This window comes from Psychrobacter sp. AOP3-A1-26 (assembly GCF_052378235.1).
Lineage (GTDB): Bacteria > Pseudomonadota > Gammaproteobacteria > Pseudomonadales > Moraxellaceae > Psychrobacter.
The window spans coordinates 1-52,020 of sequence record NZ_JBQSXN010000014.1 but is presented as its reverse complement, the minus strand read 5'-3'; the positions used below and the strand labels follow the sequence as shown (position 1 = coordinate 52,020).

Annotated in this window: 34 protein-coding genes and 1 pseudogene; 14 read left to right on the top strand and 21 right to left on the bottom strand. The window is 43.9% G+C overall.

Going from position 1 to position 52,020, the window contains the following annotated elements; genetic code table 11:
* The first annotated feature begins 359 nt into the window (after positions 1–359).
* On the top strand, positions 360–848 hold the full coding sequence (bfr, locus tag ACT3TU_RS04320; RefSeq protein ID WP_192524009.1) for a bacterioferritin: 489 nt from the start codon (positions 360–362) through the stop codon (positions 846–848).
* Positions 849–899: 51 nt separating this feature from the next.
* On the top strand, positions 900–1,382 hold the full coding sequence (bfr, locus tag ACT3TU_RS04315; RefSeq protein WP_192524008.1) for a bacterioferritin: 483 nt from the start codon (positions 900–902) through the stop codon (positions 1,380–1,382).
* 179 nt (positions 1,383–1,561) lie between these two features.
* On the opposite strand, the gene ACT3TU_RS04310 is transcribed toward bfr (ACT3TU_RS04315), so the two are convergent.
* Positions 1,562–2,938: a DHA2 family efflux MFS transporter permease subunit gene (locus ACT3TU_RS04310; RefSeq protein WP_192524019.1), complete on the bottom strand. Its 1,377-nt coding sequence runs from the start codon at positions 2,936–2,938 to the stop codon at positions 1,562–1,564.
* 358 nt (positions 2,939–3,296) lie between these two features.
* Here ACT3TU_RS04310 and yghU point away from each other — a divergent pair, with 358 nt between their 5' ends.
* The 4 genes from yghU (at position 3,297) to ACT3TU_RS04290 (ending at position 9,555) form a co-directional block, all read left to right on the top strand.
* A complete protein-coding gene (gene yghU, locus ACT3TU_RS04305) occupies positions 3,297–4,154 on the top strand; it encodes a glutathione-dependent disulfide-bond oxidoreductase (protein WP_192524007.1) in 858 nt (285 codons plus the stop codon).
* 504 nt (positions 4,155–4,658) lie between these two features.
* Complete coding sequence (locus ACT3TU_RS04300; protein WP_225735149.1) at positions 4,659–5,930, top strand: DUF1176 domain-containing protein; 1,272 nt, start codon at positions 4,659–4,661, stop codon at positions 5,928–5,930.
* A gap of 540 nt (positions 5,931–6,470) precedes the next feature.
* Entirely contained in the window at positions 6,471–8,051 is a 1,581-nt protein-coding gene (locus ACT3TU_RS04295; protein ID WP_192524006.1) for a DEAD/DEAH box helicase, read from the top strand.
* A gap of 259 nt (positions 8,052–8,310) precedes the next feature.
* Positions 8,311–9,555 carry a DUF819 family protein gene (locus tag ACT3TU_RS04290; protein ID WP_192524005.1) on the top strand — a complete coding sequence of 415 codons (1,245 nt, stop codon included), beginning with the start codon at positions 8,311–8,313 and terminating at the stop codon, positions 9,553–9,555.
* Between the two features lie 126 nt (positions 9,556–9,681).
* On the opposite strand, the gene ACT3TU_RS04285 is transcribed toward ACT3TU_RS04290, so the two are convergent.
* The gene (locus tag ACT3TU_RS04285) at positions 9,682–10,770 is read right to left on the bottom strand and encodes a DUF2855 family protein (protein ID WP_192528720.1); all 1,089 of its coding nucleotides are present in this window, start codon (positions 10,768–10,770) and stop codon (positions 9,682–9,684) included.
* Between the two features lie 110 nt (positions 10,771–10,880).
* On the opposite strand from ACT3TU_RS04285, the gene ACT3TU_RS04280 reads away from it, so the two are divergent.
* On the top strand, positions 10,881–11,636 hold the full coding sequence (locus tag ACT3TU_RS04280) for a M90 family metallopeptidase (protein ID WP_192528721.1): 756 nt from the start codon (positions 10,881–10,883) through the stop codon (positions 11,634–11,636).
* A 61-nt stretch (positions 11,637–11,697) separates the two neighbouring features.
* Positions 11,698–12,714 (top strand): RhuM family protein, encoded by a 1,017-nt coding sequence (rhuM, locus tag ACT3TU_RS04275; protein ID WP_225735150.1) that lies wholly within the window; start codon positions 11,698–11,700, stop codon positions 12,712–12,714.
* Between the two features lie 400 nt (positions 12,715–13,114).
* Here rhuM and ACT3TU_RS04270 read toward each other — a convergent pair whose 3' ends face one another.
* Complete coding sequence (locus ACT3TU_RS04270; RefSeq protein ID WP_192528722.1) at positions 13,115–13,789, bottom strand: hypothetical protein; 675 nt, start codon at positions 13,787–13,789, stop codon at positions 13,115–13,117.
* Between the two features lie 147 nt (positions 13,790–13,936).
* Here ACT3TU_RS04270 and ACT3TU_RS04265 point away from each other — a divergent pair, with 147 nt between their 5' ends.
* Complete coding sequence (locus ACT3TU_RS04265; RefSeq protein WP_225735151.1) at positions 13,937–14,422, top strand: hypothetical protein; 486 nt, start codon at positions 13,937–13,939, stop codon at positions 14,420–14,422.
* A gap of 387 nt (positions 14,423–14,809) precedes the next feature.
* Here ACT3TU_RS04265 and ACT3TU_RS04260 read toward each other — a convergent pair whose 3' ends face one another.
* The 7 genes and pseudogenes from ACT3TU_RS04260 to ACT3TU_RS04230 form a co-directional block, all read right to left on the bottom strand.
* A complete protein-coding gene (locus ACT3TU_RS04260) occupies positions 14,810–17,116 on the bottom strand; it encodes a TonB-dependent receptor (protein ID WP_444784069.1) in 2,307 nt (768 codons plus the stop codon).
* 147 nt (positions 17,117–17,263) lie between these two features.
* A complete protein-coding gene (locus ACT3TU_RS04255; RefSeq protein WP_192523327.1) occupies positions 17,264–18,238 on the bottom strand; it encodes a siderophore ABC transporter substrate-binding protein in 975 nt (324 codons plus the stop codon).
* Entirely contained in the window at positions 18,235–19,011 is a 777-nt protein-coding gene (locus tag ACT3TU_RS04250) for an iron ABC transporter ATP-binding protein (protein WP_192523326.1), read from the bottom strand. The genes ACT3TU_RS04255 and ACT3TU_RS04250 overlap by 4 nt, the downstream gene beginning before the upstream one ends.
* Positions 19,008–19,958, bottom strand: a complete 951-nt coding sequence (locus ACT3TU_RS04245) for an iron chelate uptake ABC transporter family permease subunit (protein WP_192523325.1) — start codon at positions 19,956–19,958, stop codon at positions 19,008–19,010. The genes ACT3TU_RS04250 and ACT3TU_RS04245 overlap by 4 nt, the downstream gene beginning before the upstream one ends.
* Positions 19,955–20,896, bottom strand: a complete 942-nt coding sequence (locus tag ACT3TU_RS04240) for an ABC transporter permease (protein ID WP_192523324.1) — start codon at positions 20,894–20,896, stop codon at positions 19,955–19,957. The genes ACT3TU_RS04245 and ACT3TU_RS04240 overlap by 4 nt, the downstream gene beginning before the upstream one ends.
* Positions 20,897–21,239: 343 nt before the next feature.
* Positions 21,240–22,592, bottom strand: a complete 1,353-nt coding sequence (gene basC, locus ACT3TU_RS04235) for a putative histamine N-monooxygenase (RefSeq protein WP_192523323.1) — start codon at positions 22,590–22,592, stop codon at positions 21,240–21,242.
* Positions 22,593–22,687: 95 nt separating this feature from the next.
* Positions 22,688–25,659: pseudogene (locus tag ACT3TU_RS04230) on the bottom strand (condensation domain-containing protein).
* A gap of 89 nt (positions 25,660–25,748) precedes the next feature.
* Between ACT3TU_RS04230 and ACT3TU_RS04225 the strand changes: the two are divergent.
* From ACT3TU_RS04225 to ACT3TU_RS04215, 3 genes are read left to right on the top strand one after another with little or no spacing between them, the layout of a single operon-like run.
* Positions 25,749–27,392, top strand: a complete 1,644-nt coding sequence (locus tag ACT3TU_RS04225) for a (2,3-dihydroxybenzoyl)adenylate synthase (protein WP_193011458.1) — start codon at positions 25,749–25,751, stop codon at positions 27,390–27,392.
* 48 nt (positions 27,393–27,440) lie between these two features.
* Entirely contained in the window at positions 27,441–28,310 is an 870-nt protein-coding gene (locus ACT3TU_RS04220; RefSeq protein WP_193011457.1) for an isochorismatase family protein, read from the top strand.
* A 23-nt stretch (positions 28,311–28,333) separates the two neighbouring features.
* Positions 28,334–30,286: an AMP-binding protein gene (locus tag ACT3TU_RS04215; protein WP_193011456.1), complete on the top strand. Its 1,953-nt coding sequence runs from the start codon at positions 28,334–28,336 to the stop codon at positions 30,284–30,286.
* Between the two features lie 245 nt (positions 30,287–30,531).
* Here ACT3TU_RS04215 and dhbA read toward each other — a convergent pair whose 3' ends face one another.
* The 7 genes from dhbA to ACT3TU_RS04180 all read right to left on the bottom strand — a co-directional run bounded on the left by dhbA (position 30,532) and on the right by ACT3TU_RS04180 (position 38,878).
* A complete protein-coding gene (dhbA, locus tag ACT3TU_RS04210; RefSeq protein ID WP_193011455.1) occupies positions 30,532–31,290 on the bottom strand; it encodes a 2,3-dihydro-2,3-dihydroxybenzoate dehydrogenase in 759 nt (252 codons plus the stop codon).
* 30 nt (positions 31,291–31,320) lie between these two features.
* Positions 31,321–32,484, bottom strand: a complete 1,164-nt coding sequence (locus tag ACT3TU_RS04205) for an isochorismate synthase (protein WP_442065673.1) — start codon at positions 32,482–32,484, stop codon at positions 31,321–31,323.
* A gap of 126 nt (positions 32,485–32,610) precedes the next feature.
* Positions 32,611–33,468, bottom strand: coding sequence for a 4'-phosphopantetheinyl transferase family protein (locus ACT3TU_RS04200; protein ID WP_193011453.1), 858 nt, complete (start codon positions 33,466–33,468; stop codon positions 32,611–32,613).
* Complete coding sequence (locus tag ACT3TU_RS04195; RefSeq protein WP_404816099.1) at positions 33,443–34,213, bottom strand: thioesterase II family protein; 771 nt, start codon at positions 34,211–34,213, stop codon at positions 33,443–33,445. The genes ACT3TU_RS04200 and ACT3TU_RS04195 overlap by 26 nt, the downstream gene beginning before the upstream one ends.
* Before the next feature lie 157 nt (positions 34,214–34,370).
* Entirely contained in the window at positions 34,371–35,954 is a 1,584-nt protein-coding gene (locus tag ACT3TU_RS04190; protein WP_444784068.1) for an ATP-binding cassette domain-containing protein, read from the bottom strand.
* Positions 35,951–37,561, bottom strand: a complete 1,611-nt coding sequence (locus ACT3TU_RS04185) for an ATP-binding cassette domain-containing protein (RefSeq protein ID WP_444784067.1) — start codon at positions 37,559–37,561, stop codon at positions 35,951–35,953. The genes ACT3TU_RS04190 and ACT3TU_RS04185 overlap by 4 nt, the downstream gene beginning before the upstream one ends.
* 177 nt (positions 37,562–37,738) lie before the next feature.
* A complete protein-coding gene (locus tag ACT3TU_RS04180) occupies positions 37,739–38,878 on the bottom strand; it encodes a histidine decarboxylase (RefSeq protein WP_225735153.1) in 1,140 nt (379 codons plus the stop codon).
* 464 nt (positions 38,879–39,342) lie between these two features.
* Between ACT3TU_RS04180 and ACT3TU_RS04175 the strand changes: the two genes are divergently transcribed.
* Positions 39,343–41,448: a condensation domain-containing protein gene (locus tag ACT3TU_RS04175; protein ID WP_318779289.1), complete on the top strand. Its 2,106-nt coding sequence runs from the start codon at positions 39,343–39,345 to the stop codon at positions 41,446–41,448.
* Between the two features lie 1,203 nt (positions 41,449–42,651).
* Here the strand turns inward: ACT3TU_RS04175 and ppc are convergent.
* The 4 genes from ppc to ACT3TU_RS04155 all read right to left on the bottom strand — a co-directional run bounded on the left by ppc (position 42,652) and on the right by ACT3TU_RS04155 (position 50,385).
* Positions 42,652–45,432: a phosphoenolpyruvate carboxylase gene (gene ppc, locus ACT3TU_RS04170; protein ID WP_192523312.1), complete on the bottom strand. Its 2,781-nt coding sequence runs from the start codon at positions 45,430–45,432 to the stop codon at positions 42,652–42,654.
* Between the two features lie 268 nt (positions 45,433–45,700).
* Entirely contained in the window at positions 45,701–46,843 is a 1,143-nt protein-coding gene (gene lldD / locus ACT3TU_RS04165; protein WP_192523311.1) for an FMN-dependent L-lactate dehydrogenase LldD, read from the bottom strand.
* Between the two features lie 66 nt (positions 46,844–46,909).
* Positions 46,910–48,631 carry a D-lactate dehydrogenase gene (gene dld, locus ACT3TU_RS04160; RefSeq protein WP_192523329.1) on the bottom strand — a complete coding sequence of 574 codons (1,722 nt, stop codon included), beginning with the start codon at positions 48,629–48,631 and terminating at the stop codon, positions 46,910–46,912.
* Between the two features lie 47 nt (positions 48,632–48,678).
* Positions 48,679–50,385: an L-lactate permease gene (locus tag ACT3TU_RS04155; protein WP_192523310.1), complete on the bottom strand. Its 1,707-nt coding sequence runs from the start codon at positions 50,383–50,385 to the stop codon at positions 48,679–48,681.
* A gap of 297 nt (positions 50,386–50,682) precedes the next feature.
* Between ACT3TU_RS04155 and ACT3TU_RS04150 the strand changes: the two genes are divergently transcribed.
* Positions 50,683–51,588, top strand: coding sequence for a LysR family transcriptional regulator (locus ACT3TU_RS04150; protein WP_444784066.1), 906 nt, complete (start codon positions 50,683–50,685; stop codon positions 51,586–51,588).
* Positions 51,589–52,020 lie beyond the last annotated feature (432 nt).

Here is a 52,020-nt window from a genome sequence, read left to right as displayed (position 1 = left end):
ATAAATACATTCAATATTCCGCACTTATCCTTAGCTTATTATACATAAAGGGTCAGTTGCGAGCGTCCACATAACCTTACTGAAACACTCACTTTAATCGCATCAATCCATATTGCTAGGCGTTGGGTTTGCCGTTACTACTGACAACGCTAGCTAATTATGATTCTCAACTAGCATCTTATTCTTAGTTCATAACATTACAAGCCGTATAACCACTATATGCTACTATATCTAGCTAACGTTGTAAGAGGTTTTATTGCCTTTGATCCTTACCGATCAGTTTACCAATAAAGCTATCTTTATATGCGTAATTATGAATGGATGGTCATCTGTAAAATATAAATAGGGGAGTATAGGTTATGATAGGTAGCCAAAAAGTCATTGATTATTTGAATTTTTTGTTGGGTGGTGAGCTTGCTGCTCGAGATCAATATTTCATTCATTCAGAGATGTATGCTGAGTGGCATTATGGAAAACTATATGATCGCATCAACCACGAAATGGAAGATGAAACCATGCATGCTCAGGCGATTATCCGTCGTATCCTGATGCTGAGCGGTACACCAAAAATGAGCGTCGATGAAATAAAAGTCGGCTCTACTGTTCCTGAAATGCTGCAACTTGACCTTGATCTAGAATATCAAGTACAGCAACATTTAAAGGACGGCATCGCGATTTGTGAAGAAGAGCACGATTACGTCACGCGTGAGATGCTGGTTGAACAGCTAAAAGATACTGAAGAAGATCATGCGCATTGGCTTGAGCAGCAGCTGCGTCTGATTGACATGATTGGTCTACCCAATTATCTACAAAGCCAAATGGCCGAAGTCAGCCCAAATCTTATTTAATATGACAAAACTATGTGGCTTATTACATTATAATAGATAAGGAGAGACATCATGAAAGGGGATAAAGAAGTCATTCGCAGCTTAAACAAAGTGCTTGGACAGTCGCTAATTGCGATTAATCAGTATTTTTTGCATGCGCGCATTGCACGTCATTGGGGATTAGAAGCCCTTAACGAAAGTTTCTATAAACAGTCTATCGCTGAGATGAAATGGTCAGATGATTTGATCGCACGAATCTTGTTACTAGGTGGTTTACCGAATTTACAAGATTATGGCAAGATGTTCATCGCAGAAGACGTGCCTGAGATGATTGACTGTAATCTGCGTTTAGAGAAGCAAAAGTTTGCCATCATTACCGATGCCGTCACGCTATGTGAGACACAGTCCGACTACGTTTCTCGTCAGCTATTGGTCACTTTAAAAGATGGTAATGAAGAGTATGAAGACTGGCTCGAGACGCAAGAAGACTTGATTGAAAGCATTGGCGTAGAGCGCTATATTCAATCGCAAATGAATGATGATGACACGCCTTAATTTTTAATTAATGCAGTGCTCATACTGATTTTATGGGCATTTATATCATCTAAAATGAGTCTTAAAACTTGCCAGCGTGTGATAGGTTTATACCCATTCACCCGCTGGTTTTTTTGTGTTTAAACCCTTTGTTTAAAATTGCATTTACACTTATATTGATACTTACATTTATATAAGCATCAATATAAGCCGCGACCGTCTTCGGGCTTTAATCGCAAAAAATACAATCCTGAAAGTATCGTCAAAATACCCATTATCCAGTACGTGGTCTGAAACGCAGTCAATGTATCCATCTGCAATCGCTCACGTAAGATATTCAGTACTGCGGCGCCAAAAGCAATACCAAAGCTGATGGCAAGCTGTTGATTGACCGCCATCAAGCTATTACCACTACTGGTCTGTGTACCTTCTAAATCGCCAATAGTAATGGTATTCATCGCACTGAACTGCATAGAGTTACAAGCGCCCATGATGGTCAATATTGGAATAAACCACAGCCACTGGGATGCGTCCGTAAACTGCGCCAAGACAATAATGAGTATGCCTATTAAACCGGTATTGATCACCAATACTTTACGGTAGCTAAAACGCTGAATGATTTTGCTGACCCAAGGCTTGATACCTATCGCACCAACCGCAATAGGAGCAAGCAGCCAACCTGCCTGTGACGGAGAGTACTCAAACACCACTTGTAATAATAATGGCAATAAAAATGGCACCGCGCTGATGCCAAGGCGGGTAAATAAGTTGCCTGTAATGCCAATACGAAAGGTGCGGATATCAAATAAGCTGAGTGGAAATAGCGGGGTTGAACGGCGTTTGGCATGCCAGACATAAGCACCTATCAAAAGGCTCGCGCCTAAACCAAGCATTAACCCATAAAGCCCGCGACCTGTCTGTGAACCAAACTCTACTGCAAGGGTAAAACCGCAAGCGGCAGCCGCAAACAATAAAAAACCCATCCAATCCAGCCGTTTGGTATCCTCAAATAATGCGGGCACCAGTTTTTTACCCATAAAGAACCCTACAATACCCATAGGGATATTAATCAAAAATATCCAATGCCAACTGGTATATTGTACGATATAACCACCCAGTACTGGCCCCACCAAAGGCGCAATCAAGGCAGGTATTACCGCAAAATTCATCACTGTTAAGAGCTTGTTACGTGGATAGGACTTAACCAATATCAAACGCGCCACAGGCGTCATCATCGCCCCACCAATGCCTTGTATCACCCGTGAGCCAATCAAAAAGTCTAGCGTTGGTGATGCAGCACACAATAGCGAGCCAATACAAAAGATGATAATCGCTACTAAGAATACGCGGCGTGTGCCGTATTTATCCGCCAAAAAACCGCTGATGGGAATAAATATCGCTAAGGTTAAGGCATAGCTAATAACTGCCCATTGCATTTTTAGTGGTGATTCACCCAGCGCTTGTGCCATTTGCGGCAATGAGGTATTTAAAATAGTGGCGTCTAAGATTTGCATAAATAGTGCTACCGCGAGTACATAAGGTAGGTATTTATCTTGTGTCGGGGTTAGGGTTACCATATTGACGTCACCATATTTAAGACTGTTATTATTTAAAAGTTGCATCAGGCACTCACAGCCACAGCGCCTCTTAACACTTGGTTAAAAAACCATCTCTAAAAAACATTAATTGTGCGTAGTATAAAAACAACTGCTCAGTAGTTAAAGAGCGGCAAAGTAACGGTATACGCCTAACACTCAAGGTAGCGATTTTAAAACCTCATAGGCTACTTATAAGATAGGTTACAAGACAGGACTTTAATACAGTGGGTAATCCTCGTTATAGTAGGACGGTCATGCTGAGAACCACTGTATTGATTTCAATCACATGTATTTAAATTCTCTTTAATAAAAAAACAAAAGAAGAATAGGTAATATTATGAGTAATGATAATAGTCCATCTAATAACAATTCATCTAATAAAAGCACAAGCGGCTACACACCACCCAAAGTCTGGACACAAGACAAAGAAAACGGTGGTAAATTCGCCAGTATCAATCGTCCTACAGCTGGCGCGCGCCATAACAAAGAGCTACCAGTAGGTGACGCACCGTTACAGCTGTACTCACTGAATACCCCAAACGGGGTAAAGGTAAACATGCTACTAGAAGAGCTGGCTGAGCTGGGTGTCAAAGGTGCAGAGTACGATGCGTATCAAATCGACATCTCCAAAGGAGATCAGTTTGGCTCAGGCTTTGTGGCCATCAACCCCAATTCAAAAATACCAGCCTTGGTCGATCACTCTAGTAGTGATACCGGTGAGCCTATTGCACTCTTTGAGTCTGGTGCTATCTTAATCTATTTAGCAGAAAAATTTGGTAAGTTTATACCTATGACGCAAGGTAAAGCACGGGCAGATTGTCTGTCTTGGGTTATGTGGCAGGTAGGCAGTGCGCCTTTTTTAGGCGGGGGTTTTGGACATTTCTATGCCTATGCCCCAGAACCATTAGAGTACCCAATCAACCGTTATACGATGGAAGCCAAACGTCAGCTCGATGTGCTTGATAACCATCTAAAAGACAATAAATATATGTGTGGCAATGCGTCCGAAGATTATAATATTGCTGATATGATTGTCTGGGCATGGTATGGGCAATTGGTGCTTGGCAAGCTTTATGATGCAGCAGAGTTCTTACAAGTTGATGACTATAAAAACGTGCAGCGTTGGGCGAAGACAATTGCTGAACGCCCAGCCATCAAACGTGCAATGGATCTTACTCTAAAACCAATTGATTGATAGGGTTAGATTATATTCAGGATGGTATGTATAAGACTGCTAGGCGACTTGCTTATCAGTCTTATTTTTTCAACTATCATTCTTTATTTCTATATGGTTATACTAGGGGCTGTATAGAATTCATCTATTAGGACTGCTGATCGCTAAAATAATTCCAGACTAGGCGTAAATCGAAGGTAATGTCGAGACCTTAGCTAGATTTACAACAACGTCTGGGGCGATTTTAGCATCAGTCCGAAGGAACAGGACTATTTTTTGCCACTTCATAGCCAAAACTATCGCGCTTAGAATAACTAAACTTACTATTTTTGGCGTCGAATTGCCTAAAAAATAGTCTCTGTCAGTTCCTTAGCTGAATTCTATACAGCCCCTAAAATAGCGGTATATTTTTATGATTACATAATGATACATTGTTATAATAGTTAGAAACATTAATACGTTAACATAGCAGATACTACTGTTATGAACAGGTATTCATACTACTCTTATTGATAGGGGATGATTATGAAGGATGGCAACCATAAGCTCATAAATCTGTCACAGAGAGCAGGCAATGGCGACCTGTATTTTGCGAGTGCCAAAACCACAGCCATTCAATACCATCAATATATGGACGTCAAAAAACACTCAACATTGTATGAGATGATTCACTTAAAAAATAATGCTAAAAAAATAAAAAAGACACCTTTAATAATGATAAAAAACAAACTGTTATATCCTATATTTGCCATCGTAAGCACGGCTTTATTTAGTACAGCGAGCATGGCAAATGCCAGTATTGAGCTTACCAGCCATGATTGGCAAGTCGCCTGTGACAATACTGGCACTTGCCGGCTGGCAGGTTATCAAGCAGAAAACAATAGTGAGTTCCCCATATCGGTATTGCTGGTACGCCGTGCAGGGGCAAATGCTGGCGTGGATGGTAAGGTAAAGCTTGGCGGGGCAAAAGAAAGCTCTTCTAAAGCTTTAATGCAGCTGGGTAATCGACATCGTATATCATTGTTTATCAACGATAAAAATTATGGTGAAACCAAACCTTTCTCAGCAACAGCGGGCAACGCTGAACTAACTTCAACACAGGTAACAGCACTGTTGGACGCGCTAACTAAATCGAGTAAGATTGAGCTGGTATTGCGTAATTCACGCTGGCAGCTTTCTGATAAGGGTGCCAATGCTGTCATGCTGAAAGCAGATGAGTTTCAAAAACGAGTGGGGACCACCAGTGCTTTAATCAATGCTGACAGCTCCGTTAAATCTAGTAATGGGGTGCTGTTACCTAAGGCTGCGCCGTCTTTAAGATTTGTCGCACCCGACCCTCAAGCCCCCTCTAAGAATAAGAAGAAATTTGCCATGAAATCGTCGCAACTGGCGGCCTTGATGAAGGGCACTATGAAGGATGCGAGTAGTGCATGCCCAAGCCTGTCAGATAAGTCACCATGGCGTGTCAGTCGTCTAAATAGCTCACAGCTGTTGGCACAGCATGACTGCTGGACAGGCTCTTATAACACAGGGACGGGCGTTTGGGTCATTAACGACAGCAAGCCTTACAACCCCACACTGGTGACTACTGATGCCACAGATTATGATGATGGCTATCTAACTTCTGTACAAAAAGGTCGCGGTATTGGTGACTGTTTAGCCAAGGTTAATTGGGTATGGACAGGGAAAGCGTTTGAAAAGAGCCATGAAAGCACCACTGGACTGTGCCGTATGGTCGAAGCAGGCGGCGCATGGCAGCTACCAACCTATGTTACAGAAGTTAAAACGACACGTTGATTTTTAATATAACCGTCAAAATGATGCCTATTTACACAATAACTAGAAAAATAGTTATAGATAGTTATTTTACTGTGCTATACTGCGTCGCCACGTTAGCATAGACTTTCGTGAATTATGAGATTGATAACATCGCCTGCGATTTTGGGTCTAGGATGACCATAAGTAATTGTTGCCGATGATTTTGTGTACTTAAATAACGTTTTATAAAATATCAGTTATTTTTGACTCATATCTTATCTACTAAATCATAAGTATGGTTTAGATTGGTTGTTATTTGACTTTATCTGCTTTGGACAAAGCATCGATAACGCGCTTATATCAAGCAAGGATAAGACACTCGGCACTACCACCAAAATACGTCAGACAGCACAAACGCATTTATTGTAGAGGCTCTAAGCTTTAATGGCTTGGCTTCTGATTATCGACACTTTTATGTGGTCCGGTAATTCTTTAATAAAGGCAGCGTGGTGAACGGTTATCAGTGGTATGCATCAAGCTTGCTGAATTTACAGCAACTTATACTTACCAAGGATCCTCATGACCGATATCTTATCTAGCATCGCCGCTGAAAACGGCATTATCGAAAGCAACGATACTCCAAATACTGATTCTAGCAATCAAGCGGCTACTACTGACGCTACCGAAGAAAACAAAATCACTTTTGCTGAACTAAACATTGCCAAGCCAATTCTTAGCGCGCTTGATCGCAGTGGCTATACCAATCCAACCCCTATTCAAGAACAAGCCATTCCTTTTGCTTTAGCCGGTCGCGACTTATTATTGTCAGCGCAAACGGGTAGTGGTAAAACAGCAGCATTCGTTATCCCTGTACTTGATCGTTTAAGCCGTGCAACCAGCTTCGACAAACTAACCAAAGCCCTTATCCTAACGCCAACGCGCGAACTTGCTCAGCAAGTACATGACAGTGTGCGTACTTACTCTAAAGATATGCGCGGTATCTTCTGTGTGCCATTAGTCGGCGGCGCACCATATAATGGTCAGATTACTGCGTTGAAAAAAGGCGTTCAAGTCATCGTTGCAACCCCAGGTCGTTTACTTGACCATATCAATGCAGGCCGCGTTGACTTATCAAACCTAGAAGTATTGGTACTTGACGAAGCTGACCGTATGCTTGACATGGGTTTTGCTGATGACATCAGCGATATTCTTCGTGCCGCACCGACTGATCGTCAGACCATTATGTGTTCAGCAACTTGGGACGGTCCTGTTGGAAAAATCGCTGCCAGCTTTACAAAGAATCCTGAGCGCGTTTCAATCAAAGTTGAATCAGCACACATCGAAGAAAAAGTATATTACTGTGATGATTTTGAGCACAAAAACAGATTGCTTGATAAAATCGTTTGCCAGCCTGAGATGGAACAAATCATTATCTTTGCTGCCACCAAACGTAGCACTGAAAAGTTAGCGAAATCTTTACAAGAACAAGGCCATAAAGCCAGCTTCTTACATGGTGATTTACCACAAAGTAAGCGTAACCGTATCGTACAAGACTTGCGTAATGGCAAGTGCAAAATCCTAGTTGCGACTGACGTTGCTGCTCGTGGTCTAGACGTGCCAGCACTATCACACGTGATTAACTATGACTTACCACGTCAGACAGAAGATTACGTCCATCGTATCGGTCGCTGTGGTCGTGCCGGTCGTACTGGTGTTGCTATCAGCTTATGTAGCATGGATGATCGCCCTCAGCTAAATGCTATCAACCGCTATTTAGATCGTAAAATGGAAGTATCAGTCATCGAAGGCATGGAGCCTAAGAAAACATACGTTCCTAGCGATAATAAAGGTAAAGGCCGTGGCCGTGGTCGCGGACGTTCTAATGGCGGCGGTGGTCAAGGTCGTGGTCGTTCAGGCGGTGGTTATCAAGGTAAGCCACGCGATTCATCTGGCAAACCAAATGAGCGTTCAGGTGGCAAGCCGTATCAAGGCAAACGCACTGGTGCTCCTAGCCGTGGTGATGGCACAGGCGTTCCACGTGGTGAGCGTGCAGCAAGCGGTCGCGGTCGTCCAAGTGGCAGCCAAGGTCGCCCAGCAGGTCGTTCTGACAGCCGTGGCCAAGGCCGCTCAAACGGCGGCAACCGTGGTAACAACTCGTAATAACGCTATCGTTAACGATTAATAAAGGTTTTAATAAAAACCATTAATCTAAAATCTAATCGTATAACTTAGCATTAAAAAGCCAGATACTCGTTATCTGGCTTTTTTGTGTGTAATGGTTCTGTGTTTATTCAAGCAGTACTGGATAGGCTGGTTGCGCTCATTAAACTTAACTCTGCACTTAATAGTGACTTGCGCGTCTTTTTCGCCTTGTCTATACTGACAAGCCTTTACTCATCGTGTGCCGTGGAGCCATTTGATGCCTGATATTTCTCATTTAGCAATTGACAGTTTGCCCTTAGCATTTGGCATCATCATGGCCATTATTGGCTTGGTCTTTTATACCCAAGGTTTGCCAGGTAAGTTCTGGCGACGTTTTTATGCGGTATTGCCTGGTATCGTGCTGTGTTGTTTTATACCAGCAACGCTGAATAGCTTGGGTGTCTTTGCCGATGGTATTGGCGCACAGATTTATGGCTTTACTGCGACCTATCTATTGCCGGCAAGTTTGCTGCTGATGACCTTATCGATGGATGTCCCTAAAATATTGGGGTTGGGCTGGAAAGCTATTGCCATGTTCTTCGCGGCTAGTGTCGCTATTGTCATCAGTGGCCCTATGAGCTTAGGTATCGCTAAATGGGTATCGCCCGAGATGTTTACCGACGATACTTTATGGCGTGGATTTTCGGCGGTAGCGGGTAGCTGGATTGGCGGCGCGGCCAACCAAGCGGCGATGAAAGAGCTGTTTGGTGTTAGTGATGACTTGTTTGGCATGATGATATTGGTTGACACCACCAACGCTTCATTATGGCTACTGGCTATCTTGGTCATGGCAAAACACAGCGCTAAGATAGATCGCTTCTTAAGAGCAGATAGCAGTAGTATTGATAAAGTAATTAAAGCAGTGGAGAGCTATGAGCGTGATCATGCGCGCCCAGCGACGCTCAATGACTTGATGGTGATGTTCGGCTTATGTTTTGCCATGGTCGGAGTGGCGCATTTTATTGGTGGGCAGATTGCAGGATTCTTTGCACCCTATAGCTGGGCGGTACAATACAGCTTTGCTAGCTCGTTTTTTTGGATGGTGGTGATTATCACATTAATAGGCGTTATCTTTTCTTTTACTAAGATACGCCGTCTTGATCATGTAGGTGCTTCCAAAATTGGTACGGTGTTTATCTTTGTATTGATTGCGGCTATCGGTATGCAAATAAATCTAGCTGGCATTGTCTCACAGTGGCGCTTACTGCTGATTGGTCTGTTATGGATGAGCATCCATGTCGTGATTGTCTTTGCTGTCGCTAGGATGATTCGTGCGCCGTTCTTCTTTTTGGCAGTCGGCTCAAACGCTAATACCGGCGGCGCATCATCAGCACCGATTGTCGCAACGGCTTTTCATCCATCACTTGCGCCAGTCGGAGTATTTTTAGGGATATTGGGTTATGCGGCAGGGACGTTTGGCGGTTATATCAGTACGCAGATGATGCGGCTGGTAGTGGGCTAATCTTAGGGTGTGTCCTCAATCTGAGCATTAAAATTTAAATGGGCTATTGATAATTCATAAAAGAATAGAGGGCTTGATTAACAATTCCTCTGTTCTTTTATCTACAATTTTATTCGTCATATTCGGTTAAAGCGACATCACCACAACCAAACCTTCATCCGGACCAATCTTGCCATCACATATGTCTTGGTAAACGTCTTTTAGGCTATTGAGACCATCCAGCTCTTTAATCTTAAGCCAAGGGGTGGTTTTTGCCGCGCTTTTCATTATATAGCTCAGAGAGCGTTTGTTAAATTCATCATAGCCCCATTCCTTCATACGTTGCTGCATATGGCTGGGTGCAAAAAACTGATGACTACGTTCTTGAATAATACCATCGGCACCTCGAGCTTCATCCCAGTGGGTTAAACCGACATTACTGGTGTAGCGCATGTTATCACCTAGATGCTTATGCAGTCGACTGAGCAGATCCGCATTGGCTGACATGTCAACGATGACAGTTGGCTTACTTGCATCAATCTGCTCAAGGTTGTCGTAGCTTAAAACGCTATCATAGGCATCAATTGAGTTGACAAAGTCTAGATGCTGATCTGATGTAAGGCCGATAATATGTGGTGCGTCTTTATCCTCAGTTAAGCCATAGGCCAATCCCGTACTGGTCTTGCTAGAAGCACTGATAATAATGACTTGTTCAGCGCCAAACCAGTCATTACTTTTTAGCAAGTCATATAAACAAAAGGACGCCATATGCAATGGAAATAACAGCATCCGTTGATTGTCATTAGCCTTATCATAACCCGGTTCATGGTTTACCCGCTGATACATATTATAGGTAGGGGGTAGCTGTACACGTTGCTCACTGCCATCGGTTAATCCCTTGGGCGTAATTTTCGTCGGTTTTAGCACTAAATTATCGGCTGGCGGGAAGTAACCAAAGAGCCGTTCGCCAACTGGCAACTCAGTATTGTTTGATTCGATCACATCAGCAAAACCCCATACGGGGATAATGCCCCATTGTTTAGCATCTTCACCATGTGGCGGGAAGAATTGCCAATACTGTAATTGATCGCCCATTGCCGCATAGGTAATGTTGTTGGCGGTAAAGGCAAAGCGGTCGACTTCGACTAAAACTTCATTATCGCCAACTGTGTTGATCGGTGCTGGTATTAAGCGACTTTGGGTTATGTCTTTTTTGTTGGTTTGAAATTCTTGCACAGCGCGCTCCTTTTCCTTAATATTTGACGACCAAAAAGATAAATTAGCAAAGTTAATGATAGCGCTGTGTAATATGATGTTATGGTTCAGTGATATTAAAAGGAAATAAAATGTTCAGCATAATAAAAGATTGGCGCGAGCAGCGTATTTTGGATAACAGTGAATTTACCAATAGCGACTGGATGCAAGCTGCCAAGCGTATTGTGATATTGGATAGATTAAACGAGGATGAGTTAACACGTTTGTTTGAGTTAGCGACCTTGTTTTTGCATGATAAGTCGATTACCGGTGCGCAAGGCTTTGAGATTACCAATGCGGTCAGACAGTCTATTGCCTTACAAGCTTGTTTGCCTATCCTAAATCTTAGTCTTGAATGGTACGATGGCTGGACATCAATCATCATTTATCCTGGTTCTTATAAAAGCGAAACCACCAGCGTAGATGAGTTCGGCATTGTCCATGAAGGTCACCAACATCGTAGTGGTGAGGCGTGGCAACGTGGTCCTGTTATCTTGTCATGGAAGGACGCCAAGCATGCAGGCGAGCGTGATGGTCATAATGTCGTCATTCATGAGTTTGTACATAAGCTTGATATGCTAAATGGACGTGCCAACGGCTTTCCGCCACTGCAACCTGATATGGATCCTAATAGATGGACAGACACAATGACGCGCGACTTTGAAGACTTTCAAATCCATCGAAAATCAGGACTGGATCGTTATGGTGCCACCAATCCAGCGGAGTTTTTTGCCGTACTCAGTGAAGTGTTTTTTGAGACGCCGCAAAAACTAGTAGACGCTTATCCTGATATTTACGATATTATGGTTAAGTTCTTTCTTCAAGCGCCACTTGAGCCAAAATCGTAAGCGCGGCTGATTCATAAAGGAAGAGTAAAGTAATAGAACAGCGCATATGTGAGGAAAAACAATGGAAGTGAATAATCTCATGAATGATGAAACGGCAAAAGTAGAGATATACGAAAGCGCTGATGGTCAAACTCAGATTGAGATTCGACTAGAACGCGATACCTTATGGCTTTCACAAGCTCAATTGGCAACACTATTTGAGAAAGACTCCGACACCATAGGTTTGCATCTAAAAAATATCTATAAAGAGGGTGAATTAGACCCAGAAGCAACTACCGAGCAATCCTCGGTAGTTCGTCAAGAAGGAAAACGGCAAGTTCGGCGTAATCTTCGTTTTTACAATCTAGATGCTATTATTTCTGTGGGGTATCGTGTTAACTCCAAAAAAGGCACTCAGTTCCGTATATGGGCAACCCAACGTCTACGTGAATACTTGGTACAAGGCTATACACTCAACCAACAACGCTTCGATAAAAATTCTGCTGAATTACAACAGGCGTTAAACTTAATCAAAAAAACGGCGCAAAGTCCTGAGCTCAAGACCGATGAAGGGCGCGGCTTGGTTGAGATTATTAGCCGCTATACACAGACATTTTTATGGCTACAACGCTATGATGAAGGGTTACTCGACGATCCAGCAGGGCAAGAGGGGGGTATATTGCCCAGTCCGACTGAAGCAATGGCAGCGCTTAACAACCTAAAAGCGCAGCTGATAGATAGGGGTGAGGCGACTGAGTTATTTGCCAAGCCTCGCGGTGATGGTTTAGATAGTGTGCTTGGTAATTTACAACAAACCGTATTTGGAGAGCCTGCATACCCAACAATCGAGAGCAAAGCGGCGCATTTACTGTATTTTATGGTGAAAAACCATCCGTTTACCGATGGTAATAAGCGTAGCGGTGCTTTTTTGTTCGTAGATTTTTTACATCGTAATAACCGACTGTTAAACGACCAAGGCGAGATGGTGATTAATAACACGGGTCTTGCAGCGTTAACACTACTGGTCGCTGAATCCGACCCCAATCAAAAAGAAACCTTGATTAAACTGATTATGAACATGCTGTCGTTAGAGGCTTAATAAGCTGATTAGCAATTAACACTAATGACGGTAAAAAAGGCTGGCACGAGTAGCGCATAATAAATAATAATGAGTTTTTCAGTTGAGCTAGGGCATGTCATCAATTAGTACATTTAATCATTTAGTGGTCTTAAAATGGCTAAATTTTGCCAAACATCGTCAAATAACTGGTTAATATCTCGATATTATCTGCGCTATTTTCCTTGTTTGACTGCAATTTTGCTCATTTTAAGCCTCACAATCTAAATGATGACACGGCCTAGCATCATGAAGTTTAGGTATTTATGGCAATATTTGAATATATATAATGTGTACGAACAAAAAGGGCAGTGTATTATTCAATTAATACGCCGCCTTTTATTCATATCTTTCTATAACCATATGTTTTTACTATAAAAAACTAAACCGTCCATTGGTCGTTGATAATAGCGATTAAATAACGTTTGCCTTGATAGTCGTCGAATACCAAGCGCATGGCGCGCCAATCGATTCCTTCATATTCATCCGTACCTTTATAGTAAAAATCAACCACATCTGATGTTGGATAGATGTCTTTGACGTTATTGATCATATTACCTCTAGATTCAGGGTTATTGATTGTGATGCGCGCTTCGTTAAATTTTTTGGCATCCACCCAAGTCTCTAGGTATTCTGGGAGCGGAATCACTAAAGGCTCACCAGAACCATCACGTTCACCCCAAGTAAAGCGAATCCGAGGTTTTTGCAGATATTGAGCGAATTGATCACGACTAAAGACTTTATCGGTCTCAGGGTTCACGTAGGCATACATTGAGACACGAACGCCACGAGTTGGATGGATCTCATTGGTGATTCTTGCAAAGTCATTATTGGCGAGTGCGCGCTGAATACGCAGTGCTTGCTGTCTAAGTGTTTGCTGGCTGTTATCAGAGATGACCGATGCTGAGGTATCATTATTTTGCTGATTGAGTATCTTAACATTGGGTTCAGCAGAAGAGGAACAGCCAGTAGCGATTAATATTGAAACAACGCACGCAGCAGTCGTTAACTTATAAAGATAAGGCGGTAAAATATTAAAACGAGGTGATGGCATCATAAGAATCTCCTTATCGCAGTGGTTATTGTCATAAATAGCATCAAGAAACACCTAAACCTGAATGATACGATAATACAGCAGAGTGACAATATGGTTATGATGTAATGGCTTATAACCCTTATATGATGAGATGTTGTAGAGAGAGCTATGCCAATACCTAAATTACTGACACTACTAGCAATGGGATTTATGACTATCAACGCTGCCACAGCGGATGTAACAAAGCCGTCTCAGACACATCGTGCCATGAAAATTACGACCATTACTAAGATGTACGAGCAAGATGTTAGTAATGAAGGCATGGATTATCCTGTGGTGCTAGAGCAATATAGCAATCAAGATCTACAAACCGCTATGAAACTTGAGCGAGATTATTTTGATAGAGAACAGATGAGCTGTCATATAGGCTATGACGTGCTGTGGAATTCACAAGACCCTGATTACGAACAAGACAAGCAGTTTTCAATGACTGAGCAAGGTTTGGTAAAAGTCAGCTTGGCGCATGACAGCAATGTTTACTATGATGTGGCCTGTGATGGCAATCGCGAAAGTGCTGAATGTAAAGTGGCAGACGTAATATTAGATGAAGATGGCGCGTCTTTAAAAAACTATTTACTAGAAACTTGTCGTTAGCCATTAGGTCAAACAATTATTGTTATGAATGCCATGACAATAATTTGAATAGTAATAAATCTTAGATGAAAATCTCACAGGCATAAAACTATAGATAGATATTATTGATTGGTAGCAGTAATAATATATTGGGCAGGTAATTATTCAGAAGCTAGTTTCTAAGACCGTTGGTTTGTTTTCGCATAATGTATATTATGTTAAACTAAGGGTACCATACAATAAGTTCATATAATTATACTTTTATGGAATTAGGTTTACGGTGTTAAATCACCATTGAAGCTGTACAGCCTCACTTCATAGGTCAAAAACTCCTGCGTGTTATTACTTATATAGCACGCAGGGCTGAGCCTTCAACAGTTATATGATTAATAAAACCCTTGGCTCAAATCAAAAATCCATCGTTGCTGAAAGCATAAATGTACGCGGATCACCTAAGGCAAGATCGTTGTAAGATGCCGTTGTCCAGTATGCCTTATTCATCACGTTATCAACACGTGCTCGAATGGTAAGAGGGGTTTGATTAACAGAAGTTAGATAACGTGCTCCAATATCGTATGTGGTGTGACCTGGTAACGACTGTATATTATCATTTTCAAGATATTGTTTAGATACAGCATTTGCATTCGCTGTTAGCGTTAAATTTTCTATAAAAGGTAAATCCCACTCTGCCCCAATTTTAGATTGCCACTTTGGAACACCTGCAGCTTGATTGCCTTCATTAACACCATTATTTGTTTTAGTTAACTTCGCATCAATATAGGTAATACCACCCATCAAGCGTACACTCTCAGCAGGCGAGCCAAAGAACCCCCACTCTACACCTCGATTACGCTGTTCACCAGCATAAGAGAAAACATTGGTATCTGTATCGGTATAACTATTGGGTTTTTCAATTTCGTAGAGACTAAGGGTATGAGTAAACTCGCCACGATCCATTTTTATTCCTATTTCCTTTTGTTTCGTTTTATAAGGAGCAAATATTTCACCTGAGTTTTCTGCACTTGTTGGTGCTGTAGCGCCTTTGCTTAGTCCTTCTATATAGTTCGCATACAAAGAAGTTTGATCTGTCATTTTTGTAAGAAACGCCACTGACGGCGTTATAGCGCTTTCATCATACTTAGTACCTGAGGATAAGATACCTCCCGTTTGTTCTGTTTCTAGCTGCTGATACCGAGCACCTAAGGTGAGTTGGTATTTATCCTGATCAAACGATAAAGTGTCTGCAATTCCGTAGCTGGTCAAATTTGTGTCAGTCGTCAATAACAACGGCACATCAAAGTTTAGGCTAGGTGTTTCCCATACTGGATTATAAATATTAGTGTCATAGGTATAAGTGGCGTCAAAGTACTTAGCGTTTGAATTGTACTCTTCATTGTAACGAGTAACATTCGCCGCAATCTGATGGTCAATCATTCCTGTCGAAAAATTGCTGTTCAGCCCTACTTCCATAGAGACTCTTTCATTATCATCAGCAACGTATCCAATCGTCGTAGTCATATCTCCATCAGAATTATACACCTGCGCTTTTGCTGCACTGAGTCCTTTAAACTCCATTTTATTAGCACCTAGGGCGGCATAGACAGTCGTTTGATCAGTCACATCAAACTCACCGCGTGTGATTGCACCTTTTGTTTCAGTATCATAAAAAGCCCAGCTTGGATTCAATAACGTATCTGGATCTGGTGCACTGGGAATATCAATACCTGATGCTACCGTAATACCACGAGTCGGCCCGTCGACATGCTCTGTCGTCGCATAAAGATCCGTTGAAATTCGTGCACGTTCGCCTTTCCAATCTAAGGCAAGAGAGCCCACTTTAGCCTCTTTATCTTGGTCATTAATCGCACTTTCACCATCTCTATAAGCACCGTTTACACGCACACCAAACTGTTTGTCTTCACCGAATCGGCGACCAACATCTACACTCCCACCAAGCTGCGAGTCTGATATATACTTAGTCGTCAATCGAGTGAGTGGCTCATCACCTGCTCGCTTAGTGACTAGATTCACAGAGCCACCTACAGAGCCGTTAGGTGACATACCATTGAGCATTGCTGACGGACCTTTGAGTACCTCAACACGCTCAAACATTTCAGGTGAACTGCGGTAATAAGGCGCCATACCAGACAATCCATTTACTGTCACATCATTACTATTCGAAGCAAAACCACGGATAGAATAACTTTCAAGATTTTCTCCACTTCCTCCACTGGTATAAACAGAAGGATCCGTTGCAGCAATAATCTCACTAATATCTGTGGCTTGCTGATCCTCAATAAATTTATCAGTATAACTAATGGCACTAAATGGTGTTTCTAAAAAGTCTTTGTTTCCCAAAAATCCAACATGATTGGTATAGGTTACTTGCCCTCCAGAATAGGTTTGATTATCGTTGCCTTCAGCCACTACTGTTATCGCTGGTAGTGTGGTAGTTGGTATCTCTTGATTGGCTCCTAAATCTATATTTTGGTTTTGCTGTTCGGTATCCAATTCATTAACTTGCTGACTGCTGGTTAGGTCGCTATCTTCCTGTGCATAAGCTGATGGCACACATATAAATACAGTCCCAGCCGCTATACCTAAAGCCATCGCAAGCTTTGCCGATACAATATAATTAAGGGCGAAAGACGGTTTGGTCTGTGTCGTCCATCGTTTAACATTACTTTTATGATTTAGCTGCTGAAGTTGATACATAAAAACATCCTCTTATTTTTGTAAAAATATAAATACGAATAAAAACACAAATAATAATCATTAATAATTTTAGATAAAAAACTTTCTGCTTCTCATTTAATTATTTACTGGCTCTACGTTCAAAACCTCTTTCGTCTTAGAATATATCTATGAAATTGACGGATAACCTTTGAGGACATCGTCCATGATGATGTTTAATGAGGTTGGACTAGCTGCTGCTATATACCACGCGTCGGCATCAACAAACACAACGTTACCGTTTTTCCACGCTTTGGTTTGACGCAGTAAAGGATTGCTTACATCATTAGAACTGATAGTCGCGCGATGTTCCATAACTGCAGTACGGTCAACGATATAAATAATGTCAGGATCTGCCTGCTGTATAAACTCACTAGAAATCGGCTGACCATGCAGACTGGTATCTTCAAGTGTGCTTGCAGGCTTGACACCTAAGTCATTAAAGATAAAACCATAGCGAGAATGTACGCCAAAATTACTAAAAGCCCCATTATTATGCAGTACTACCAGCGCTTTTTCTGGGCGATTCTTTGTTACTGCTTGTACGTCTTGTACCCTTGCTTCTAGCTGCGCGACCTGCTCTTTTGCCAATGCTTCTTTATCAAAAATCCTACCCAAAGCTAATAAGTGATTTTCGACATTTTCGACATGTCGCGCCTGACTGTCTTTAAAACTCACATCGAAATGTAGCGTTGGTGCAATCTCGGACAACTCTTCATAGTTTGCCGCATGTAGTGGGGTCATCAAAATAAGATCAGGGTGTAGCGCATATATGCGTTCCATATTGGGCTGAACAATTGCACCTAAATCCTCTATGTCAGCATTTTTTTTGTATTGAGCCAAAAAATGCGGCACATAGTCTTTGACCATACCTGCAATCGGTACACCAAGCTGGTCTAGAAAGTCAGCTTCGTTCATATCAAGTACGGCAACCCGCTGCGGACGATGATCGAGCACGGTCGTACCAAGCTCATGCTCGATGGTTATGGGAGTTTTTAGCGCCTGTGACGCTGCAGGCTCATGAGATTTTTGTTCACAGCCTTGTAGAGGAATAGATGCCATGATGGCAAGCATCCATACCCAACCTTGTTTTTTTACATTCATATACTCACTCCTGATAAATTGAAGTAGTTGCATAAACAACCACGTTCACTACGAATAATCTCAAACTCAAGATCATACAATTCACTTAAGTTACTTTCTGTCACCACCTGCTCAGATGAGCCACTAAAACTTAGTGTCCCATTTTTCAATGCTACAATATGATCTGAATAATTGGCCGCAAAATTGATATCGTGAATTACCAAAATCACCGTCCGACCCTGTTCATCACATAACCGCCGTAGCGCTTGCATGATGTGTACTGCATGCTTCATATCCAAATTATTCAAAGGCTCATCCAGTAATAACACATCCGTTTGCTGAGCGATGGTCATTGCCAAAAAAGCCATCTGCCGTTGGCCACCACTCAATTCATCTAAATAAGCGTGACGCAAGGGCGCTAACGCCAAAAACTCAATAGCTTCATCAATGATATGGCGATCTTCTGCCGTCAACGCACCACGGCTATACGGAAAGCGCCCAAAAGAAATCAGCTCCTCCACCGTTAAACGCAGATTAAACCCAGGTGACTGACGTAGGGTGGCGACGTGATGAGCGTACTCAGAAGTACGAATGTCACTGATATCACGACCTTCCAATAAAACCTTACCGCCACTTGGTTCTAGTAGTCTGGCCATTATCATCAATAGCGTAGATTTTCCAGCCCCATTAGGGCCAATTAATGACGTCACCCCGCCTTTAGGAAAAGCCAAACTGATCTGGGACAGAACACTTTTGTTGCCATAGCTTTTATATACATTGTTAATCGTAATCATGTAAACCCTCTGGTACGAACCGTCAGCGCTAGAAAATAGATACCACCCACAAGGTTGACAAGAATACTGACGCTGGTTTTGTAATTAAAGACATGCTCAACAAAAATCTGAGCCACTAAAAAGATAGTAAGCGTAATGGCGCAGGCCATCGGCAAAGTGACCTTATGGCGGTTACTGCCTGCAAGCACATACGCAATATTGGCAACAAATACCCCCATGAACACCGTAGGGCCAATCAAGCTTGTGGACACTGCTACCAAAATAGCAATAAATGCCAAATACCTTTTGACATACTTGGTATGATTCACCCCAAGGGATTGTGCCTGCTCACGACCCAAAGCTAACACATCTAATATAGGCAAGGTTTTGCGGCCAACCCATAGTGCGGTTGCAACCGCAAGTACCCCATAAAACAACGTCTCAGGCTGAGATCGATTAAATGAGGTATAACTCAAACCCTGAAAAACAGAAAACTCGCCAGGGCTGATACGCAATTGAATAAACTGAGTCACCGTGCCAACCACCATGGTCAGTACCAAACCAAATAATAGTAAGGTGTAAACATCGTTTTTACAGCGTGGAAACAGCCCGTGGTGCAGTGCCCATGAATACGCCAGCATCAACGCGATAGAGACTATAAAGTTGCCACTCACTCCCAAAAACAGTAACCCTTGTGTGCCCATCAAAAAGAGCAATAGCACTTGCCATAGCAAATAGACCGCTTCGTAACCCATGATCGAAGGCGCTAAAATCCGATTGCCCACAATCGTCTGAAAAATGATGGCTGAAAAAGCCAAGCAAACACTACCCAAAATAATAGTGGCCAAGCGAATCAAGCGCTTAGGAATCAAATAATCAAAATCCAAACCTGAACCGATGAATAAAAAAATAAGCGCCAAGACGATAATCAATACAAACATCGTCCGAAACTTTATAGTTACCGTCATCTGACACCCCTCATAATCAGCATGAGGAAGACCACGCCACCAAGCCCGCCTGCCGTAAGACCAATGGGCACCTCAAAGGGATAAATGACCAATCTGCCAAACACATCACACAGCAGCAGCAGACAGGCGCCGCCGAGCGCCACAATGGGCAGCGTGCGCGATAGGTTCTCTCCATACTTTAATGCCACCAAATTGGGTACGACCAACCCCACAAAAGGTATCGCACCGATGGTGATGACTGACGCGGCGACGGTCACTGACACCAGTATGAGACCCAAAGCGGCAGTGGTGACATAACTCAGCCCCAAACTGGCCGCCATCTCCTCACCCATACCGACCACCGTAAAGCGATGCGCGTAGACATAAGCGAGAACAATAATGGGCAAGATAATATAAATCAGCTCATAGTGACCTTGAACCACCCGCGAAAAATCCCCCAACAACCAGCCTTGCATGCTTTGCAAAATATTGTGTTGGTAGGCATAAAACTCAGCGATGGCGCTAAGCACACTGCCATACATCAAGCCAAGCACAGGAATCAGCACAGAACGCTTAAGCTGAATGCGGCTGATGATATAAATAAAAATCAGACTCGCAGCAAAACAAAAGACCAGCGCAAACATCATCTTACTGCCCGTACTCGCATTAGGAATCATCGTCAGTGACACTAAAATGCCAAGTTTGGCGGCATCCATTCCCCCTGACGTTGCAGGCTCAACAAATTTGTTACGCACGATATGCTGCAAAATAACGCCACTGACTGACAGCCCTACCCCTGTCAGTATCAGCGCAATCAGCCGTGGTATACGACTGGCCGTGAGCGTCAGCCATGCGTCCGTAGAAAAAGAAAATAATTCCGACCACATTATCTGTTTGGTGCCAATCATAAGAGAGGCCAGACATAACGTGGCAAATAAAACCGATAACCTAAATATCATGAAAAATCTGCTGCGCTTGAGAATAGAGTTTCACTCATAAGCGTCAGTGGTAACAAAGCAGTGTTAGTGATGCGCCAAACGACAGCTATTGTCATCAACGACAAAAATATCGCTGTAAATATAGCCATACTTAGCAGATGTTTGGCACCGTCTAACAAAATTCAGCTGTTTTAACACATCTTATCGGCATCATCAGACCGATACAGACATACCCCACTATACTTATAATAAAAAACAGAAAAAAAACTGTGCTTATCGTCAGTAAGACAGCACCCCCATTGATTCACCACCAAACACATAAGTGGTTTACTTCTTTATCTTGATCAACATACCCTAAGCGTCATCACCGATCTAAGAGCGCATCTTCAGGAATACCATACGTTTGAAAAGCCGTGCCGCTCGCAATGCGATACGCCTCGCGACCCAATAACTGATTGATAATCACTGCATTGCGATTGGCACCAATACCCAAATCTGGAGAACCGACCCCTTGTTGGAATATTTCTGAATTTTGTATAAATATTCGTCCCAAACCTGCATCACACCTAAGTGCCGTAAAGTCTTCTTGCACTATAAAATCCTCATTACTATCCGTTGCCAGTACCGACCCTTTTAATTGCGTCAGCCATTGTGGCCAGTCATGCACATAACCGACAGCAGCAATCACGGCGTCTGTCTCTAGGGCAAAGCGCTGCGCTAGTTGCGTGTGCAAACACTTGATCTCAAGCGCCCCTGATTGGACATTTTTTGCAATAGCTTCTACTTCGCAGTTGGGATGTAGTGATAAACCCGTAGGCTTGCCACCGATGGAACGCTCATACAGCAGATCATATATATCGGCGATGGTTGAGTAGCTGATTCCTTTATATAACAGCCCTTGATTCCCTGAGATGTCACGGCGTTTTTCTCGAGACAGGCTTTGGAAGTACTGCATATAAGCGGGTGTAAAGCACTCTTGACCAAGCTTTGAGGATTCCATAGGATGAAAGCCTGCTGAGCGGCTGATCCAGCGAACGCCCGCCCCTGCGGCAACTTTCGTAGGCGTCAATGATCTTAGCAGTGCCAGTACACATTCAGCCGCACTTTGTCCTGAACCAACGACGGTCACTTTTTGGCATTGCGCTAAGGCTTGTTGTAAGGAGGCAAACTCTGCCGCATGCTTGACCAAGGGATGATTACTTTCGGACAGCCATTTGGGTATATTTGGTCTTGTACCAATACCAATGGCCAGATTGGTGCTGCGATACTGTTTTTTCTCTCCTTGTGTTTTTCCTCCTGATGCTGATGTACTGTCGACGACAAAGTGATCTTGCTTGGCATCATAAGTGACATTGTCAACATGCTCACCAAAATGGCAGCTGGGTAACTGCGTGGCGGCCCAGCGGCAATAGTGATTGTATTCAACGCGCGGGATTAAAAAGTGCTCATAGTAATAAAACTGGTATAAGCGGTCATGCTGATGCAAATAGTTTAAATAGCTCAGCCTATGACATGGATCTGCCATCGTGACAAGATCGGCAAAAAAAGGAACTTGCAGCGTCGCACCAGACAAAAGCAGTCCTTTATGCCACTGAAACTCGTGCTTACGCTCTAAAAACTTCGCCTGAATAGTACGATGCTCTAAGAGCAATGCCGCCAAGCCCAAATTAAAGGGTCCAATACCAATACCAATAATGTCGGCAATTTTTTTATTCATTGTGCATAAACCCTTAATGTCAAACGATTCCAATATTCAATAGTGCTGATTTTTAAGCAGCGGCATGTCTCTTTTGCAGCGCTTTGTTGCGCGTGCTACCTAGTCTTTAAGAGCCGCTGCACCTCGCTCACATCGCGGCAATGCAGTAGCTGCGCTGGCGAGAGCTGCACGGCATAAGTATCATAAAGGCGCTTTGAGATGGTTTTGAGGTGCTGAGGACGCAGACCAATGGTCATAAAATTCATGGTTTTATCGACAGGGGTATCACTCATCTGACCGATGGCGTCCAAATAAATATCAAATAAGGCTTGCTGGCAAAACGTGGAAGTCACATCAGCGCTTTGCTCTGTAGCGACAGGCAGATATGGCGATACATCAAAGTGCAAAGCTTGTGAGGCGACAATTTGATGTATCGCGGTATCGATAGCCTGCAACAAGCAATCAATGGTCTTAGTGGCAATGGCTTTGGGCACATGGTCGATATCAAACACGAGCGCGCCATCACACTGGGTGGTAAAGCGAATATCAATCGCTACCTGCGGCGTTTGGGTTAATCCACGCTCTAAACTCATTGGCGCATCTGCTGTAAGAACCGGCCAAGACAAACCATTGGTAATTACGATAGGCAACACAGGCGCGGCATTGAATTTTTCAAAGAGCAATCGCGCCAAGTCTACTCCTGAGAATGACAAATGCTGTAAGCCTTCGAGCACATCGACTTGTAAATTTGAGGCTTGCTGAACGAAGTTTTCTGTACCACCTGCCCACTCAACCGCCATAAAGGTGGAGTTATTGACCAGCGTACCTGTATATAAGGGTAAAACGGGCACCGCAACCACGATGGATTGCTGTACCTGCAATTGTGTCTGCACTTGTGAGAGCAGCTCTAGAATGAGTGCCATAATCACAGAGTTTTTAAACAGCTCTTGTTTTGCCCCAATTTTCCCCAATTGCCGAAACGTATCTGCGGGTACGACCAAACTACGGCGCACAAAATGGGCAGCGCCCAGCTCATTTAATGGTTTGATCCATGGCAATGCAGGCACATTGGTAACGGCAGACAGCTTTTGTACCCAGTAGGTCATGTCCACTGCACGTGTCGCCGCTTTAGATTCAGCTTTAGCAGGCGTGTCTGTTGTCACAGTAGGAATCGTCATACATGTGGTTGTGGCGTACGGCGCTGCAAACAGCTCAAGCATTAAAGACGCGATCGCACGGCCATCAAGAATGAGCGCATCAAAGCGTATAAAGAGGCGCAAAAAGCCATCTGTTAAATGAAAGGCCGTGATGTTCCAAGGTGTGCCCTGCAAATCAAACATTTGGTGTGTATACGTCTCGCGATAAGACTGTAGATAGATAGTGGCCTCTTTGGCTGAGAGGTGGTGCAAATCAATCTCTTGTAGATTGATACAGCTATCATTGCTCACATACTGAGTCAGTGTGGTCACATTGATATGAGTGCGTAGACCCTCATGCCGCTTAACAATATCCGTCAAGCGCTGCTTGAGCACAGTCATATCCATACGACCATAGTATTCACGGAACTCCTGCATGGCAACGCCGCCAAGCGGCAACTGCGTCGTACGACCAAGTAGATAGGCTTCTTGTATCGCGGACAATGGCTGCTCGTCAGTCATTATGGTTTTGTGATCGGCTGGCTGCTCAGGTTGATAAATAATGCCTTTGGGCAGTTGATTAAACATCATATCCAGAACAGCAGGATTTTGACCGACTTCTCTCAGTAAGCCGATAAATGACTGAAACAGCGCAGTGACCCATGCCAGTGGTAATGTGTCTAGACGTATGTCCCAATTCACCAGTACGCCATTCTCCACACGTACCACCTGAGCATCCAAGGCAACCTGCGGACCTTGAGATGTTGTCCATGTCATTTCACCAAAAGCTTGTTTGACACTTTCAGAAAACAGCACCCCTTGTGGTAAATCCAAAGCGGCAGTAAACACCACAGGCGTCTGCTGGGCAGCACCATGATAGCGAGATAAATCTCTCATGATATTGACACCCGTATAATGGGTATGGTCTAGCAGCTCAATCATTTGATCAGCCACATCTTGACAAAGCGTACCCAAGGTTTTGGCTGCCGCTGTGTCTATATTGACAATGACAAAATTAGAAAAATCGCCAATACACTGGTCAATATTCTCTACCACAGGCGCGCGCCAAAAGGTTGGAACATTGAGCCTAAAGAAAGTATCTTGGGTGGCCTGACTCAAGGCAAAAGCAAACAAACCAAGCATCATGCTAGAAAAAGTGATTTTTCGCTGACGTGCCAGCTGCCGTAACGCTTGGTATTCTACGCTTGTCAGCTGCTCACTGAGACAATGACTCTGCGCCGTTTTTGCTGCGTTATTACTCACTGGCAATGAGGGCATTGGGGCGATATCTGGAAGACGCGCCCGCCACCATGCTTTGTCTCTATGATGGCGCTGCTTGATGCTTGCATCTGCTTGCATGGCTTCATGCCAATCAAAAAAGCAGACAACAGGCGTAGCAGTGGTGACTATGCCTTGATAACACGCCGCCAACTCCTCTATCAACTGACAAAAGCTGGAGGGATCGACCGCGATCATATCTGTGTCAATATGCAAACGAAAGTTTGATTGGTTGAGCAGACTGATGGAGTACCTTACCGTTTGACCACTGGTCAGATCCAGCTGCTGGTGCGTCCATTGCTCACGTTTATCTTGCAAATACTGTATTTGTTTTTGGGGAGTTAGCACGCTTAAATCATCAATTTCAAGCAGGGTTTTTGGTGCAGATGCAGCAATAGTAGCAATGCCATCTGAGCTGAGGCGCATTCTCAAGATAGAGTGCTTCAAATGCATATGCTGTAAGGCCGACTCTAGCTTTTGTAAATCAATTGATTGCCCATCAAATTCAACATAAAGATGGGCAGCCACCCCACCTAAAAACTCAGATTCGCTGATACGACCAAACCAGCAGGCTGCTTGCATGGGAGTTAATTCACTCATGATGTGCTTACTCAGTTGACAAAATAATATATATGAGGCACTGTATCACAAATGATAATCATTAGCATTAACATTTACAAACAATAATTGATGATTGTTGTTTTATTGCCCTGATATTTTTTTTCACTATGACGTAGCACCGTTTCGCTAAGGTTTTGACAATATGATTAAACCGCTTATTAAATTTTATCCTTGGCCAAAAAACAGAACGCAGCACTATATAACCCAAGGCTATTGGATCAATGAACCACTGACACATATCCTGTCTCAGCGCTGTGCCAACGACCCTAAAGCGACGGCGCTGATCTGCGGTGATCGTCAGCTCAGCTATCAAGCGTTAGATGACTTATCTACCCATCTAGCCCATCGCATCAGCGCTCAAGGTATTGGCAAAGGAGACACCGCCTTGGTGCAGCTGCCCAACACGGCTGAATTTTATATTGTTTTTTTTGCGCTATTAAAAATAGGTGTCGTTCCCTTAAATGCGCTTTATTCCCATCGGCAGCATGAGCTACGTAGCTTTTGTCAGCAAATTAAACCACAGTTACTTATCGTGTCAGCGACTCACGAGGTGTTTAAAGACGATGACTTTATTAATGAGCTTCATGCTACTGATCTGAGCCCGCAGCTTGTCTTAACCCTGAATGACGCTGCAAATACGGCAAGTAAATACAGACTGGAGACATGGATAGCAGCCAGCGATATGGTGGATGCTGACGATGCGCATCCTGTGCTCTACTCGCCTACCCCCGCCGATGAGGTGGCTTTTTTTCAGTTGTCCGGCGGTAGTACGGGCACGCCCAAGCTAATCCCGCGTACACACAACGACTATTACTATAGTGTCAGAGCGAGTGCTGATATTTGCAGACTGGATACTGATACGCGGCTGCTTTGCGCGCTACCGGCACCGCACAATTTTATGATGAGCTCTCCTGGTGCGCTTGGCGTGCTGTATGCAGGAGGCACAGTCGTTATGGCACCTGATCCTGAGCCCTTAAAATGCTTTTCAATCATTGCGCGTTATGGTGTCACTATGGCGTCACTAGTACCAAGTGCGGTCGTGGCGTGGATAGAGCAAGCGCCCAAACATGCAGCACAGCTGAAAACCTTGCAGCTGATACAGGTCGGCGGGGCAAATTTCTCTGAGACGCTCGCACGAAAAGTGCCTATAGTATTTGGCTGTGCTTTACAGCAGGTTTTTGGTATGGCTGAGGGACTGGTGAATTACACTCGCTTGGATGATGCTGATGAGCAAATATTCACTAGCCAAGGGCGACCGATAAGTCCAGATGATGAGGTGATGATTGTTGATGAGCAAGGCAATCCTGTCCCAGAGGGTGAGGTGGGCATGCTGACCACCCGCGGGCCTTACACTTTTTGCGGATATTACCAAAGCCCTGAGCACAATGCCAACGCATTTGATAAGAATGGCTACTATGCCTCTGGCGATTTGGTACAGCGCACCCCTGAGGGCAATTTGCGCGTTGTGGGGCGCGTCAAAGACCAGATCAATCGTGGCGGGGAAAAGATCGCTTCTGAGGAAATTGAAAACCTCATTCTTGCGCATCCTGATGTGTTAAACGCCGCGCTCATCGCCATCACCGACCCGCGACTTGGTGAAAAAAGCTGCCTCTACATCATCTCTCGTGACCCTAATATCAAAGCATCAACGCTACGGCGTTATTTACTAAACACAGGTATTGCTCAGTATAAAATCCCTGATCTTTTTAAGTTTATTGAGTCTATGCCCTTAACCGCCGTGGGCAAAACCGACAAAAAAGCCCTGCGTACTCTTCAATTACTTTAATGATTTTATGACCATCCCAATACTTTCAAATTCAATAGCGAGCCTTGTATGACCATCAAAACCCTCTCCGACTACCCCATGCCGCAGCCTGAAAGCTACCCCGCCAATAAAGTAAATTGGCAACTCGATGCCAAACGAGCCGTACTTCTAATCCATGACATGCAGCGTTATTTTATTAATTTTTATGAGACGGACAGTACACTTATCAATACCTTGATCCAGCATTTAACACGCCTGCGCCAATGGGCTTATGACAATGGCGTCCCTGTGGTATATACCGCCCAGCCTTATGAGCAGCCAGAGGAAGACCGCGCCCTACTCAATGCCATGTGGGGCGCAGGCTTGCCAGCATCGACAGCCGATCAGCAACCCATTGTCGATCCGCTCACCCCAGCTGACACAGATACCGTCTTGACCAAGTGGCGCTACAGCGCGTTTGCCCGCTCAGACTTGCAGGCGCGCATGCAAGGCTGGAACCGTGACCAGCTGATTGTGGGCGGGGTTTATGCCCATATTGGCTGTATGGTGACCGCTATAGATGCGTTTATGAGTGACATTCAATGCTTCTTAGTCGGTGATGCGGTTGCTGACTTCTCAGAAGCGGAGCATCGCATGTCATTACAGTATGTGTCTTCGCGTTGTGGTCAAGTGCTAAATACCGAGGCGATCGTTGGGGCAAAAACGGACAAGATCACCAAACAGTGGCTTCATACCCGAGTTGAGCAGCTCATTGAGGAAGAGGAAGAGATCGACCCTGAGGAGAATTTAATTGTCTACGGGTTAGACTCGCTTAGGATCATGCAGCTTGCCGCCGAGTTTAAAGGATATGGCGTTGATATTGGTTTTAAAGAGATTGCACGCAATCCAACCTTGTCTAACTGGTGGGATTTGATACAACAGCAGCAAAAGTCAGCCTAAACAATCCCCCTAGGTAAAAGGATATGAAGAACGTGAGTGATGACCATTTAGAGGGTGTTTGTACGCCCAACTATACTCCCAACCAAGATGCTGCATTTGCAAACGTCGTATTGCATGACTATCTTGATGCGATTAGGACCAATGTATTGGTCACACCGCCAAATAAGACCGCGCTTATTTTTGCTGATCAATCGATCAGCTATCATGAGGTGGGGCATCATGTGGCAGTAATAATGGCCATATTTAGGCAGCAAGGCATTCGTGCTGGGTCTGTTGTGGCCATTTGTTTGCATAAAAGCCCTGAACATATCTATATCACGATTGCATGTGCTTTAATGGGTATCGTTTGGTTGCCTATTGATATCCAAGCACCGCGCTCAAGGATTGACTACTTACTGACCAACAGTCGCGCCGACTTTGTCGTCAGTCAGGGGCCACTATCGCCGCTATCTGGTATTCAAATAACGACCATTAATATCGATACCGCGCGCGGTCATAACGACCTGATAGATCCGCTTGACTGGTCTTGCACCTATGATTTAAGCCGTCGCCCTGCTTACTATCTCTATACTTCGGGCAGCACAGGAAAACCAAAATGTGTGGTCTTAAACAATCAGGCAACTGCCAATGTCTTGCAACAAACCATAGCACACTGGGATATCACTCATAACGATGTCTTTATGGCTATCACGCCTTTTCATCATGACATGTCTGTATTCGATATTTTTGCGCCCCTGTCCGTTGGTGCGACGCTGGTCATCCCAACTACCGAGCAGCAAAAAGATGCGGGTGCATGGGCAACATTGATCGCCAAACATCACATCACACTGTGGTGTAGCGTGCCTGCCATTGTCGATATGTTACTGACGGCGAGCGGTCATGATCAAATCAAGACCCTGCGCTTCATTGCCCAAGGTGGTGACTATATCAATCCATCTATGGTTGCCCTGCTCAAACAAACCTTGCCTCAAGCGCGGCTGTTTTCTTTAGGCGGGCCGACAGAAACCACCATTTGGAGTATTTGGCATGAAATCCTTGACGACGATCAACACATCATTCCATATGGGAAGGCCTTAGCACACAACCAGTATCACATTCTAAATGAGCAGCACGCGCCTTGTGAGGCTGGTACTATCGGCACCATGTATATGTCTGGCATCAATTTATCAAATGGCTACTTATTGGATGGAGAGACACATCACAATGACTTTGTGCCTATTGAAACGATAAATGGCGGTGTGGTCATGGCCTTTAAGATGAGTGATTTGGGTTATTATCGAGATGATGGTGCAATCATATTTTCAGGACGCAAGGCAGGCTATCTCAAGGTCAAAGGCGTACGCATTGCAGCATCTGAAGTTGAAAATTCATTATCTAGCCATCCTGCCATTCATCATGCCGTAGTGATCAGTTGCACAAACCCTACCACCGATATCAATGAGCTGGTGGCGCTTTATACCATCGACAATATCGACAATACGCATGACATAAGCAATACCAACCGCGTGTCCAAGCAACAGCTGGGCGCTGTTGATCTAAGAGTCTATCTAAAAGATCAGCTACCAAGCTCGCACATTCCCTCTAAGTTTTTATTAATAGACGACATACCGCTGACAGCGAACCACAAAGTCGATCGCAACAAGCTATTAAGCCTAGCACAGGAACGATTATCTATAGCGCCAACATCTGTAATAATGCCTGTCACAGCGGGCATACCCACTGATCCCAGCCTGTCAGCAGAAGTGATTGATACCATCTTGACCTTATTCAAAAGCCATCTACCCGAGCATCAAACGCAAATGCTGAGGGGCGATACGCAACTGTTTGCTTTAAACCTAAAACCCAAACAGTTGATGACCATTGCCACACAGCTGTCACAGCAGCTGAATGTCTCACTTGATTTTTATTCACTGGTGGCCTGTAAAACACTGGGTGAGGTAATGACAAAAGTACAGCTTGCTTTAGACCGTCCATAAAGCTGCGCTACATAAAGAGGATCTAAAAAGGGTTTACCGCAGTAAACCTTTTTTAGATCCTCTTTATCTTTTTTATGTCTTTTTTAAGTGCTCATATAGTCTATCCATTTTAAAAAGAGTACGGTTCTACTGGGGTAAATTGTACGAAGCATCTGTCACGCTTGCGAACAGCCAGCGAGGAAAATTTATACCAGTAGAACATGATGACCGTACCACTTTTATTTTGGATTAACTATACCACCGTGCTAGCACCCTAACGTCGCACCACCATCCACCACCAGATCCTGCATGGTGATGTGTGACGATTGATCGCTTATAAAAAACATGATCGCGTTGGTGATGTCTTTAACCTGCGCTATTTTTTGTAGCGGTATGCCAAGTTTATACTGTTGAAGACTGCCTGTAATGGTGGTTTGCTCGCCATTGTCATCTGTCCATAGCTGCGTTTGCATCGCCGTCCCCGTGGATCCTGGTGACACCACATTGGCTCTGACACCATATTCAGCCAGCTCTAATGCGACGGTCTTTGTGAAGTAAGTCAGCGCCGCTTTTGATGCTCCGTAGGCAGACATATTGATACGCGGCATCGTGGCGGCATTGGATGACACCACAACGATACTGCCACTGCGTTTTTCTTTAAAATAAGGCGTCAATTTTTGGCAGAAGTGAAAGCAAGAAAACACATTTACCGCAAAGGTATCCAGCCAATCTGTCGATGGTATATCATCGTGCTGTCCCAAATGTAGGACACCTGCAACATGAATGAAATAGTCAGGAGGACTGACCGTTAATAGTGTCTCGCATAAATGTACAATCTGTTGTTCATCTCGAATATCGCAAATGTGTACCTGCTGTTGTAGTGCAGCGGGCAGTTTGTCTTTGGTCTTATCGATACCGATGACCTCAACATCCTCATCTAACAGGCGCTGCATCACATCTGCGCCAATGCCTTGATTGACGCCCACCAGCCACGCGGTTTTTTTTGTCACAGTGTGGTTTGTCATCATGCTGCTCCTTAAGTGGGTTTGAGTGGTTTACGCGCTGGTGTCACAGAGGCGTAGTATGGTTTTCATTTTGTCTTCTGTCTCACGCCACTCCGACTCTGGGTCAGACCCTTCGACGATACCAGCACCCGCATACAATCGTAATTTTTTATCATTCAGTAGCCCGCAACGAATGGTGACGACCCACTCGCCATTGCCTTCTGCATCCATCCAGCCCACCAAGCCTGTGTAATAGCCGCGCTCATACCCTTCATGCTGCAATATAAAATCTTTGGCCAATTGCGTTGGTGTACCACACACTGCGGGGGTTGGGTGTAGTTTTAATGCCAAGCTCAAAGCGTTGGGCGCCGCTTTTTTTAGTGTGCCTTGTAATGTTGAGGACAAATGAAACATGGTCGAGGTTTCAAGCACTTCTGGAAACTCAGACATACTCAGCGTCACACAGTCTGCCACCAGGTTGCGCGATATATTTTCGACAACGATTTTATGCTCGTGCTGATCCTTGATCGACTCATGCAAGGCTCGTTGGTTTCTTTGATTGTGCTCTAAGCTATCACGCTTGGGTCTAGAACCCGCTAGAGGATTGCTCTTAACGAGTCGATCATTTTTAGACAATAGTAACTCTGGGCTCGCCCCTAGTAGGTACTGCTGATTGTCTACGGGGATTACAAAGTTATAAGCGGTTGGGTTCTTATCTAGCAAGGCGTCTAAATAAAAGGCTAGGTTCTGCGACTCATCAAAACTAACATCCACTGCTTGTGACAGTACTATTTTTGTTAGCTCTGTATTTTTGAAAGTCTCTAACGCATAGTTGACGGTTTTTTTAAACTTATCTTGATCCACCAGTAAAGTTTTGTTCTTGATGTGCGTCTCGTTTTTTATCAGATCAGCTTTCAGATCAGATTTTTTGGTTTTTTTGTCCGACTTATCGTAGTCACTATAAAAATTTAATACCGCGTCATTTCTGATATCAAAAGGAATAGCAGCAATTAAGATTGGATTTTTATCGCCATTATTTTTCATCTCTTTAAAACGATCAGCAATACGCTGATTAAAATGCACCGTATCTGCTGCAGGTGTCATTAGCGTCTGCGAAAAATGCTTGCCGATCAGGTGATACTCCTTTGTGGAAAAGCAGGCAGAATATGATTCATGATTCGTCGGTGTTTCTAAATAGTGTTGTAAAGACATAATTGATATCTCACTGTGGTTATTGATGCATCGATCATTATTGCTACTTATTTTTCTTAAATATTAATAATAGTAATTTTGATAATCATTATCATTTGTAAATTATAGGCGGTACTTGTTTTGATATCTCTAGGATAGAGAGCAGATGGTGATGATATGCTGCCCTGTCATCACCCATTGCACCTGCATCACCGTTTGGGTCAGTCCGTTTGCTTGTACCTTCTGCGTGCCATCAATGATGGTAAAAGTCATAACCTCACCAGACACGCCTATATACTCAAACGCTAAAAAACTCAGTAATATATTGTATTTGGCGTATATCGCCTTAATGAGACTCTCTTTAGCAGAAAATATCATTAAATAGATATAATGATTTGGATGTATGCCACACAAATACTCTAGCAGTGTCATAGTTTCTTGATGATTTAAAAAAGCATGATTATTTAAACAAGCATAGTGCTGAGGCTCAGCACGATCAAAGCAAACCTGATGCTCAAAACAGACATTGTTTATTTTGGCCTCAATATCCACCCCTATAGCACTACAATTCTGCATAGATGATTGCCGATAAGCGCAGCAGATCGCCGTACACGATGTTTTGTCACCTGTGTGGCTAATGCTTCCCGTCATGCCATCTGGCCATAGCGGCTCGCCATACTTTCCTTTTAATACGGTAAAATGGGCCAAGCCCAACGCCTGTAAGGCAAGCTTTGCCGCCAAGCGCCCTGTCAAAAAATCCAGCTTTCGCTTTGTGGATACGCGGGTTACTGCCTCTGGTAAGTCAATATCAAAACAAGCATACGCCGCCTCTATCGCAAAATTGGCGGTCAATACACTCACAGACAGCTGATGTATTTGGTGATGCGCGAGCACTATGGTGTGATACGTCAGCCGAATATGCTGTTGTATGTCACTCAGCGCCCGCGCATCTTGTGCCAATAAAGCACTGGTGTCCGATACCTCACGCTTTATGGTGTGGTAACGCATACAGCAAACCCTCCTCTATTTTTTTTAGCATTTGCGCACGCGATGACGGATTTAAAAAATAAAAATGATCGCCTGTCAGTGCATGACACCCCAAAAAAACCTCAGAATGCGCCTGCCACGCTTGCATCATCGCCTCGTCTTCGATATCTGGATCATCAATACCATAAAATACAATTAAAGGCGCGGTTAAGGGCGCAGGTGTATTGGTTACCTGCTGACAGATAAGCTGGTTACTGACAGAAAAATCATTACGAATAATGGTCAAGAAATAGTTCAGCGCTGCTGTATTTTGTAAAATCTCAGATGGAAAATTATTATAATGCGTCAGTTTTTCGATAATCTCATCATCCGTTAAGTGCTGCCTGCCACAGATATGTTGTAAATATTGCGGCGTTGGGCGACTGCTGACCACCACCAATGCCAGCAATCCAAGCGCATCCTGTGTGCGCAGATGATCGATCACCGTCCACAACAAAGCGCCACCGACACTATGTCCAAATAAAATATAAGGCATGTCTTTATAGGACATAATCGTCTGAGCAATGTCTGCCGCCAATACATTTGGATCATTAACCAAGGGTTGCCCCGATCTGCTACCATGCCCCGGATACTCTATCGGTATGACTTTTATATGGCGATGTTCACAGGTCTTGGCCATTATCGGCTGCCATGCGCGATAGATCGCAGAGCTGCTGCCGGCTGGTGGCAGACAAAACAGGTGATAACAGTTATTCATTGACGTCATATTTACCCAGCTTTATATCTCTATGTTTCATCATCTATAGTGTCTGTGTTCAAATAAAGAAGCGAATACAGTAGCGAACCGCACAAAAGAAAAATAACTTTTAATCAGGCGGTTTTATAGCAGCGTCTCTTTTTATTTATATTCGACTATATCAGACCTATAAGGCGATAGATTGTGTCGGCTGCCAGATCGTCGCATCACGATGTGTCACAAAAACCACCGTAGCAGACAAGGCGCGAATGCTATCGGCAATACCTTTTTCGATTTGTTCATCTAAAGCTGATGTCGCTTCATCTAATACTAAAATGGGCGCTTTTTTGAGTAATGCGCGTGCCAGTGCGACGCGTTGACGCTCTCCTCCTGATAAAGCCGCGCCTTGCTGACCCACGGACTGATGTATCCCCTCAGGGGTACGATCAATCACAGACTCCAGCCTCATTTTTCGGGCAATGCTGTCAATCTCAACGTCTGATGCTTGCGGATTGCCAATACGGATATTTTCAGCCAGAGTGCCTGTAAATACGATGGGATCTTGAGGGACATAGGCGATATGCGCCGCCAGATCTTCATATGCCATGTCACTGATCTTTACGCCGCCGAGCAAAATATGACCGTGTTCAGGGTCATCAAAGCGCATCAATAACTCAAGCAAGGTGCTCTTACCGCTGCCGCTCACACCCGTGACCCACACTCGATTGCCTTCTGGAATGTCAATATTGATGTCTTTTAAGACGGGTGCATGACTTACCTGACGTATACTTAGCTGATAGTCAGCAGTAGCAGATTTGAAAAGGGCAGGCTCAGGCAGCGTTGGTGTATTGATCGCCTGCTGATAATTCTGTAAAGAGGCTTTTAAATCATTAATACCCAAACCTGCCACAGCCAGTTCATCAAGTGGGGCGGCTGCACGACCGACCAAAACCAGTACCGCCAAGATCATTACCGCACTACTGCCACCTGTGATAATGAGGTAAGCGGCCATACCAGCTATAGGTAACACGGTAGCTAGGTTTGAGACAAACACAGCCATGGCGGCAGCGTGGTTGGTGCTTTTTAAGGTATCTTCTTGAATACACCAGCGCTGCTCAATACGGGCGATGGCGCGTTTGGGCCCTGCCGCTGTTCTTAATAACTCCATATGATCTACCAATTCAAGCGTGGCTTCTGCGGTGCTGGCTTCTGCCTTATGCCGATTGTTATCAGCACGACTTAGCGCCCGCTGTGATAAAAATTGGACGATCAGAGACAATATCAATAGCGCTGCCGCCACTAATGCCAGCGTCAACCCTGCAACCATGCCAATCCCAAAGATTAAAAATAAGGGGATACAGGGCGCATGCAAGAACTTTTGCAGCTGATGCGCGGGGATACTCATAAATCCTGGTATACCTTGACCAGCAATGGTTGCAACCTGAGCACGATGCTCATTGGTAAACCAAGACAGCTTGGTACGCGAGAGAGCTTGACCCAGCGCCGCGTACAAGTCGCCCGCCAGTCGCACACCAGTTAAGTAACCTGAACGATTGACCAATACGGTAGCAAAAATGGCGGCACAAGCGGTGACTAAGACCCATTTGGGTGACCATTGATTGACAATACCTAGTGCCAGCGCGGTATAAGCAATGGCTTCTAAGACAGCAACCGCTATCCAGCCTACCCCTACTGTCATCAATCGTCTACGCGCAATCGCTGGCAATGACGGTGTCGGCTTTTTGTGTGGTGTGTCTAGGGTAATACTCATGACAAGCGCTCCAGATCAGTATTGGGTATCAGCTCTAGTCGAGCATCTGTTTGATCGGCCAATGCCTTATCATGCGTCACCATAATGATGGTCTTTTCTTGATTGTGTGCTTCATCTAGCAAGGCTGTTAGCACTTTTGTAATCCTCGCGTGATCCAAAGCGCTGGTGGGTTCATCAAGTAGAATGATAGGTGCTGATGATAAAAATACGCTGGCAAGACCGATACGCTGACGTTCGCCGCCTGAGAGCGACTGAGCATCGGCGCTCAGATCCACGCTCAGCTGAGCGCACTCTAGTGCCGCGTTAAGCGCGTGATCTGTAGCATTCGGGGCAAATAGTAGTAGGTTGTCTTTGACGGTTGCAGGCAGCACATCACCCCCTTGCGGTACGAACAATACGGCATTATGTCTGGTGTATTCATCCAGCTTGGCTATGTTTATGTTTGCCAGCTGCACCTGTCCGGCGTGCAATGGCTCAAAGCCTGCCAATATGCGCAGCAGCGTCGTTTTACCCGCGCCGCTGGGCCCTGTGATGGCAGTGACGGCATTTGTCTTAAACGTATGCGTCAGCCCGTCAATAATCTGGACATTATTGATCACCATCTCAGCGTCTGTAATTTTTAGCGTGAACGGCGCTGATAGCTGCGTTATTTGACCCTTGGGTAATATGGGTTGTTGTAATAATGCAATCAGCCGACTTGCCGCGGCTTTACCAGCACCAACATAATCCAGCCCATGCCCCAGACGTAACGCGGGACTGACCACGGCGAGACTGAAAAACAAGATCGTGGCTAGCACTGAGGTGTCGTAGTCATAAGCAATCAGATAAGCAATCGCAAATGTCGCTACCGCTTGTAGTAGTGCCACGGCCATACCTGCGAGCGTCGCCACTTTACTCACCCACATGACCAAGCTGTCTGTAAAGCGCTTGGTGGCATCATGATAAGCAGCCAGCGCCCCCGACTGTTGACCGTAGATACGATTGACGCGGATACCACGTGCATAGTCATCTACAGCGGAGATAACCTCGCCCACCACCTGCATGCGCGCAGCACCATCACGCGCTGTCACGCGCGGCACAATGACTAGATAATATAAAGACGCGATCACACCTGGCAGTAAGACCCACAGCGCCACAGCGCCTGCCACACTCACCAATATAACAATAGATACCAGCGGTAAAATCGCAAAGCTTGTCACCTCTGAGGGCAGATGCGCCACCATATGATGCAGCGTCGCAATATCTTCTGACACCAAGCGCCGCAAGGACTGATCGCCTTGCTTGGATAATGTGCTGGCAGGCAATCGGGTCACGTGATTGGCCACTTGCCGCCGCAATCTTGCAGAAAACGCCGCTTCTGCATCATGAGCCAGCGCCGAGGCGGCGGCGGCAAACAAAGCACCTAGCAACCACAGCCCCACAGCCGCAATCACCCACGGTAATGCGATATCATCGATTAATTTGACCAAGCACCACAGCGCCCCAAGCATGGCCAGACCAGATAAGGACGAGGACAGAACGCCAATAGAGAGCTTGGGGAGTGCAGGACGTAAAGCAGGCATGATTACAGGGTCAGTCATCAAGCTGCGCAATGTTAACTTGCTCATTGATTTCTCCGATGACCGCGGTTGGTTTGTTCCATAAATTAAATCCAGCGCGCTTATTTACCAATATGATTGGTTGTCAGCATGATTAGAAAAAGGTAGCGGTCAATAGGTTTGATCGCTTTGCACTCAAGGTTAGGTAGAGCAGTGATATTAAGATTAAGTGGTACTAAGACCGCATTAGCTGAGCTGTAAACGCTCTTGTAAGCTTGCGACCACATCTTTAATCAAAGCATCAATCTTATGACTGTCTTTATGATGTGCGGTCGCAATCAGATGGGCATGACCCTCAGAAACAGCAAGGCTATGCTTTTTCCACACTGCCTCAGCGGGGCACGGAAACACCACAGTGATAGAGTTGGGGTTGCGCCATGCATCAACCCCGGCTGCTTGGAATTGATCAACCGCGTATTGAGCCATTTTCAGACAGCGTTGAATACGTTGCTGCCACTGCTGTGCTGAACGATTATGAATAGCCGCCCACATAAATAGTACGGAGTGACCATTTCGAGAGCCACTAATGGTTTGATCGCGGGCGCAGATATAGTCGATATCCACGGCGATACGATCAACGTTTTTACGCTTTGCCACCACAATACCGCATGGCACAGGCGAGCCAATCATTTTATGTCCAGACACACTGATAGAGTCGATACCATCGCCAAATGAAAATGGCTGCGGACAGTCCACAAAAGGCAAAATCATACCGCTGAGCGCCGCATCTGCATGCAAATAGTAGTCCTGACGACGGATGCCAACGTGCTCTAATTGCTGTTGAATGATTTTTATATTGTCTACCGCCCCTGACATGGTCGTACCAATATTGGCGAAGATGATAGGGTTTTTGTCCCCATTGCGCTGCACCTGATGAATCAAATCATCGTAATCGATTTCACCATTTTCTAAAGACGCAATAACACACGACTTCATACGCAGCAGTTTGGCAATCTTTAAGACTGAATAATGCGTCTCTTTGGAGTAGTACAACGTGGCATGGGGAAACAGCTCTCTTGCTAAATAGCAGCAGAACATGTTCCCTTCTGTCCCACCATTAGTGACATAGCCCCAGCTGTCCTTAAAAGGTATTTGAAACAAATCGGCATAGTAATTCATCACCTCTTTTTCAAATGCAAATGAGTTCAGCGCATAGTTACTGGGTGCGTCCCAGTCGCCGCAGTTATTGAGGGAAAAATTAAAAAATCGATACAAAGCAGAATAGTCGAAGTCTGCAGATTCAGGATAGCCAACATTAAAATACTGATTTTTTAGGCAATAATGCCAAAAATCATTAAGACGTTCTTGACAAGTAACAGATAGCATCACATTCATTCCCACCAAAGATTGGGTTACATATGGGTGTTTTTTACGATTAAAAATTAAACTAAAGTAAGTTTAATTTTATTAGATACGTACTTACAGACCATTAGTCACCGCTGCATTTTTTTGTCAGTCAATTATAAGTAAAGGCTTTGGAGCCTTGTCATGAATAGGCTATTTGGGTATGGCTGAATTCACAATCTTGACAAGAGTTCTGATTATAATGATAATGATAATGATAATCAACCTCATTTAAGAATTAAGATTCTGATTGACCTATCAGCGCTTAGCACGCTGGTATATTTTGGTAGGTTTTATTTGTGCATACCCTCTTTACATATATACCTCTTAACACAAATGAGGTTTTTATTAATTTTTATTCAATAGGACAAATCATGTTGGCACAGAATTCTACAGCACACGTACAGCCGCCTATGCCAGTCAGCGACTACGAAGAACATATTTGGATGCTACAATTACAACAACCTGAACAGGTTATTCGACATAGTGAGGCTTGGCGGCTGAGTAGTGATATCGATGAGGGAATATTACGCCAAGCGATTAAAGACACTATCGAAGAGATACCTGATTTAAATGTCAGATATCGTTTTAGTGATGATGGAGACTTGTATAAATACCAATATGAACAATCTGAGTGCTGCTTACAGACGGCTAGCATGGCTATTACCGATATCCCTACCTATATATCCAAGCTCAAGGATATGCCATGGAATGCGGCGCTTAACCCACCTTTTGATTCATTTATTGTACATACTGAGTGCGATACTGTTCTTATATTGGCGCTGCATCCCATACTTGATGAGACCCATCAACTGGCAAATATTACTGGTATCATACAAAACCGCTATCATCAGCGGATGCCGCAGGATGCTACTCTGAGCTGGACAGCCATTGAAGCGCCAGTATCAACTCCCAACACACAAAAAAGCGCCTCAGAGCAGGCGCAAAATCAAGAAGTGCGTACTGCCATTATCCTTGGCGAATTTCGCGCTGCGCTGGCAGAGCCTGAGATGACGGCAACAGATGATTTCTTTGATTATGGCGGTCACTCCTTATTGGCCACTCGTATTATTGGCAAGCTTGCCCAGTCTCATGGTATTGACATTGGTTTTAACGATTTTTTTAAATCACCCTCAGCTGCCGCTCTTTCCAAGCATGTGAGCGTCAATACAACGGATCACACGACCGAAACACCAACAGCAGCGACTGACGCTACCGTCTTTCAAGAACAAGCTCCGCTGACATTGGCGCAGCAGTTTTTGTGGCATGCTTATACGGCCTATGAGTTTAGTCCGATATACAATCTACCCTTTGCTGTCGCTTTTTCTGAGGCGGTCGATGAACAGATTCTCTATCAAGCTTTTAGCGACATCATCAAACGTCATGCCAGTTTGCGTACGACCTTTCACACACAGAACGATGTAACGATACAGCGCATTGTGCCTGTCTCAGAGCTGGATAAATATCAATGGTTTTGGTTTAGTGAAGACAGTCAAGGCGTCACCCTAACTGATGAAGCCGATTATCAATTTGACCTCGCCTCTGAGTTGCCATTAAGAATTCGCTTTTTGCAAAGCCCAGCATCTGAACCACAAGTATTGTCCTTACTGATACATCATATGATTATTGATGAGTGGTCATTAAATACCATCATGGCAGACCTCTCTCAGGCTTATCTGTCTCGATCGCTGCATCAAGAGCCGCAGTGGAATACAAGCGCAGGCAATATCAATGATTTTTCCCTATTGCAACAGCTGCAAGGTATAAACCAACAACATGTCAATTATTGGACAGACAAGTTACGTGACGCTCCTAAGGGCTTTACGCCGCCTGACCCAGGTGCCACTATCACGTCAAATGAAGTATCAACCAACGCGCAATGCATAGAGCTGGATCTGGGTACAGCGGCCTATCAGACAATATCCGCCTTTGCTCGGCAACATGGTTCGTCCTTATTTGCGACTATATATACAGCGATTGCCTTGTCTTTACACAAGCAAAGTGGGTTAGATGATATCGTTATTGGTACGTCTGCCTCTGGCAGAACCGATGCCGAATTCTTCGATACGGTTGGTTATTTTACAACGATGGTCGCACATCGCATCCAATTCGATACTGAGCAATCAATTGAATCGCTACTCAACGATATTACGTTTACCATCAATGACTCTATGCGCTATGCAGACATTCCGATTGATATTATTCAAAAATCACTGGGAATGTCCCCTACCGATGGCTTACTCTTTGATGTCTATATACACATTCATTCAAATAATGCCTTAAATGGCGCGTTAACTGCTCCTAATAATAAAGCGATAAACTATCAACAAATACCACCGAAAAAAGATATCTCGATGTTTGGGTTACATTTTGAGATTATGGATGACGTATTTGAAGAAGATCAGCATGCTTTGCGCATAGTGACCACCTATCAACAAGACCGCTATTCTACGGCGCTGGTAGAGAGTATTTGTGATAAGGTCAGTCAGATATTAGAGATACTAAATACGACCAACGGCAGTGATTGTAAGCTCGGTCAAGTGCTACTCTGATGCGATTTAAGAGCGCAAATTTACACGCGATTTTTGATATATTGGTATATGCAAACTTCTTCATAATGGTGCTGTATTTTTCAATGCGATTGGCGATAAATTATATCAATCGCCCAGCTAAGGTCATTTGATTCTTTCTCGTTCGTTAAAGACGCAATACTCACTGTCCTTACAAGATCACTCCAAAATTTCTGAATTTAGAAGAACAGTGGCTAATATCGTAGAAGGCAAGGATTCTCGCTTGTTTGTGATATATAGCCTCTGCTCTATTTATCACTGTGATGCGGCCATTGAGTATACACAGCGCCTAAAATAGCTATCTGATAAAGTAAAACAAAAAATACTCATAGTCATGAGAAGCTACTTTGAAAAGCCGCGTACGATTCTTGGCTGGTTCATGAACTAATTTGCAATATACCTGTGCTATTCTTTTATTTTAATATGCCTCCTCGTGAACCTCATTTTAGGTAGCCATAAGTTAAATTGACGGTGCCCGATGATAAGTTCATGGGATTATAATTATATGATAAACCCTTATTAAGGTTGGTTGATGATCGATTAATTCTCATACATACTACCTATTCATAAAGTCATCTTCATCACCACTAATACAGTTACTAGCTGAGCTGTCTTAAGGAATTAATATAAAGAACTATCATTGATTCTATTGTATTTGTAATCAAGCTTAACGTATTAAACCATGTAGCTAGTTAACCCGTTTGATGAACTTGTTCTGCTCATCGTTGCTAAGCTTATTACCTTCATAATGCACATTAGGTGCAGAAGTATTCGCCACCAAGTGACAATCAGCTCAAAGTCAAAGCAATAACCCTTCTGGATGCCTATTACTCTATATCATTGATAAGAACCTATACAAGTTCTGACAATGCTCCTACTTGGCACCTCAGTAAGTCCAATTCTATATACACCTTATAGATGCTAATATTATAGCTAACTACGTTGTAATACGTTTTTGTTTAGAGTCACCAAAATAGCCCTCCAGATTAGTGAAACATTCATTGGTCTTTTCTCACATCTCTCGCTCTTCCTGAGATACCTTAATCTAAAGCATTGAGTTGATACCTTCCAAATTTGTTCGACCTTTATCCATTAGCTACATTGATAGAATGACTGACTCTAATATTACTGCTGACTTGAGTAAATCTAGCTAGCTCCGACATAGTCGGAGCGCTTCACCAACGATTATCCAGTATTACGCAGACCTGCTGCCAAGGCATTGATACTACGTATTAATGGGTCTTCAACGGCAAGGTTGCCATGGTTAACATCACCTGTCGCCTCTTTTTGTCTGGCACGCTTTAACAGCTCGATTTGGATATAGTTAGTTGGATCTAAATACGCATTTCGCCATTCAAGGGAAGCCGAAAGACTCTGCTGATGCGCCAATAACGATGTCTGATTAAGCAAAGCGTTTAAACCTGAATAGGTCAGCTCGTGCTCGTCAGTCACCGCTTTCATAATCTGTTCACGTAAAACCTCATCGTCACATAACTGGCTATAAGCCTGAGCAATACTCATATCAGATTTGGTAAACGCCATTTCAATATTGCTAATAAACACGTTAAAGAATGGCCAGCAGTCATTCATCTCCTTCATCAAATCTTCATCATCGATGACGCTATGTAAAGCACTGCCGACACCATACCAAGCAGGCAGTGTAAAGCGTGCTAATGACCAACCAAATACCCAAGGAATCGCGCGCAAGGTGGTCTTACTTGGCAGACCTTTGTTACGGTGCGCTGGACGTGAGCCGATATTTAATAAAGAGATTTCTGCTACTGGCGTTACTTGGGAGTAGAACTGATAAAACCCTTCAGTATGATCAGTCAGCTGACGATAACGCTGTTCCCCCGCATCGGCTAAACGTGCAAAGAGCGCTTCATAATTTGGCAATTCAGGCGGTTGCACCACAAACCTTGATGAGCAAGCTTTAAGCGTACCAGTGATGCCCATGGTGAGCTCAAATACCGCCGTATCAGTGTTGGCATATTTGGCATAAAGAACTTCGCCCTGCTCGGTTACTTTAATTTGTCCGTGCAGTGTCCCCGCAGGTTGCGCGGCAATCGCTTTATGTGTTGAGCCACCACCACGACTGACAGAGCCACCGCGACCATGAAACAAGCGGGTTTTGATACCATATTCATCAGCGATACGGTTAATGGTTTGCTGCGCGCTATAAAGCTGCCACGCAGAAGTAATAATGCCGCCATCTTTTGAAGAGTCTGAATAACCTAACATGATTTCTTGGGTGTTATCTGAGTGTTGTAGCAGCACTCGATATAGCGGGTTATCTAAAACGGCAGGTAGAATCTGATCGATATTTTTAAGGTCTTCGATGGTCTCAAACAACGGCGCAACGGGTAAGTCAGCAGATAACTGCCCCTTATCATCAATCTTACATAAGCCTGCAAAGCGCATCAGTAGTAAAACTTCTAATAATTGGCTGGCATTATTGGTCATCGAGATAACATAACTGCCAAAAGTGTCTTGTCCAACCAGTTTGCGTAATGTGGCCACCGAGTTCATCAAGGCCAATTGTTCGCGTGTTTTATCACTCAAGTTATCGGTGTAAATAAGCGGTGTGCCCGGCTTTTCAAGTAAGCGCGTGAGCCACTCTTGGCGCTCGGTTTCACTAAGGGTTTGATAGTCTGGCAAATTAGAGGCATTGGCAAAAATATCAGCTATCACCTCACTATGATAAGAGGACTCTTGACGAATATCGAGCGCTGCTAGATGAAAACCACAGGTTTTGACCAGACGAATCATATCTAGCAATAAGCCTTCGCCATGTGCCTTGTCGTGAGTATTGACACTTTTTCGGATGATGCGTAAATCTTCTAACAACTCTTGTGGGTTGGCGTAAGCATCATGGGCAGCTTCAGGATCTGTACCTTTGCTTTGAATGTGGCGATTGGTCGCTTTTATTTTGGCAAGGATAATCGATAACAATCTTCGGTACGGCTCATTACCGTAATCATCAAGATTATAATCAAAGACTCGTCTGTCGAGCTCAACGTAACTTTCAATCTTTGCATACACTTCAGGTTCGATAGTAACAATCGTATCGCTATGAATAAGCTGGCGACGTAGTTTCTTGAGCAGCACTTGATAATGGCGCAAAACAGCATTGGCATGCATCAATACGGCCATTTCTGTGGTGTCATGAGTGACAAAGGGATTACCGTCTCTATCGCCACCTATCCAAGAGCCAAAGCTCATGAACGCCGGTAATGGATAATCTGTTAGCTCAGGATAGATATCAACAATAGCGTCTTTAATATTGCGATAAACCTTAGGAATGGCGTTGAATAAACTGGCATTGAAATAGTGTAAACCATTATTTATCTCGTCATAGACCAAAGGCTTACGCGTCCGTACCTCATCCGATGACCATAACAAATCGATCGTTTGCGCCGTTTGTTCTTTTGCTTGCTGGTAGGCAAAACTGTTTTCAGGAAGATTGTTTAAAGCATCGCTATGCGTAAAGAGACTTTGTAATAGATTCATGGTCGTACGGCGGCGTGCTTCAGTCGGATGGGCGGTAAATACTGGGATGAACTTTAGTTGCTCAATGAGCTCTTGCATTTGGGCGGGTTCAATATTGCGTTCACGACACTCAAGGAGCGTACGACGAAACGATCCTTCCCAGCTGTGCTCTGATTGCATACGTAAGGCTTGACGCTGCTCGCGTAAGTAGTTTTCTTCACTTAGATTGGCTAAGAAGAAATAGATAGAAAAGCTGCGTATGACATTTTTTAAGGTTTGATTGTCTAACGAGGCGATGAAGTCGATGAGTTGTTGCTGGTTCGCGTCGTTAGGCGCGCGTCGTTGTTGAATAAAACCTTGGCGTAGGGTTTCAATCGTATGGAGCGTTTGTTCGCCGCTCTGGCGAGAAATCGCATCCCCTAGAAATGATCCTAATAAGCTAATGCGCTCACGTAATACGTCGTTATCTATAGTCATCCTTGATCTCCTGATCAAATTCATTAAAAATAGTCGTGCCGTCTTAAATGTAGGTTCTCTATGGTGTAAGCCACTTAACCTATTTATGTGGATCTTGAAGCTCTCCCTGCTCATCAGCCTATACGTTGCCAGCTCTATGTATTAATCATTTATTTTTTGGTGATACTGGGTCAGCCAATTCTCTAAGGTATATACGTCTATCCCTGGTAAGTCAAAAATATTATGAGTTTCACTCTTATGCTTGATGACTAAACTAACGGCTTTAAATTTAACTATCCAGTTTTGCCAAACAGTCAGAATTAATATCAGCAATTGTTTTGGCACCAGTCAAGGTCATCGCGACGCGCATCTCTTTATCTAGCAGTTCTAGCAAATTACTTACCCCTGCACTGCCATCCGCCGCTAAAGCATAGATAAAGGCGCGCCCTAGCATGCAAATATCGGCTCCCAAAGCCAACATACGCACAATATCTAAGCCATTGCGTATGCCAGAGTCGGCTAAGATTTTAATCTCTCCTTTAACCGTATCAGCAATAGGAGGCAGCGCCCGTGCACTGGATAAAACACCGTCCAGTTGTCGTCCACCATGATTGGATACGACTATACCGTCTGCCCCAAAACGCACCGCATCTTTGGCATCTTCTGGGTCCAAAATACCTTTGATGACCATAGGTCCATCCCAGTATTCCCGAATCCAATCTAAATCTTTCCAAGAAATGGAAGGATCAAAATTATTACCTAGCCAGCCTATATAATCTTCTAACCCTGTTGGCTTACCTAAATAAGTAGAGATATTGCCCAGATCGTGCGGACGGCCATTTAGCCCTACATCCCATGCCCATTGCGGATGCGTCACAGACTGGAAGTAACGGCGCATAGCGGCATTTTTACCGCTCATGCCAGAGTGCATATCTCGGTAGCGTGCCCCTGGTACCGGCATATCCACCGTAAAGACTAGAGTCGAACACCCCGCCGCTTTGGCACGTTCCAAGGCGTTTTTCATAAAGCCTCGGTCTTTTAATACATAAAGCTGAAACCACATTGGACGGATGATTTTAGGCGCCACTTCTTCAATCGGACAAACCGAAACCGTCGACATGGTAAACGGAATGCCTTTTTGATCGGCTGCCATAGCAGCTTGCACCTCCCCGCGACGTGCATACATACCTGTCAGACCCACGGGTGACAAAGCTACAGGCATAGATAGGGTTTCATTAAATAACTGCGTCTCTAAGCTCAGTTGTGACATATCATTCAGTACACGCTGCCTAAGGGCAATTTGTGATAAATCTTCAACATTACGTTTTAAGGTATATTCCTCATAAGCACCGCCATCTATGTAATGAAATAGAAAGGGTGGCAGTCGGCGCTTGGCAGCAGCCCTGTAGTCGTTTGGAGATGAAATAATCATATGCTTACCTTTTTTATCCTAAATTTGTACTCATGCTTCAGCATAAAGCTCAGCCCACACTAACTATTACACACAGCACGAGCAGTTGCGTTTATTTTTTGATGTTTTACCAATGCCAGGATTAAAGGTATTGGTTGGGTCTAAGCTTTTATAGAAGTTCCGCAAATCAGGTTCTGCTTCATATAAGTGCCCGACATTATGTTCAGCAGGATATTTTGCGCCACGTTGATTCAACAGCTCTAGCATCATCGTTTTCACATATTGAGCGTCACTACCCTTTTTCAAAATATAGTCTTGATGAAACACATAACAAAAGAAGTGTCCGTAATATAACTTCATTTCTAAATGCTGTGTAATTGCTTCAGGTAGGGTTTCAAGCCACTCTAATTCATTACGGGGTATAGCAATATCGAGCGCTAATATCTCGCCTACTTCTTTTTCATGGATGACCTCATATCTTAATGCTGCACCGGCGGCTGCGAAACGGTTCAAAAAGGCACTTTCTGACTCTTCTTTACTACATTCAAAATAGCTACCGCTTTTTGATGCCGCAAAAAATGACTGCAAAAATTCTTGTGCTTCCACTATCCCATCATCGCTCATTTTTATTATGAGGTGATGCTCGTACTTATCACGGTACGCCAGCATGCGCTCAGGTAAATGTTTTGGAAATAAGTTAGCTATAAACTGCATGACTTTATCGGTGAAATGCTTTGGCATCCACGACCACTTATGAAATTTAGCGTCAATAGCGCCTTTAATAGAGAATAATCTTGGTAAGGCATCTGTACCAAGATGCTTGATACTTAAAAAAGTGTCTTTACCGTATTTAGCGGATACATCAAATATATCGCGATGCATATATTCGCCAACTTCAGGAGTATTTTTGAAAGTTGATAGTATCTGCCTTCTTAACTGGGCAAGCTCGCTGACACTATTACTGCCTATATAGAAAGCTTTCTCTTTTGTAGCGGTTGGATAAGTATCTAGGCGTACTGCAAATACCGCCAACTTGCCCGCACAGCCACTGGCTTCATACAGTCGGCGCTTATCAGCATTAAAACGGCTTGGCGTACTTGCATCAATATCTTTTACTCTGGCGATATATTCTTTGTCTGATGCCATCTTGCCACTGTCAGGTAGCTTTCTCTTATCAAAATTACCATTTTGCAATCTCGTCAGTATTTCTTCCGGGGTATCCCCTAGCACCATATCTAGGTGGTTGACCAACACCAATTGACCTTGTTCGTTAATCTGCGCAAACAAAGCCAGCTCAGTGTAAGCAGGGCCTCTTTTCACCAAGGACCCTCCCGAGTTATTAGAAATACCACCAATAATAGACGCCCCTAAAGTCGAGGAACCAATGACCGAATGCGGCGCTCTATTCACCGCATTCAGCTGACTTTGTAATTGGTGTAGCGTCGCCCCAGCCAAACTGATTACTTGCTCATTATCATTTATCAAATATAATTGATCTATTGCCAGCGTATTAATGACCACCACAGGTCTATCATAGTCATTACCGCTTGGCGTTGAGCCTTCGGTTAGGCCTGTTTTTGCCGCTTGCATGATAATAATGCAGTTACCTTCAACGCATACTTCTAGGCAACGCCAAATCTCCAGCAAGGTTTGTGGAAACAAAACCGCTAAAGCGTTACCACCACCAGAGCGCCATCCCATTCTATAGTATTCGTTTTTCTCTAGATCAGCTTGAATATTGCGAGCGCTTAGTACGTCTGTGAGCTTATTAAGGACTTGATCAGGGCTGAGTATATCCTGAGAAGACATGTCTGCTGAAGAGATGCGACCCTCCTTATCTAGTGATGGTGTGTCATTCATGATGTTAGAGGACCTTGGTAACTAAAAATATAAATGGCGGCCATGACGATGATGCCACAGAACAACACATAATATAGAGTAGGTAAAATAGTACGCCGAAGCGTCGCGCCCTCCATTCCAAGTAAACCCACCGTTGCGGATGCAGCCACTACGTTGTGTATGGCAATCATATTACCCGCTGCCGCACCAACGGCTTGAGAGGCTATGATTAAAGAAGGTGAAATACGTAGGCTCATCGCCGCTTCATACTGAAATTGACTAAACATCATGTTAGAGACGGTATTAGAACCCGCGATAAAGGCTCCTAGTGCACCAATCGTAGAACTAATTAATGGAAAAGCGTTGCCAAAAGTACCCGCAAACAACTCAGCACTTGCGACTGGCATACTCGCCACATCGGATAAGTTGACCCCTGAATTGATAAAGATTCTGACCATCGGAATCGTAAAGACCAGTACAAACCCAGCCGCTAAGACCGTTTTGGTTGATTCTTTAAAGGCATTATTTAGTGCACTACCTGGTTGTTTGGTTTGCAGAGCAGCGGCAACCAAGGCGCTTATTATTAACAAGCCTCCAGGTAAGTACAGAGGACTAAAGCTAGCGCTTATATCTACCTCACCTAAAACAGACGTAAAATCTAACGTCGCAGTGGTTAGTAAGGATTCAAATCTAGCAAACACTCTTGAACAAACCAACAAAAGCGCAACGAGCAAATAAGGGAACCATGCCATAACCGCAGACATCTTTTTACTGGTTAAATCCAGCGTCACATCTTCCTTACTGACCACCAACTTACCCATCCATTCGCTTGGCCAGTTTTTTTGAGGTTCAAAGTCCCATGTCGTTTTTGGCACTAAGAACCCTCTTTTGGCAGCGTTTACAACAATGGCGATACTCACTAAACCCCCAACCAGTGAGGGAAACTCAGGCCCTAAAAAGACACCCGTTAAAATATAAGGAATCGTAAAGGCCAAACCGGCAAATATAGCAAATGGCCAAATAGCGAAGCCTTCTTTCCAGCTTTTATTTTTGCCAAAAAAACGTGTGAGCATCATCACCATAAAAAGGGGCATAAACGTCCCAATGACACCGTGAATCATAGCGACCTGACTGGTTATAAGCTGCAAAAAGCTATCCCACTGTAGCCCTTCTTGTGCAAGCCGAGCGCTAATGGCTGCGGTATCTAAGCCCTTACTTACCCCTATCACAATAGGCGTGCCGACTGCCCCAAAGGATACCGGTGTACTTTGTATCATCATTCCCATTAATACTGCACCCAGCGCCGGAAAGCCTATCGCCACCAGTAAAGGAGCGGCAATAGCGGCAGGTGTACCAAAACCAGAGGCGCCTTCAAGAAAGGTGCCAAAACACCAGGCAATAATAATGGCCTGAACCCGTCTATCTGGCGATACGTTGGTAAATCCAGCACGAATAACGGCAATGGCACCCGTATGCTTTAAGGTATTCAATAAAAAAATAGCCCCAAAGACTATCCACAATACCGAAACCGTAATGACCAAACCTTGAATGATGGATGAGGACACTCTAGTGAGCGTCATATCCCATATAAAAATAGCGAGCGCCGCGGTAACGGCTAAAACTATCGGCATTGTTTTTTTGGCTGACCATTGCAAGCCTATCAAAAAAATACCAGAGAGAACGATTGGCAGTAATGCCAGTAGGCCATATATTGTTTGATTCAAAATCATAACATCCTTTTTTATTGTTTAATCTTCCTTGAACCAAGTCATCAAAGCCTTATTTGGACAGCTATATGATGACTAAGTTGTATTAAATATTCACAAACAGGGACTGTTAATTTGCTAAAGCTGTCTTGCAGAAAAAACCGAGCACGACTTGCGACAGTTTTTGGCGCAATGTTCAAAACGTCCTAAAACAGTCTACGCCTTGTTAATTAATTGATATATTGCATCAATGGACAATGTCATTTTCTTTTTTTGCTATAATCTAACCCGTATTACACCAATTGGAGCACAAGTATGGTCAAAGCTGACGATATGGTTTTATTCGTCCAAGTTGTTGATGAAGGGTCGTTTTCTAAGGTCGCTGAAAAGATGTCATTAACCAATTCAGTAGTGAGCAAGCGCATTGCAAAACTAGAAAAAAACTTAAATACTCAGCTACTTTATAGAAGCACTAGAAAGTTGAGCTTAACCGATGCAGGGAGGACGCTGTATGACAAAGCTAAAATTGCTAAACTTGCCTTTCAAGAAGCAGAAGATGCGGTGGCGGGTTACGGTGAGGATATGAGAGGCACTATACGTATAACCATGCCTGTGGTCTCTGCGAATTTGATATTGAGCGAATCGATTGCCGAATTCTGTGAACAGCATCCTGAAATCTCAGTAGATTTACAAATTACCAATCGCTTGGTTGACTTGATAGAAGAAGGCTTTGATTTGGCAATAAGGACCGCTGAGCTTGAAGACTCATCGCTCATTGCAAGGCGCCTGATAGATAGCCAATGGGTGATATGTGCGACGCCAGATTATTTAAAGCAATATGGCATCCCTCAAACCCCTGAAGAATTACAGTATCATGAGTGTTTGGTCTATAAGTTTGATAATACCTCGAATAACATATGGCCCTTATATATAGATGGTACAGAGCAATTAATGCCTGTCCAAGGCCGGTTTTATAGCAATCATTTGAGTGCGATTAAACAAGCCACGCTTAGCGATTTAGGTGTCGCTTTTTTGCCCCAAGCGCTGGTCTATGAGGAAATACAGCAAAATACACTTACGCAGATTTTGCAACGGTTTACCCGAAAAAAACTGGGCATGTATGCGGTTTATCCTAAAGCTAGACAACCAGATCAAAAGTTAAAACTGCTCGTTGCACATTTGCGAGACTCATTACATCGGAAACAGGCTTACTATTGCTAAGTAATAGTAAGCCTGTTTCCGATGTACATAAGAGAATGAGTGAAATCAAAAAGCTAATAAGAGGCTGTTATTACTCGCGATATAGCTTGAGTAATTTAGGGGATCACGGTGTATTTGATACTGTACATTGAGAAAATTTTTATAAGAGATTGACTCGATATTAGATTTTGCTATACCAACCGAAATACTGATTCACTTATCAGCCGTATTAATAGTCTTAGGACTAAGAGAGTTACGCTGTAAAAAAAGAATACTTACTAAACTTAGCTTTTTTCTTCTCACCGGCGAAGAATCGCACTTCTTCTGCACTTAACAGCTCATTGGCTGAGTCTTCGTTGAATAACCGCAATAATCTCCGCATAATATGCATTGAATAGTATGGTTAATCACCGCATTAAATTTAGACATTACTTGTCATAAAGATTAATAAAC

Excerpts from the sequence above, each read along its gene's own strand:
- ACT3TU_RS04280 (WP_192528721.1), top strand. The coding sequence starts at position 10,881 with ATGTTCAGCATAATAAAAGATTGGCGCGAGCAGCGTATTTTGGATAAC.
- yghU (WP_192524007.1), top strand. The coding sequence starts at position 3,297 with ATGAGTAATGATAATAGTCCATCTAATAACAATTCATCTAATAAAAGC.
- ACT3TU_RS04310 (WP_192524019.1), bottom strand. The coding sequence starts at position 2,938 with ATGGTAACCCTAACCCCGACACAAGATAAATACCTACCTTATGTACTC.
- ACT3TU_RS04150 (WP_444784066.1), top strand. The coding sequence starts at position 50,683 with ATGGTCAAAGCTGACGATATGGTTTTATTCGTCCAAGTTGTTGATGAA.
- ACT3TU_RS04175 (WP_318779289.1), top strand. The coding sequence starts at position 39,343 with ATGCTACAATTACAACAACCTGAACAGGTTATTCGACATAGTGAGGCT.
- ACT3TU_RS04190 (WP_444784068.1), bottom strand. The coding sequence starts at position 35,954 with ATGAGTATTACCCTAGACACACCACACAAAAAGCCGACACCGTCATTG.
- ACT3TU_RS04290 (WP_192524005.1), top strand. The coding sequence starts at position 8,311 with ATGCCTGATATTTCTCATTTAGCAATTGACAGTTTGCCCTTAGCATTT.
- dhbA (WP_193011455.1), bottom strand. The coding sequence starts at position 31,290 with ATGACAAACCACACTGTGACAAAAAAAACCGCGTGGCTGGTGGGCGTC.
- bfr (WP_192524008.1), top strand. The coding sequence starts at position 900 with ATGAAAGGGGATAAAGAAGTCATTCGCAGCTTAAACAAAGTGCTTGGA.
- ACT3TU_RS04270 (WP_192528722.1), bottom strand. The coding sequence starts at position 13,789 with ATGATGCCATCACCTCGTTTTAATATTTTACCGCCTTATCTTTATAAG.
- bfr (WP_192524009.1), top strand. The coding sequence starts at position 360 with ATGATAGGTAGCCAAAAAGTCATTGATTATTTGAATTTTTTGTTGGGT.
- ACT3TU_RS04265 (WP_225735151.1), top strand. The coding sequence starts at position 13,937 with ATGCCAATACCTAAATTACTGACACTACTAGCAATGGGATTTATGACT.
- dld (WP_192523329.1), bottom strand. The coding sequence starts at position 48,631 with ATGTCTTCTCAGGATATACTCAGCCCTGATCAAGTCCTTAATAAGCTC.
- ACT3TU_RS04245 (WP_192523325.1), bottom strand. The coding sequence starts at position 19,958 with ATGACGGTAACTATAAAGTTTCGGACGATGTTTGTATTGATTATCGTC.
- ACT3TU_RS04250 (WP_192523326.1), bottom strand. The coding sequence starts at position 19,011 with ATGATTACGATTAACAATGTATATAAAAGCTATGGCAACAAAAGTGTT.
- ACT3TU_RS04260 (WP_444784069.1), bottom strand. The coding sequence starts at position 17,116 with ATGTATCAACTTCAGCAGCTAAATCATAAAAGTAATGTTAAACGATGG.
- ACT3TU_RS04185 (WP_444784067.1), bottom strand. The coding sequence starts at position 37,561 with ATGAGCAAGTTAACATTGCGCAGCTTGATGACTGACCCTGTAATCATG.
- rhuM (WP_225735150.1), top strand. The coding sequence starts at position 11,698 with ATGGAAGTGAATAATCTCATGAATGATGAAACGGCAAAAGTAGAGATA.
- ACT3TU_RS04220 (WP_193011457.1), top strand. The coding sequence starts at position 27,441 with ATGACCATCAAAACCCTCTCCGACTACCCCATGCCGCAGCCTGAAAGC.
- ACT3TU_RS04180 (WP_225735153.1), bottom strand. The coding sequence starts at position 38,878 with ATGCTATCTGTTACTTGTCAAGAACGTCTTAATGATTTTTGGCATTAT.
- ACT3TU_RS04295 (WP_192524006.1), top strand. The coding sequence starts at position 6,471 with ATGACCGATATCTTATCTAGCATCGCCGCTGAAAACGGCATTATCGAA.
- ACT3TU_RS04195 (WP_404816099.1), bottom strand. The coding sequence starts at position 34,213 with ATGACGTCAATGAATAACTGTTATCACCTGTTTTGTCTGCCACCAGCC.
- ACT3TU_RS04215 (WP_193011456.1), top strand. The coding sequence starts at position 28,334 with ATGAAGAACGTGAGTGATGACCATTTAGAGGGTGTTTGTACGCCCAAC.
- ppc (WP_192523312.1), bottom strand. The coding sequence starts at position 45,432 with ATGACTATAGATAACGACGTATTACGTGAGCGCATTAGCTTATTAGGA.
- ACT3TU_RS04240 (WP_192523324.1), bottom strand. The coding sequence starts at position 20,896 with ATGATATTTAGGTTATCGGTTTTATTTGCCACGTTATGTCTGGCCTCT.
- ACT3TU_RS04200 (WP_193011453.1), bottom strand. The coding sequence starts at position 33,468 with ATGCGTTACCACACCATAAAGCGTGAGGTATCGGACACCAGTGCTTTA.
- basC (WP_192523323.1), bottom strand. The coding sequence starts at position 22,592 with ATGAATAAAAAAATTGCCGACATTATTGGTATTGGTATTGGACCCTTT.
- ACT3TU_RS04225 (WP_193011458.1), top strand. The coding sequence starts at position 25,749 with ATGATTAAACCGCTTATTAAATTTTATCCTTGGCCAAAAAACAGAACG.
- lldD (WP_192523311.1), bottom strand. The coding sequence starts at position 46,843 with ATGATTATTTCATCTCCAAACGACTACAGGGCTGCTGCCAAGCGCCGA.
- ACT3TU_RS04255 (WP_192523327.1), bottom strand. The coding sequence starts at position 18,238 with ATGAATGTAAAAAAACAAGGTTGGGTATGGATGCTTGCCATCATGGCA.
- ACT3TU_RS04300 (WP_225735149.1), top strand. The coding sequence starts at position 4,659 with ATGAAGGATGGCAACCATAAGCTCATAAATCTGTCACAGAGAGCAGGC.